This window comes from Sphingopyxis sp. CR5 (genome assembly GCF_059693785.1).
This window is the reverse complement of sequence record NZ_JCATIE010000019.1, coordinates 1-56691: the sequence shown is the minus strand read 5'-3', so window position 1 is coordinate 56691 and position 56691 is coordinate 1. Positions and strand designations below refer to the sequence as shown.

Sequence of the window (56691 nt, the reverse complement as noted above, 5' to 3'; positions counted from 1 at the left end):
TGGGTTCGCTCCCCGACGAACAGCTTCGCGTCCTTTTTCTGGACGCCACACAGCATCTGCTGGCCGACGAGCAATTGCAGAACGGTACCCTTGCATGGCTCGCCCTTCATCCCCGCACCATTTTTCGGCGCGCTCTCGAACTCAATGCCGCGGGGCTGATCCTCGTCCACAATCATCCGAGCCGTGATCCCACCCCCAGCGAGCAGGACCTCGAGGTCACACGGTACCTCGTCCCGATCGCCCGCGCGCTCGACATCGAGCTGGTCGATCACATCATCGTCACCGAAAGCGGGGCGCGCCGGATCCGCTCGGACCAGCCCCAGCCCGGTTCGGCGCGAGCCTCGGCACCGACACTGAGAAGCCGGTACCCCCAAGACACACCGAAGAACGAAGACATTGCGCTCGAGAATGCCAAGGCGACCTTGCGTCGCCGCTTGCTGCGCGACCAGCTATTCGGCTCGCCCGAGCTGTTCGGGGACCCGGCGTGGGAAATGCTCATCGACATCTTCATCCACGAATGCGAAGGCAATCCCCTCGCCGTCAGCTCGCTCTGCGTGACGCCGAGCATTCCGATGAGCAGCGCGCTGCGCCTCTGCCAGAAATTATGCGACGCCGGAATCATCTTCCGGATTCCCGATCCGGGCGACGGGCGGCGCAGCTTCGTCGAACTGGCACCCGAGATCTCGCACCGGATCAGAGCCTATTTCGAAGAGGGACCGGACTGAACCGCAACGAGGTCACCCCATCCCCATTCCGCTCGCCTTGCCTACCGAGACGGCAAGCGAAGCCGGCGGCATCGCGATCGCCGTCTGGACTACCCCGGCCCGTTCGCTGATCGCGGCGACCAGCTTCGCGCGATCGTTCGTGAATATGGTCGCCGACTGCCTGGCGCGGGATATGCCGACGTAGAAGCTCTTCTGGTCGACAAGATTGGCCGCGCAGCTATCGGCATGGACGATAACGTGATCGGCCGTGCGGCCTTGGGCGGCGAAGGCAGTATCGACATAGCCATGCGCAATGTGCCGGTCGCGCGCCGTATCGAGCCGCAAAAGCTCGGCCCGCCCCCGTGCGCAGCGAATGGCGGCAGTCCGCGCTTCGGGGTCGACCGCGATTACTTCGGCGCGCGTGCCATTGACCCGGCCCGCCTCGCGGTCGTTGCGCGTGAAGCGGATGCTGTCGCCTGCTCTGAGCTCCAGCTGCTGCACCTCGAACAGCTGAACCGTGCCTGCACCCCATTGCCGCAGCCGCCACTCCACCGCGCGCCCGTCCTCCGAGCGGAGCGCGATCATCGCTCGCGCCGCATCGACGCTTTCGACAAGAAAGGCGTCGCCGCGCACCACGCCCTTGTCGGCATAATCCCGGGAGAAGCGCACAACGTCGCCCTTGTCATAGCTCAGCGGGTCGCGTGCTTCGGCACGGGTAAGGCCCTTATTGACGAGGCTGGCCAAGGTGACGGCGGGTCCGGCGAGCGCGCCCGACCGATAGAGCGCCTGGCGAATATCCGCCGTCAGCGCGTCACGCCCCTCACGCGACGGCTCGATGATGAGGGTGGCGGCGCGCTCCGCACCGTCTAGCGCAGCATAACGCTTAGCAATCGCGGAAAACCGCTCGGCGCGCTCGGCATGTTCGACGATCGCGCCGCCGCCGCGATCGAGCGCCGCCAGCGCCCGCTTCGCGTCGCCCTCGATCGAGGCAAGAACGGCCTCCCTGGTGGCCGCGTTGGTTTGGCGGACAATCTCCCCAAGCCTCGCGGTTTCCATGCCCGCGCCCTGCAACTGGGCGAACGCCGCGCCCGCCTCCACCGAACCGAGCTGCTTCACGTCGCCGACGAGCAGGACACGGGCATTGAGCTGCAAGGCCAGCTCGAACAGGCGCGCGGTATCGCGCGCCGAAAGCAGCGATGCCTCATCGACGATCCATGCCGTGGGCGGGCCGGACGCGGACGGCCCCGGCGACAGCATGTGGCGCGCGACGGTATCGCCGCGCGTTGCCAGCGCCTCGCCGAGCACCATCGCAGCAGACGCCGTCGGCGCGAGCGCGACGACAGACACCCCGCGCGCTTCCGCCTCGCGGGCGTAGGTGGCGAGCACCGTCGTGGTCTTGGCGGTGCCGGCATAGCCCTGCACCGCGGTGATCCGGTTCCGGCTGGTCAGGAGCTGTTCGGTCGCCGCGCGCTGATCATCGTTCCAGACAAATCCCGTCCGTTCGGCCTGCCGCGCGGCGACCGCCACGGCCTTCGCCGCCGAAAGCGGCGACGCGATCGGCGCGAACGCGCTGCGCCCCTCCGCTTCGATCCGGAGAAGCCGGGCTTCGGCTTCGATATTCGCGCGGGTCGTGACCCCCGCGAATTCGGCGCCGCGGCGGTCGATAAAGGTTCGATCGATCAGTGCGCCCCGCTCGGTCGCCGCAGCGATCGCCTCGCCGATCGCGGCATAGCCGACTTTCCCCAGACCCACCCGACCTGCTTCCTCGTGGAGATCCGCAACCGAGAATATGGACTGGCGCTCGCCGAGCTTGTCGGCGGCATGTGCGATGGCGCGCTCGGCCGCGAACTGCACCGCGCTGCCCGCACTGCGCGCAGCATGGGCTTGTGCCGCGCCGACGAGCGCGCGCCGCGCATCGGCATCGAACCCGGCCCGGTCGGCAACCTCGCGCCAGTCCGCGATCAGCGAGGCCTGATCGACCGCGACCTTCGCTTGCCGGGTGCCGAGCGCCGCGACCTGCTTCTCGGCGGCGCTGGCGATATCGCGCGACGTTCCGCGCGCATCGAGCGCGGCTTCGATGGCGGCGCTGCGCGTGCTGAACGCCGCCATGACCTCGGCGGAGACGCCCCTAATTTCGAACATCGAGTCCTTCGCCGTCTCGATGTCATAGCCGAGTTCGCGCACGTTTAGCGCCAGCTCCTGCCGATAGATCGCGCCAATCTGTTTCTGAAGCTGATAGAGCGCGCGCGGCTCGAGGCTGCGCCACGATCCGTCTTCGCCCCGCGTCGCGTTCACGATGACATTGTGGGTGTGAAGCTGCGGATCCTGGGCGCGACTGGTGCCGTGCTGGAAACTGGCGACAATGAGGTTTGCAGTCCTCTCGCGCGCAACGCTGCCGGCGTGCCGGACGCGGGTCGCCGCCATATGTGTTTCGACATGCGCGAGCGCGGTCCTTACCGCCGACCCGTGCGCCTCGATCAAGCGCCGGTCACCGGCGACCTCGGCCATGATCGACACCGACTTCGGCGCGCTCAAGGTCAGGTCCCAGCCGGGGCGATGTTCCAGGACGCCGCCGCGGGTCGTGCCGAGCTGCCGGTCGCCCACCTTGCCATCGAGCAGCTCGCGGAAGCTATCGCGATCGACCTCGGCCTCGAGGCCAAGCATCTCGGCGCCCTTGCCCAGCCATTCAGACGGCGAGAGTCCGCCTTCGGCATAATAATCGTCGGTCTCATAATAGGCACTGGCCTGCGCCGAGCTGGTCAGCGCCGATAGGGAGGCGACCATCAGACGGGACCGTCATCCGCGGCCGTGGGAGGAACCGCACGCTTCGTCTCTGGCGTCGATTTCGGCTTCTCGGCGGCGACCTTCGTATCCGCCTCGGGCGGCGATGGCGACACGGCTTCTGCCGAATGCTGCCAGAGACTTGTCTCCGGGTTGGCCGCGACAAAGGCGCGCTGGCGCGGATCGCCGCGCCGCGCGATATGATCAGCGGTGAGCGATAGGCGGGCGACAGGGAAGCCGTCGGGAAGCAGCAGATAGCCCTCGTGCCGGGCCAGCCGAAGTTCGGCTTCGAGTATCGCAGGCCGGGTGCGGCGGGATCGCCCCAGGGTCATCCGCGGCTTGTCGTCGCCATCGCCAAGCGCGCCGGTCATCGTATGGACCTCGACTTCGCATGTACCGATCGTCTCGCTCGCCCATTTGCGGCTCTCGATATCGATCATCTGAAGAAACAGCTTGGTGTTGCAGCAGCCGAGCATCGATCCCGCGAGATCGTCGCCATAGCGATGCCGCATCTGCCCGATCGCCTGGAAGGTCAGCACGACCGCGGCGCCGAACTTGCGCCCTTCGGGAAGGAGCCGCGCGAGATTGTCGACGCGCGGCAGATCGGCGAGCTCGTCGAGCAGGAACCAGACGCGGCGGTCCGGCGAAGGCGACAGCCCGAGCAGGGCGCTTGCCGCGCACTCGAGCCAGCAAGCCAGGAGCGGCTTCGACGCCTCGAAATAATCCTCCTTGCGCGGCACAAAGATCCACGGCCGGGCGCCCTTCCGTTCGTCGAGACCCCAAATGAATTCGCGAAACGAAAACGCCTCTTCATTCTCGTGCCGAAGGCGAAGGAACTGGATGAGGTTCGACGCCTTCGCGAGCATGAACAGCACGCTGCCCGTCGCCCGGTCGGCATCCTCGGCGAAGGTCCGCGCCGACGATGTGTCTCCGAGCCATGCCTTGAGCTCGTCCTTCGTGCGAAGTTGAAGCGCATGAAGCAGGTCGGGCAGCGTGTCCTTCTTCTCGCGCCAGAGCGCGCGGAGCATGTTGGCGACCAGGATGCGGCTCGTCTCGAGCCAGACGTCGCGATCATGCTGGCCGGTCTCGGTGATGAGCTGCTGCGCGATGCGATCGGCATCGGCGGGGTGCGCGATCTCGGCGAAGGGCGACCAATAGGCGCAGCGCGCATCGAACGGATTGAGAATGACGTCGCCGCGTTCGGGATTGTAATAGTGCGCGACGAACTCGCCGCTCGTGTCATAGACCAGCGCCGCCTCCCCCCGCGCCTCGATCCCGTCGAGGAGCTGGCGCAGCACCGTCGTCTTGCCGCTGCCGGTCGTCCCAACCATCGCGAGATGCCGGGTCTCGAGACGCGGCGGAAAGCCAATGGGTCCAATGCCAAGCGACCGCGCGTTCGCTTCGGCGCCGGCCAGTTTCGCGAGCGCGGCCTCACTCGCTATTCGGGTGCCGCTGACGAAGCGATCACCGAGCATTCGCTCGCGCCGCCGGGCCGCGGCGCGGCGCAACAGGACCAGCCCCGACAGCCAGCCCGCAAACCCCAAAAGGCATCCGCGCCGGACGAAAGAGAATGTGACGCTCGCCGACTGCCGATAGTAGCGATGCGCCGCGACCGCGCGGGCCGACACGAGATGATCGGTTCCGCGATGACGGATGGTCATGCCGGGATCGCCGCCCCCGCTGCCCGCAAACCAGCTCAGCATCTTCGCACGATACCAGGCGCCGGTCGCCTCCATGGTGCGCGGGTCGAGCATCAGATAGGGCGCAGCCAATCCGCCGAGCGCAACCGAGCCCACCATGATCGCGAGCTGCCGTTTGAACCGCCGTGTCTGGCTGTAGCGGAGATGACGCCGCAGCGTCTCGGCGTGGAGCCGGCGATCGTGCGGTTCGCTCATGACTGTTCCTCAGCCATGGCTCTTTGCCGCGCATAGGCCCCGTCGATTTCAGCGCGGATGATGTCCTCGGCCTTGCCATCGCGTTTTGCCGCGCTGCGGGCATAACAATAAGCGGCGCAGGCGGTGAACAAGGTCCGATCGACCAGCCGTTGGAGATCGTCGAGGCGCGGATTCAGCGTGGCCAGCTCGGTAAGGAGTTCACGGTCTGCTGTGTGTCGCGGTGCCGGACCGCCCAGCGCAGCAATGCCCGCCTCTACGCAAAGGGGAAGCACCGCATAGCTCGTCATGTTGCGCGATCTGGCCAGGCTGACAACGCTCCGATCAACATCGGATCTGAGGCGGACAGTGTGCTTAACCAACTTCATGGCACGGCTCCCCAGAGCGGCGCTGCGGCGGCTCGAAAAGTGCTGAAAAACCGACGTCCGAGGAAATCGGATGCGTCGCGCCGTCGTATCCGCTGCTCGAAAAGTGGCGGAAAAGCTGGATGCACCCGTGCGTGAGGTGTGTATCCAAATTACGGGTCCGATGCGTAGCATCGCGGCCCTGCAACCTGGCACCAGAAGCCATCGCATCAGGTCGGGCGCGTCCGCCCGCCGGTACCGGTGAACTTTGAGCGCGCCCGTCATTGCTGGCCGACTGCTGAGGAAGATTTGCGATCTCTTTTTCAGACCGGCCAAAGCGCGGCGGGCAGTCCGGCGTCGCCCCAGAAGGATCGCCGGAATGATCGCCAAGGATGCGCGCAATGCTGCTCATTCGCGGGTCTCCAAAACACGAACAAAAAGCGGATGCCGCTCCGATCTCGGCTCCTCGGACTGCGAAGCGGGCGCCGAGCGAAGCGGCTCGACGAACAAGCCTGCTTCGCGCCACCCCGCCGGTTTGCTGCTCACCGCCCCAGCTGGCGGATCGCCGCTCGCTCCCAGCTGCGGCGCAAGCCGAGCGACATAGGCGACCGTCTCGGCGGGCAAGCCGCGCCGTCCAGCCGCATAGGCGTCGGCGCGGCCGGGGCCGGCATTATAGGCAGCGAGCATCAGCGGCACGTTGCGGTAACGGTCCCACATTGCGCGCAGATAGGCTGCGCCCGCGAAGATGTTCGCGCGCGCGTCGAAAGGATCTGCGCCGAGACCGTGGCGCGCGCTCAGAATCGCCCAGGTGGCAGGCATGATCTGCATCAGACCCATCGCGCCGGCACGCGATATGGCGCGCGGTTTGCCGCGGCTTTCGACCTCCATGACGCGCCATATCCAGGTCTCGGGGATACCGAAGCGCCGTGCAGCGTCGGCCACATGTCCGGCATAGGCAGGGCGCGGTGGCGTAGCCGCAGCAGCGGCCGACGCCGGCGGCGAAGCCGCCGCGGTGCAGGCCGCGAGCAGCGCGAGCGCGAATGCGCGTGCAGGTCGGCGGCAGCGACGCTGCGCGTGCAACGCAGCCGCGCGGTATACGAGATGCGGTACGGCGGTCACCGATCGGTTTCCATGCTGGGGCTGAAGCGGTAGCCAGGGACGAGGATGGACGGCGCCGCGCGGCACGGCGGGGCAGCCTGCCTGAACGCCGCTTCGCGCGCGAATCCGGACAAGGCCTGACCATCGCAAGACGGCCGTGCGAAAGCGGTCGATCAACATTAGGCACGATCCTCCTTCATCGGGGGCGAACCGAAAGCGGCGCGCGGCCCCCAGCGAAGCGGTGCGCCGGGCGCCGAACGCGTGAGGATCGGCCGCGCGCGACCGATCAGTCCGGACGCCGGCAAGGGTCCGAAATAGCGCCCGTCAAGGCTGTCCGGCGCAGCGTTCAGAAGGAAGATTTCGCCGCCGCGAAGAGTGCGGCAGCCCTCCCAGCGCGGCAGCACACGCCCCGCGCGGTCGGCCGCGTGCGCGATCGCCGCGCGTCGGCCACCGACGCTTACCTCGACGCCATGACGGCAGATTTGTGCGCCCGGCAGCGCGGCAACGCGTTTCACGAGCGGGGTTCCGGCAGGAACATAATCACGGTGCGCGAGCCAGGAGGCGAGCGACGGCGGCGGCGCGATGGCGACGAGATCGCCCACCGCCGGCGCGCCCGCGTCGATCCCGTATAGACCGATCGGTGCGCTTGCGCTGGCGTTCCAGACGAGTCGCGGGCGCGGCGACTGCCATGCAACCGCGGCGAAAAGCGACCCAAAGAGCGCCGCCGAGCAGAACGTCGCGGCAAGGTAGCGGCGGCTCGGCGTGCGAGCGGCGGCAACGACGCCGGATCGCGAAGCTCCTGTTCGCAGCGCCGCGATCGCCACGCGATCGGCGCGCCCGCGCGGTGCGCCCGGGCCCCTCACCGGCGCACCACCAGGCGCGCCGGATGGATCATTCCCTTGCCGGGATCGGAGGTCGAATGACGGCGGCCGGTCTCGGCCCAGGCGTCGAGATCGGCGATCGTATAGACGATGCGGCCGCCCAGCTTCAGATATTGGGGACCGGTTCCGTAGCAGCGATGCTTCTCGAGCGTTCGCGCCGAGAGGCCAAGATGGACGGCGGCATCGGGGGTTCGCAAATAGCGCGGGACGAGCGGTGCAAAGGAAGAGGACAAGGGAGATCTCCAGCGAGGGCGAGCGGCGTGCCGGACAGGACGGCGGGCTGGAGGCGACATTCGGCGATACGGGACAGCCGCCGGAACGGACAAAGTGCAGCCGCCGGGAATGTCCCGATCAGGGCGCCGCGAGGAGGGCGCGAAAGCCGCCGTCGCGCATGGCCAGCGCCGCGCGTTGCCACCGCGCGATGCGGCGGCGTTCGCTCGACGCGTCCCATTCGGCGGCAGAATAGGCCTGCGCCTGCGGCGCGACGAGCGCCGCGGCGAGTTCGCGCGGCGAGGCGCCGACGGCGGTTCCGTCGAGAAGCCGAAGCCATTGAACGAGCCGCCAATGTTCGGTGGGGCCGGGCGCGGCGCAGGCCGGAGGCCGCGCCCGCTCTTCTTCGGTCAGTCCGCGGTGGAGCGCCGCCGCGAGCGCCAGACGCACTCCGCCCTGACCATCGGCCGGGCAGAGATAGGCGAGCTCCTCGTTCGCGGCGCAGCACCGGATCGCGAGCCGGTAGCGGCGGCCCGCGAGCAGCAGCACCAGATGCCACTCGCGATGCGCGATGATTTCGCTCGCCACCCGGTCGCCGCGCACCAGATCGGCGAGCCGCGCTGCGGCGTGCCCGGCGGGCGCCGGTTGGGCGATGGCCACATGCGCGCAGGCGCGGGGATGCCAGAGTGCCGGCGCCTCGGCGGCGCTAGCGGCGGGGTCCGGGGCGAAAGACCAGCCCCCAACGGCGCGCGAGGCGCAAAAGCGCCTCGCCGGGCGCCCGCACGCAGGTTCGGGCAGCGGCATATTGGCTCCGGTAAGCGGGATTGCGGCGCAGGAACTCCTGCGCAAAATCCGCCCGATCATATCGTTCGAATATCTTCGGAAAATATGGCGACTGCCAGTCGATCGTCTGGTCCATAGAGATGCTCCCACGACAGAACCGAGGACAAGGCGCGGAATAACGACGCTTTTTTGCAGAAATCAGCGTGACGGTTACCGGCGCATAAGCGACGACCATACCCCATCCTTATCCGTTCGCCACACGGAGACGCCCTCAATCTGGCGCTAATATCGCCCGGCCAAGGCCGGGCGATAAGCGTCGCGGTCAGTCGCTACCGCGACGCGGCTGGCGGTTCCAGACCAGATCATAGTCGCCGTCGTCGCCCTCGAAGAGCTGCGCGAAGACCGGGCCCAGGAAGCTCGGATCGTCGAGCTTGACCGACAGATAGGGCCGGTCGTCCTGCGTCGTCTTGCTCCAGGCGGCGCCGACTTCGGCGTCGCCGACGAAGACGCGGTGGCTGGGGGCGTTGCCGTTCGGGTTCTGCTCGGGCGTGATGCGCACCGACTTCGACTGCAACGCGAGGGTGCTGATCTGGCCCCGATATTCGCCCGAGACCTTCTTGAAGCTGCCGATCCTGGCCATGTCCTGATCCTTTCTTCTACTGTCGGACCGCGCCATTGCGGCCTCGATGCGCATCGAAGGGCGGCAAGGAACCGGCGCCGCAGCCGCAGGCCCGGAGCATCTGCGGAGGACGGCGCAGGGCGGAGTTTCTTGATTGCGCGAGGAACGGCGGCACGCCGGGGGAAGAAAGTCAGCCAGCCTCGGCGCGCTTGCACCAGGAGATACATCATGGCCGCAATCGGCTTCGTCAACGGCACGATCGAGGATGGATTCGTCGGGCAGCTTCGCACGCTTTTCATCCGCGCGGCGATCGAAGTTCGCCCGAACCGTTCGAAATCCGGCGATATTCAGCCCGACTATCGGGTCTACTCCGACCAGGTCGAAATCGGCGCGGGCTGGATCCGGGTCGGCGAGGTCTCGGGCAAGGCCTATGTCTCACTGAGCTTTGCTGCGCCCGAGTTTGGGCCGCGCCGCATCTACGCCAACCTCGGCCGTGCGGCCGGTCAGGATGATGACCGGACCTTCGCGATCCTCTGGAATCCTGTGGACTGAGCGAGGCGCCGCCGGGTGTTGAGAACAGGCTTGGCGCCCGCGCCGCCGCTTTCGACAAGGCTGCATATATGCGGCGGCCACCCGGCGGCCTCTTCATGCCGCAACGCGGCAAATGTCATTCGGCGGCTTCGCGGCACAACTGCTCGATCCGCTCGTTGCCGAGCTGCTCGACGATGTCGCGCAGTTTCTTCGCTGCTTCCGCTAGGGCTGCAAGGTCATCCGCGCTGATTTCATAGTTTGGCGAATAGCGCGCCTCGACATAGGCGCGCTTCAGAAGCTCGAAGCGGCGGCGATCGATCTTGGTATCGCGCGCCCATGCCGCGACCAGTCGCTGTTCCTTGTCCTCGGCGAGCGAGCGGAGAAATTTGATATTGTGGGAGCGAGGGAAATAGAAGGTGCGCGTCAGGAGGAAGCAGCCGTAGGCGCGTTCCACAGCTTGGTGCAGAAGAAATGCCGCGTCATTTGCTTCGCCTTCGCCCAACGCAAATCGCGCGATTTTCAGAGCACTGTCGATCTTTTTGAGGTGGGTGGCAAAGTACTCCGATGCCATCTTGTGGGCGTCAATTGGTGTCATCGGTTGCGGCGCGGTCAACGGATGGTTGGGCAGTTCGTAGAGCGCAATGCCGTCTCGGATGATGTCGACCCAGAAATATTCGCCGCGCCGCAGCGCCTGGTTCACATCCTGCATCGTGTGGACGATGATGTTGACCGTGCGGTCGATTGCGGGGTCGCGCAGGATCTTGTCCTCGGCGACATACCAATGGTCGGCAATGTCGGTCAGGTCCTCGTGGCTGACGATGACGAGGAGGTCGAAGTCGGACTGATAGCCATTGTCGGGCTCGTCGACCCAGTCGCTCCGCGCATAGCTGCCGAACAGGATGATCTTGAGGATCTTGCCGTTGCGCTTCCATGCCATCGTTGCGCGCTCGATCGAGCGCGCGAACTCCTCCATCAGCAGCTGCGTGATGCGGGTGAGTTCGCCTTGCTGTTTCGCCGGGAGATGGTCGATTTCGCTTTTCATTTCCGCATCGACTCTGGCGGGAGGCGGCTGATCTGGCAAGCCAATCTCTCCTCAATCTGGATGGATCGGGGAGCGGGAGGGCAATTGTCCTCATTGCCGGATTGGACGGAGCGCGGCAGCTGAGGAGCGCACTCTGGCCTCGCAGGCTCGGCCAGGGGTCGCGCCGATGCGGGGCCGCGCGGGCGCACTTGGCCCGGCTTCCTGGCGGGGCGGCGGCTAAGCAGGTGCCGGGTGAACAGCGCTTCGCGCTGTTCAGGCCATAATGGGATTATGGCCGACCCGTCGCCCCCGCACGCACGCCGCCCCGCTGCGGCCGGGCCAAGAGCGCATTTTTTCTGGCCCTCCGGGCCGGCGACCTCGTCGCTAATTGTCTTCCTTGCTGCGGCGTCGTCGGCTTGCGGGGATGTTTCGGGAAACCTTGATCACCGGGTTTCCCGTTCGGGGCGATCCTGCCATATTGCCCCGATGAGAGATAACGGGCCGGGGCGGTGGCGGAGACGCGCCTTCAAGATCGAGTTCGCGATCGCATGCGTCATCGTGATTGGGTCCTTCCTTGTCGGTCTGTGGAACATGGCGCGCAGCCTTTTTTGAAGCGAAGTGCCATATCGATGAAGCGCATGGGAAATCTGACGCCCGACGAGCATATCTGGGCCTGCGCGCTTGCCGTCGAGCGGCAGCATGGCGAGCAGGCGCCCGCCTTCGTCGCCGAACGTATCGGCGCGCTCGCGCTCGCGGACGATTCCGAGGGGGTTGCGGTCTGGCGCCGCATCGCGGCCTGCCTCGACCGCCTCGATAGCTCTCGGGATCGATCGGCGATGGCCTGACGTCGATAGCGGATGTCGGAGAGCGTAGCGGTGGGCAACGGCCTTCGCGCCTTGCGCCGCAGCTGACTTCGTTGGCATCGCCCCGTTCGGGTTCAGGTCTCGAGCTTCTTCTTCTCGTAGATCATGCTGATCGCGGTGCCGTCCCAGACATAGCACAGATGCCGTTCCTGCCGGCAGTTCGACAGGAGGCGGGGCCGGAAGGCGGCGGCGCATTCGCCGCCTTGGTGGCGGACGCTATGGTAGCGGATGCCGTCCGAGCCGGCGCCCCGCAGTTCGGCCGCGAAGCGCTGCGCCTGGCCATAGCTGTCGGGGTCGTAGAGATGCGCGTGGCTGTCCGCGAGGTCACGGATGTCGTGGAGATGGGCGTCGAGATCGACCGCATAGACGCGCATGTCGATCTCCTGCGCGGGCTCGTCGGTGGCGGCGAGGAATTTGGCGCGGTGGTGCTTCGTCTCTTCGATCGCGGTGTCGAGGGTGAGGGCGGCGTAGAAGACGCCGAAGCTGCCGTCGGTAAAGCGACTGCCTTGCGGATTGAGGTGCGTGAAGGCAGCCATGATCGGCGTCGTTCCGGGTCCCGCGACGCGGTCGTCCGCCGGTACGAGCGCGAGATCGCCGGCTTCGTCGCGCAGGCGATCGTTGGTCATCGCCTCGATCAGGAAGACCGCCTCGAGATCCTCGGGCCGCGCGACCTTGTCGAACAGCCCGACCGGCGGAAAACGGCTCGGGATAATGCGGTAGCAGGGCGCCCAGCGCGTCGCGGTGACGTTGATGTCGGCGGGCACGGGTTCAGCCGCGCTGCCCGTCGATATATTGCCGCACGACATAAAGATCCGCGACATTGCCCGAAACCATCCGGTCGAGCGCCGATCTCCCGCCGAAAATCTTCGCCTTGTTCGGCTTGCGCACCCATTGATCGGCGGTCGCCGGAACGAGGATCTGGAGACCCTTGTAGATGCCCATCACATAAGAAATCCGCTCGAGCGCATCCTTCGACAGCGCGGCGACGGCGCCACGCTTCCAGTTCTGCAGCGTCGAGCGGCTGTCGAGTCCGAGGATCGCCATCTGCTCGCCTTCGCTCAGGTCCCAGGCATCGGCGATGTTGAAAAAGGTGCGCAGCGCCGGGCCGGTCAGGCCCTTCCTGTCGATCGTCCTCGCCGCTGCCGTCGCCATGAAAGGCTCCTTTCGTTAGCGGATATGATCCTTTTATGATCAAAAATCAAGATTTGCACTAAAAAGGTGTGAAGCCGCTCAGCGGCGACCGCGGTAGGGCTCGCACGCAATACCATCCCCGTCGCCGTCCATCTCCGGCCGATAGCCCGGCTGGCCGCGATAGAGCGGCGCGGCGCCCGCGGCGCGCGCGGCGGCGCAGTTGCGGTAGAAGACGCCGGAAGGGGAAGGTGGCGACGGGCTGCGGCGCGGCGCGGCCTGCGGCGCGGGTCTTTGCCGCGGCGCCGGGTGCGCGGCGCGATAGTCGCTCGGCCGCTCGAACGCGCCCGCCCAGATGCCGCGGCGCTGCTCGCGCGCCCGCGCTTCGTTGGCAACATAAGCGGCGGTGAAATGCGGCAGCGCGATCGCGAGCCCTGCATCGACCATCGCGGCCGAAAGATCGAGGTCGCCCGCGCGGCACGTCGCGACGACGCGGCCATAATCGTCGATGTCGCGCTGCTCGCATCGCACGGTCCTGCCTTCGACGAGCGCCGCGAGCGTGTCGGCCGCCGCGCGGCCGCACGCCCAGGCGGCGCCATCGCGGCTGCAGCTTTGGGCAAGCTCGGGCGCATCGACGCCGTGCAGACGCACGGCGATACCGGTCAGGCTGAGCGAGTCGCCGTCCGACGCGCGCGCCGGGCCGCTGACATCCTGCGCGGTAACGCCCGGGGCGAGCGCGAACGCGGCCATGAGCAGCGCGGATCGACTGATGCGGTCCAGGACGGCCATCGTCGCCGCCGGCTAGCGCGGCGAAGCCGCTTCCGGCGATACGCCGACGACATCGACGAGATTCTCGCCGACGACGAAGCCGGTGATCCGTACGCGCTTCTCGATATGATCGACGGGAACGCGGTGCAGGTCGAGCGCCCAGCGTCCGCCGAGATCGCGGCGCAGGATGAACCCGCCTGCTTCGCGCAGCAGCGTTCCCGTCTCCTCGATCTTGGTTCCGATGGCGGTCATGCAATGGCCTTTATGCAAAGGCGCGCGGCGGCGCGAGTCCAAACATCATGCCCATTCGTCCGCAGGGACGGATGGCATTGGCATCGTCAGCAGGCGGCGGGTCCGGGCCGCGGACGCGGCGGTGGCCGGATATCCACCCCTGTGGCGGGACTTCCTCCTTCCTGCCGCCCTTCTTCGGGGCTCGGCTTGCCTAATGCCGTCAACCCCTTGCGGGGTTCGCCCTCGCGTGCCGCTCGGTGACGGCGGCGCGCGGCCCCTCCTTTCGGCGCCATCGGGGATGGTCCCCGAGCCACAAGGAGACAGGATATGGCCACCATCGCAAATCTTACCGTCAAGCCCGACGGCAGCTTCGAGGGCACGCTCGCGACCCTCACCGTCACCGCGCCGATCGCGATCGTCCCGAACGGCCGCAAAGCCAAGGACAGCGAACCCGACTATCGCGTCATCAGCCGCAAGAACGGCTTCGAACTCGGCGCCGGCTGGATCCGCACCGCGCAGGCGACCGGCGCCGAATATGTGTCGGTGTCGCTCTCGGCTCCCGAGTTCGGGAGCATCTACGCCAATGTCGCGAACGCGCCCGGCGACGATCCGATGAAGAAGGTTCTCATCTGGAACCCGCCGAGCTGAGCGGCGCTCGGGCTCCGCCTCCGGGCGGAGCCCTTTTTCTCTTTCAGAAGTCGCCGACGAGCGCGCGCTCCTCGGGCGAGAGATGCCGCGCGAGCAGCCGCTCGAGCTCGATGCGGCTGAAGGTCATCGCCTGCTCGGGCTGCATCCCGATTTTCAGCCGCATCCTGACCAGCTCATGCTGGGCGATCGTGAAGGCGGGAAAGGGGCGGACGCCGAGACCGACGATCCGGCCGCCTCGTGTCGCTACGCGCTCTCCCTCGCGCTCGGTCCATTCGATGAGGGGATCGGGATAGAAGCGGATCTCGCTCTCGCCGAGCGCGGACGGCGTCACGCAGCAAAGCTCGCCGTCATAAGAGACCACGCTGTGAAGGAGGAACTCCATGCCTTGAAGCCACCAGCCGGTAATCGCCGTCGTCCCGCCACGCACGTCATTCCGTGCGCACCAGCGGGCGTTTTCGTGACATTTGTTGGGTTGCAGGCCGAGTTCGATCAAATCGGTCTCGGGGAGGCGAGGAATGCGATACCCCTTCATGGTCCGCAGTTCCTCGATAATCTGTGCTTCCCATTCGCTCGGCGGGAAAGCCCAGCCATCGGCCTGCCAGAGCAGATAGTCACGCAAGTCGCTTGCCCGAGGATACTCCATCTTTCGGCTTATCTCCTTCTCTCCCGGTCGGAGTCGGCGGCGGGACGCGGACGCCGTTCCTGGGGCCGGGGCTCGGCGAGGACAATGATCATGGGATGACAGCCGGGCGAGCGATGGGGCCAGGGGGAGGCAATTCTGTTCGGTTCGTCCGCTGCAGGACCATCTCCGCTCTCGATTGCCGCTACTCCCTTGGCCGAGGACCGGCCTTCCCAAGTCAATCCCCAGGGGATCCCTGCGCAAGCTTGGGCCGCGGCCTGGCCGCGGTGACTTCGGCCTGTCCCCGTCCGGCGGGGCGACTGTCGAGCGGGAATGGTCCCGCTCCGTTGCAGGAGCCTCGAAATGCCGCTTTCAACCGCCCAATCGCTCGGCTGGAACCTCGCCCGCACGATGATGACCATCATCATCCTCATCGAAACCGCAAAAGGCTATTCGGTCATGCCGCTCGACGAATTCGACGGCGATCCGGCCTGCATCGTCTGCGAATATGACCCGTTCAATCGCTGAGCATCGCACGCCGCACGCGAGGTGGAGCTGGCCCCGGTTCCACCTTGCCGGCCGTTTTGCGAGGAACTGCCGTGGGAGAAGGCGGCGGGCCGTCCTCGTCGAAGGACGGTCATGACCCTCTTCATCCTGCTTGGCATCGCCGCTGCGTTCTGCATCGCCTGGCTGATTTTGCGGGCCGCGGCCTATGCACTGCCGGTCTATGCTGGCGTCTGGGCTGCGCTCCATCTTGCCGGCGCGGGACATGGCTATGCGACTGCGGTTGCTTCCGGCCTCGGCGCGACTATCGCGATTTTCCTGTTCGGGCGGCTTCTCGCTCAGCGTCTGCGCTCCGCGGCGATGCGTCTTTTGGTCATGGGCGTCTTCGCGATTCCGGCGAGCGCCGCGGGTTGTCAGGCCGGGCGCGGCTTGGGCTGCCTGCTGATCGGGGAGGGGATGGCCGCCATTGTAGTTTCCGCGCTTTCGGGGCTTGTCGCTGCCACATCGGCCTGGCGCTCGCTCGCCGTCCCGGTCGGACCGGCGCGCTGCGCGGCTTCGCAAGGTTTCGGCTCGGGGACGCCGGCAGGGCCGGGAGGATAAGCCGTCCGCTTCGCGCGGGGGGCGCCGCCTCGAATTTCACGGGGAGGGTGTCCGGGCCGACGATCCGCCCACACCCGGCTGCCTTCGTTCGCCTGTTTTCATTCCGCTTGCGCCCGCACCACGGCGGCCTCGGGCGATGCGTCATCTGCCGGCAAGCCGCTGCGCTCAACCGGCTGGCCGCAACGGCGCATGTCCGGCGCCGCGTTCCAGATGAATGGCGGCAGCTGCCGCGGACGCACCCGGAGGGGCCGGAGCGCCAGCGGAGGATGGAGGGGCCAAGCTTTTTGGAGCGAAGCGAGCGCGAGGAGCCGGCAACGCCGGCGGGGAAAAAGCGCAGGCGCCGATATTGCGTACCGGCCCCGCCATTCAAAAGAACGCAGGCCCGGACCGCTGGAGCGCTCTCCATGGAACAGGAGTGAGTTCCGCTCGCAGGTTCGCCGTAATCGAACGGGACGCCAGAGTTCGCTACCGAGCACAGTTGGCCGATTGCGGCCAGTCAGCTTTATGACTGGACATGTAGGATAGCGGACATTCCTCGCTCGCGTCGGGGCATGTCCGTTGCTCACCGTTCCTTCTGGGACGAGCGCTAATTTTTGCCGGTTACACGGCTCCAATCCAACTTAAATCGCGCGAGATACTTGCGTAACCGGTCCGCGTCGTTCGTCGAGCTGCGCTGTTGCCGTGAGGCCGAGAACAATTGCCGCCCCGCGGCAGACAGGCTGCTGCAGCCCTGACAGACCCCGAGGACGTAAGCGAGCTGAACCCGGTCGAACGGATCGATTTGCGCGAGTTGATCCTTCGATAACAGGCGTTCGAGCGCATCGCCCGCGTTCTTCTCGCCCGACCAGAGCGAGCGAAGCCGCGATGTTTCGAACGCGACGGTGTCGACGTCGATGCGCCCCATGGGACTGAGCGTTGCCATGCGCGTGATGCTGGCGGCGAGGTCACGGAAATTACCGCGCCAACGGGAAGCGGGATCCTCGGCAAAACGCAGATAGCGATCGCGCGCTTCCCTGTTGAACGTCACCCGCGTTCCTTCGCGCTCGGCAAAGCGCTCGAGCTCATAGTCGAGGTTTGGGGCGATATCCTCTCGGCGCTCGGCAAGCCCCGGAAGCCTGAATGTCCAGAGGTTGAGGCGAGCAAAGAGATCTTCGCGGAACCGACCAGCCTCGACTTCATCGACAAGGTCGCGATTGGTGCCAGCAATGAGTTGGAACGCACTCGCGGTCTCCTTGTCGGCGCCTACCGGCAAAAACAGCCCGTCTTCGATCGCCCGCAGGATCATCGCCTGTTCGTCGAGGCCGAGCTCGCCGATCTCGTCGAGAAAGAGGACGCCCTTGTCAGCCGTCTTGAGCAAGCCGGGCCGATCCTGGACCGCGCCAGTGAAGGCACCTTTGCGGTGCCCGAACAGCGCCGACATCGCGCTGTCACCCTTGAGGGTCGCACAGTTGACCTCGACGAAGGCGCCGCCGATCTGGTGACGCAGCTTCTTGAGCTCATAGATCTTGCGTGCCAGCTGACTCTTCCCCGCGCCGGTGGGGCCCATCAGAAGGATCGGGGCGCGGCTGCGCACCGCGACTTGCTCGATTTCGTCGATCATGCGGTTGAAGGCGACGTTGCGCGTCTCGATCCCGTTTTTGAGGAAGCTGGCGCTTTCCGCGCTCGCTTCGGCAAAGCGCGTCGCGATGCTGTCGTATCGCGACAAGTCGAGATCGATGGCGCTCCAGGTGCCCACAGGCTGCGGCGCACCCCGCTGCGGCTGGGTCTGGAGCAACTTCCCGGGCAGGTAGCGCGCTTCGGTCAGCAGGAAGAGGCAGATCTGCGCAACGTGCGTGCCCGTCGTGATGTGGATCAGATAATCCTGATTGTCGGGATCGAACGGAAAGCTGCGCGCGAAGTCGAGGAGCTTCCCATAAACCTCTTCGAAGTCCCACGGGTCGTCGAAGTCGAGCAGGTGCGGAGCCACTTCGGTCTCGGGCGACACGTCGCGGATATCGTTAGCGACATAGTCGGCGAGGCGGCGGTGGTAGGTGCCGTGGAGCAGCACGAAGCGGTCGACCCGCAGATCCTCCTGCATGCAAATGCTGACCGTGGGCCGCCACTTGTTCCAGCGCGAAGGTCCGAACTTCGCGGCATCGAGCGTCGAGCCGAGAAAGCCGATGACGGTGAGGGGTTTCATACGGTCATTTATATCAAAATATAATCAACTATACCAGTATCTCACACTTTCCGACATGCGACGATTGGGCTGCATTCGCAGTAAGAATAATTATCGTTTAATATCAATACGATGATAATTCATCTGATCGTTTTCGGCCATTTGGCACGCCTTCTGCAGGGCTATATGCGTCGGGATCACGTCACCCGGCAGCGCGGAACAGAGGGGCGGCCGGAATGGGCCGGCCGCCCCCAAAAGGTTCTGACGATTTTGGAGTTGGACGATGGCCAACAAGTCGCTTTTCTCAAGCGCCCTCGCGCGCTTCCTGCCGCAGACCGACGCGGTGAATGACGCCGGTGGTGCTGCCTATGCCTATGGCGCCGAAGCGAAGCTCGCGCAGCTTGCCGTAACGGGCACGCTGTCGGAGGGCTTTTATTCGGGCGCAGACGCGCAGCTCGCGGACATTCTGACGGCTGCGCAGGCGGTGCCTTCCGATTTCGTAGCCAAGGCTGCGGTCTATACTCGCAAGTCGGGCGCGATGAAGGATATGCCGGCGTTGCTCGCCGCCTATCTGACCGTCGCCGACCCCGACCTTGCGGTACGCGTCTTCGGCCGCGTGATCGACAATGGCCGCATGCTGCGCAATTTCGTGCAGATCATGCGCTCGGGCCAGGTCGGCCGTCGTTCGCTCGGTTCGCGTCCGAAGCGGCTCGTCCGCGAGTGGCTGGAGAATGCCTCGATGCCGCAGCTGATGGCCGCGGCAACGGGCAAGGACCCTAGCCTCGCCGACATCGTCCGTATGGTCCACCCGGCGCCGGCTTCGGCCGAACGCCGCGCCTTCTATGGCTGGCTGATCGGCAAGCCTTATGATGTCGCGGCGCTGCCAGCGGAAATCGCGGCGTTCGAGGCCTGGAAGCGCAATCCCAAGGGCGCGCTGCCCCCGGTGCCGTTCGAATGGCTGACCGCTTTTCCGCTGACGGCGGAGCAGTGGGCGGAGCTTTCCGGCCGTATCGGCTGGCAGGCGCTGCGCATGAACCTCAACACGCTGGCGCGCAGCGGCGCGTTCGACGTGAAGGGAACGGTGCAGGCCATCGCAGCGCGGCTCGCCGACGCCGATACGATCGCCCGGGTTCGCCCGGCGCCGTATCAGTTGATGGTCGCGCTCGGCCAGGTTGGCGACGCGGTTCCGCTTGCCCTCCAGGCTGCGCTCGAGGAGGCGCTCGAACTGTCGCTTGCGACGGTGCCGGTGCTGGAGGGCCATGTCGTGGTCTGTCCGGACGTCTCGGGCTCGATGAGCTGGGCGGCGACTGGGCAGCGCAAGGGCGCGACCTCGAAGGTTCGCTGCATCGACATCGCGGCGCTCGTCGCGGCGGCAGTACTGCGCACCAATCGGTCGGCGCGGGTGATGCCGTTCGATGTCGACGTCGTCGACATGGCGCTCGATCCCAAGGCACGCGTCGCGGTTAACGCGGCACGGCTGGCGGCGATTGGCGGTGGCGGCACCAACGTCTCGGCTCCGCTCGCTCGGCTTAACCGCGAACGCGCGAAAGTCGATACGGTGGTGATCGTGTCCGACAATGAAAGCTGGATCGATCCGACCCGGCGCGGCGCCACGGCGACGATGAACGAGTGGACCAAGCTGAAGGGTCGCAACCCGGCCGCGAAGCTGATCTGCATTGACATCCAGCCCTATGGCACCACGCAGGCCAAGGACCGGAAGGACATCATGAATGTCGGTGGCTTCACCGACGCGGTTTTCCACGCGATGGCCCGTTTCGCCGCCGGCGAAACGCGCGACTGGGTGGAGATCGTGAACGAAACGGAGGTATGAAAGGAAGCGTCACGGCGAATGCCGGAAGGACTACATCGACTCTTAATCGCCAGGTCGCGGGTTCGAATCCCGCCGGGTTCCTCTATGGACCCGTAGCTCAGTGGTAGAGCAGGAACGTCTTTCCAACCCCTCGTCGCCGTGACGCTTCGAGTTTTTGCAGAATTGCAGCGGATGCCGGTGGGACTACATCCCTCAACAAGGTCCGACGAGTAAAGCGCCCAGATTCTTGAAGGTCTCTGGGAGATGCGGGTTCGAAGCCCGCCGCTGGAACGTAGCTTAAGGACCGCCGTCTCACCAACTCTCGCCGCTGCGAGACTGTCAAACGCCGGCGGATGCCGGGCGGGACTACATCCTGTCACGATGGCCTTTTAGGCAGTCTCGTCCTTTTCCTTGCCGCCGGCGCCCACTTCATGCTGGCAAATGCCGGTGGGACTACATCGGTCAGGCCGAAAGGCCCGCGGTTCGACTCCGCGCCGGAGAAATCCGGATGTCTCGCCACAAACTCGTTGCCAGCAACCCAAACACGTCGGCGAATGCCGGCGGGACTACAGGGTTAGAGCGTCCGCTTCACCGCGGAAGGACGGCGGTTCAAATCCGCCCCCGGCGTGCCGGAGTAGCTCAGAAAAAATGTCTCGCCACGCCTCGTCGCCGGCACCATGAAGATGAAGAGAAGGAGGTCAGCGATGACCGAGACGACTTACGAAGTGCTGAATGTCGAGGGCGGACGCCCGGTCAAGATGTGGACGCGCGGCGTACCCGTCGAGGACATGGCGCGCGAACAGCTCACCAAGGCGGCGAAAATGCCGTTCGTGTTCAAACATGTCGCCGCGATGCCCGACGTCCATGTCGGCATCGGCGCCACCGTCGGATCGGTGATCCCGACGAAAGGCGCGGTAATCCCGGCCGCCGTCGGCGTCGACATTGGCTGCGGGATGATGGCGGCGCGCACGACGCTGATGGCGCATGATCTGCCCGACAATCTGGAGGGCATCCGCAGCGCGATCGAGGCGGCGGTTCCGCACGGCCGCTCGGTCGGGCGCTCGAAGCGTGACAGAGGCTCGTGGGGCGATCCGCCGGCGGCAATTGTAGACGCTTGGGCGACGCTCGCCGAACGGTTTGGGCATATCGTCGCCAAGCATCCGCGGCTGAAGAACACCAACAACCTTACCCATCTGGGGACGCTCGGAACGGGCAACCACTTCATCGAGCTCTGCCTCGACCAAGATGCGCGGGTGTGGGTGATGCTGCATTCGGGGTCGCGCGGCGTCGGCAATGCGATCGGCACCTACTTCATCGAGCTGGCCAAGAAGGACATGCGCAAATGGTTCATCAACCTGCCCGATGAGGACCTCGCCTATTTCCCGGAAGGAACCGACCATTTCGACGATTATGTCGAGGCGGTCGGCTGGGCGCAGGACTTCGCGGCACTGAACCGGCGCATGATGATGGCGAACGTCATTGCGGCGCTGCGCCGCCAGATAGCCAAGCCTTTCGAGGCCGAGGCCGAAGCGGTGAACTGCCATCACAATTATGTGACGCGCGAGAATCACTTCGGTGAGAATGTGCTCGTCACCCGCAAGGGCGCGGTGCGCGCGGCGAAGGGCACGATGGGGATCATCCCGGGCTCGATGGGCGCGAAATCGTTCATCGTGCGTGGGCTCGGAAACCCGGAATCGTTCGACAGCTGCAGCCATGGCGCGGGCCGCGTCATGAGCCGGACCGCGGCGAAAAAGCTCGTCACGCTCGACGAGCATATCGCCGACACTGCGGGCGTCGAATGCCGCAAGGACGAAGGCGTCATCGACGAAACGCCGAAGGCCTACAAGCCGATCGAGGCGGTGATGGCGGCGCAGGCCGACCTCGTCGAGATCGTCCATACGTTGAAACAGGTGGTGTGCGTGAAGGGGTGACCCTTCACGCCGCCATCGGGGGGGCTCTGATGCGCGATTGGGTGGCCGAGTGGCGACAGGGCGGCGAGATCTTCGTCTGGCGCTATCCGAAGAATAGCAGGCATGCAGGCGAATGGCACTTTTCCGGAGATCCGGCCGGGTGCCGTTCGATCCGCAACCTTATCGATCGGATGGCGGGCGGCGAAGCCTGTCATCGGACGATGAAGCTTGGGCAGTTGACGCCGTCCATCTCCGAGGTTCCGAACTTTGGCGAACCCAAGGCGGATAGCTTTGTATCGATGCGGGTCGTTTTCGAACCCGATGCTGGCGACCTGACTATGGAGGAGGAGGGTGACCGGCTGATTTTGACCGTCGGCAACAAGCGGATTCGTGCATTGCGTGCCGCCTTTACCGAAGTGGAGGTTGGAATAGGCGATTTCGGCATAGCGACCTCGGACGATCGCAAGGCAAAAGGTTGGTGGTTCTGGTGGATGCCTTGGTCCACGGGATTTTATGGACAGTAGATGGAAGATGACGAGCATTGGACTCGCCGTTCGGCATGAGATCGAAAACCGCCTCGCCGCCATCGAGGCGGACGATGGCGTGCGCCTATTGCTCGCGATTGAATCGGGGTCCCGGGCGTGGGGCTTCCCGTCGCCCGACAGCGACTATGATGTGCGCTTCCTCTACGTGCGGCCGCGTCGCGACTATCTGGCGCTGAGCCAGGTACGCGATGTGATCGAGCGGCCGATCGTCGACGAGATCGACCTCAACGGGTGGGACATCCGCAAGGCGCTGGGACTAATGTTGCGCAACAATTCGGTTCTATCCGAATGGGTCGAATCGCCGATTCATTATCGCAACGCGCATCCGGTGATCGCGCGGATGGCCGACCTCATCGACCGCCATTTCGATCCCAACGGCTTTGCGCTGCACTATGCGAAGCTTGGGCGGACCTCGGTCGCACGCTGGCTACAGGATGAGAGCGAGGTTGCGGTGAAGCGCTATTTCTATGCGCTGCGCCCGGCTCTGGCGATCCGCGTGTTGCGGCGAGACCCGTCGCGCCGGCCGCCGATGCAGCTGCAGCGGTTGATGGCCGAAGCCGACCTGTCGCCGTCGGCCACCGAGGAGATCGAGCGCCTGGTGGCGATGAAGGCGGCCACGCGGGAGGCGGGACCGATCGCGCGCGTGCCCGAAATCGACGCATTGATCGCCGACGAACTGGTGCGTGCCGGCGAAGTGCCCGCGCGTCCGCCGAGCGAAGCGTTCGCAGCCGAGGCGAACGCGCTGTTTCTGGATTTGGTGGAAGAAGAATAATGATCACCATCGACGGCTCCGAAGGCGAAGGCGGAGGACAGGTGCTGCGCTATGCTTGCGCGCTGTCGCTTCTCACTGGCGAGCCCTTCACAATTGAGAATATTCGCGGCGGGCGCGAGAAGCCGGGGCTGATGCGTCAGCATGTGACCGCGATTGAAGCTGCCTGCGTAATCGGCAACGCCGAATGCTCGGGGCTTGCGGTGGGGTCGACCAGCGTCAGCTTTCGGCCTGGCGCCGTAACACCCGGCGACTATCACTTTGCCGTCGGCACGGCGGGCAGCACGGGTCTCGTGCTTCAGACAGTCATGGTGCCGCTGATGCTCGCTAATGCGCCCTCTCGCCTTGTGATCGAGGGCGGTACTCATGCCCTGGCGGCGCCTCCGTTCGATTTTATCGAGCGAACGCTTCTACCTGTCATCAATCGCATGGGTCCGACCATTACGGCAAAGCTGGTTCGGCACGGCTTCTTCCCGCGTGGCGGCGGCCGCATCGAAATAGACATCGAACCGGCCCCGCTTCGCGCGATCACTTGCGTCGAGCGCGGCGTCGCCGGACCAGTGCAAGCGACCGCGATCGTCGCGGGCATCCCGTTTGACGTCGCTGATCGTGAGCTCAAAGCGGCCCAGAAGGTGCTCCTGGAATGGCCTGCGGAGGCCTTCGTGACGCGGCAGCTCCCTGCTGATCAGGGGCCGGGCAACGCGCTCCTGCTTGAGGCTAGCTTTGAGCATGTAACGGAATTGATGTCAGGGTTTGGCAAGCTCGGTGTTCCCGCCGAACGTCTTGCGAAGACGGCGGCGAAGCGCATGGCAGGCTATCTCGCGTCAGGCGCTTTCGCTGGTCCCTATTTGCAAGATCAGCTCCTGCTGCCGATGGCCTTGGCCCGTGGCGGCGCGTTCACGACGGTCAAGATTAGCGAGCACACGNCTTTCGCTGGTCCCTATTTGCAAGATCAGCTCCTGCTGCCGATGGCCTTGGCCCGTGGCGGCGCGTTCACGACGGTCAAGATTAGCGAGCACACGCGAACGGCCGCCAGTCTGATCGAACGCTTCCTTGGGGTAGGTTTCAAGGTAACCGAGCGCGAGGACGGCGCTAACGTGGTGGAGGTCGCCCGTTAGGGCGACCTCCACTCCTTGGGGCTCGTTCGCAGCCGATCGGACCTGGGCCTCGATTGGCATGGGTTCGGTCTGGCCTCATCGAAATGAAAGCGCAACGGTGGCCGTTTGCGGACTGTCGCCTTTTGGAAACAGAATGCGCTATAGCTGCCGTATAACCCAGGCGCGTGCCAAGGACAAATGGAGCAATAGTATCTAACTCGGCAATGAGCTGTTGAACGTGCAATAGCCATCATCGAAAATGACATCGCGCCCACGCAGGTTGGCGGATCAGTATATGTACCCGCGACTACTCACCTTGTATCGACGAATCCCGGCCAGCGGCGCATATAATGGATGAAGGTGTCGCTTAGCCCTTCATTGCGCAGGTGCTGCACCGACACCGGCAGCGCGGGCGAACGATAGGTAGGATCGCGGCGCACGCGTTCGGGGAAGTCGTGGCGCAATATGGCGGCACGGCCGATAACGGCGAAATCGCATCCGGCATCCAGCACCCATGCTGCATCCTCCGCATCCATCACCTTGCCCGCGGCGCCCAGACGGACATTGCCGCGCGGCAGATCGGTGAAAAAGCTTATCAGCGGGCGGCCCTTGAAACTTTCCTCCTCGGGTTCCTTGCGGACATCCCACAGCGACATGTCGAGGAAGTCGATCTTGTCCTGCCGCAACACTTCGGCCGCCACATCGCGGATTTCGTCCAGCTCCAGCCCGAAACGCTCAGGCGAAAGCCGTAGGCCAAGCTGAAAGTCGGGGTCCGTGACGGCGCGAATGCCGTCGATGATCTCGAAGATGATGCGCGCGCGATTTTCGAGATTGCCTCCATAACGGTCCGTCCGCCGGTTGCTCGCCGCCGACAGGAATTCGGCGAGGATATAGCCGTGTGCACCGTGAATCTCGACGCCATCGAAGCCCGCCTGCTCGGCGCGGCGTGCACCCGCGACGAAATCGTCGCGCAGCGCTTCCACTTCGCCCTGGGACAGGGCGCGGACATTGCGTTCGGGCACTTCCGACGGCGCCACCGGGGCGCCGATGAGCTCGGGCTCGGCGCGGCTGCCGGCATGGTGAAGCTGGAGCGACGAGAGGGAGCCGCGCGCCCTGAGCCCGTTCGCGAGCGCCGTCAGGCCTTCGAGATGATCGTCGGCAAAGACGCCGAGTTGTCCGGTGAAGCCCTGGCCCACCGGCTGGACGTGTGCGGCGGCGGTCATCGTCAGCGCAAAGCCCCCGGCCGCGCGCATCTCCAGCCAATTGCGCTCGGCATCCGACAGGGTGCCGTCGGGGTGGCTCTGCCGGTTGGTAAGCGGCGCAAGCATCAGCCGATTCTTCATCGGCTCGCCGCGGGCGAGAGGCAGTGGCTCGAACAGCCTATCGGACGACATATCGCTCACTCCCGATCAGAACGCGCGCCGGACCTATCGTAGCGTGAAGCCGCGATAGCCATCCGCCGCTGCGTCGGAACAGATTTCGCGATAGCGGCCAAGTCCGCCGATGTAGACCGGAAATGTCCGCGGCTTGCCCGGCACATTGGCGCCGGTATACCAGGTGTTCGCGGTCGGATAGAGCGACAGCGAGCCCAGCGTCGTAACCTTCTCCATCCAGCGATCCTCGGCGTCTGCATTCGCCTCGATCGAGCGCAGGCCGGTGCTGCGCATATGCTCAATACAGTCGCAGACCCAATCGACATTCTGCTCGTTCAGCAAGATGAAATTGGCGAGCGCCGACGGGCCGTTCGGGCCCGCGATGACGAACAGGTTCGGGAAACCCTCGATCATCAGGCCGAGGTGCGAGCGACCGCCATCGGCCCATTTGTCCTTGAGCTTGCGCCCGTCGCGGCCCTCGATATCGATCGACAGCATCGCGCCGGTCAGCGCGTCATAACCGATCGCGGCGATGATGATATCGACCTCGACCTCGCCCTCGGCGGTGCGGATGCCCTTTTCGGTGATCTCGACGATCGGATGCTCGAGGCAATCCTTCAGCGTCACATTGTCCCGGTTATAGGCTTCATAATAGCCGGTATCGAGGCACGGACGGCGCGCAAAGATCGGATAGCCACGCGGGGTCAGCCGGCGCGCGGTGTCGGGATCGTTCACCACCTCGGCAATCTTGCCGCGCACGAACTCCGCGACGACCTCGTTCGCATCGCGATTGGTGAGGAGGTCGGAGAAGAGGCCGAGGAAGGACAGGCCGCTGTGCGCCCAAGCGTCTTCCATCAGCTTCTGGCACTCTGCGGGCGTCACGCTGAACACCGGGCGGTGGGTGATCGGGCGGACGCCGCCGGTCAGCGAGTGGCGCGCCGCGGCACGCAGCCCGGGATAATGCGCCTTGATATGCGCGACATATTCTTCGTCGAGCTTGCGGTTGCGCATCGGCAGCGTGAAACTCGGCGTGCGCTGATAGACGTAAAGATGCTCGGCCTGCTCGGCGACGACAGGAACGATCTGGATGCCCGACGAGCCGGTGCCGATCACCGCGACGCGCTTGCCCTTGAGATCGACGTCATGGTGCGGCCATTTGCCCGAGAGATAGAGCTCGCCTTTGAACTTGTCGGCACCCGGAATATCGAGCTGCTTCGGTACCGACAGTGGCCCCGTTGCCATCAGGCAATAACGCGCCTCATAGACCTCGCCGCGATCGGTCTCGATCTGCCACAGCGCCGCCTCTTCGTCATAATGGACCGCGGTCGCGCGCGTTTCGAAGCTGATGTCGCGTTTCAGGTCGAGCTTGTCGGCGACGAAGCGCGCATAGGACAGGATTTCGGGTTGCGCCGCAAATTGCTCGCTCCACGTCCACTCCTGCTGGATCTCGTCGGAGAAGGAATAGCTGTAATCGATGCTCATCACGTCGCAGCGCGCACCGGGGTAGCGGTTCCAGTACCAGGTGCCTCCGACATCGTCGCCGGCCTCGATCAGATGGGCGTCGAGCCCCATGCCGCGTGTGCGGTGCAAGGCATACATGCCGCCGAAGCCGGCGCCGATAATAAGCGCGTCGAGGCGGCGGGGAGACGTGTCGCGGGTGGGATTGGCCTGTTGCATCGGAAGTCCTTGGGAGAAGCGGTAAGTCGGTCGTCGGGCGGTGAAGTCTCCGGCCCGCACGTCCGCCCCGGACGCAGCAGGCCGGAGACGATCAGCCAGTGGACATCCGGGCTGAAATTTCGGTGCGCGCGAGATCCATCCCGCTGCGATAGTCGCTCTTGCCGCTCGCATGGCGCGGCAGGACCGCAACGCGAATGATCGTGCGCGGCTGCTTGTAGGCGGCAAGGTCGCGCGAGAGCGCCGCGCGAAGCGCCTGATCGTCGGGACTGTCGCCTGCCTCGATCAGCGCGGTGACGGCGCTGCCCCACTTGGGATCGGGCAGGCCGAACACCATCGCATCGGCGACGCCGTCGATGCGCTTCAGCGCCTCCTCGACCTCTTCGACGAAGACCTTTTCGCCGCCGGTGTTGATGCACATGCTGCCACGACCAAGCAGGCGGAAGCGCCCGTCGGGCAGGCGCTCGGCCATGTCGCCCGGAACCGCATAGGCCTGCCCCTCGATGGTGCGATAGACGCTTGCGGTCTTTTCAGGATCGCCGTGATAGCCGGCGCCGAACGGCGGTCGGCGTGCGAGCCAACCCGAACCGACTTCGTCGTCGGCGAGTACGCGGCCCGTCTCCTGGTCGATGATCACCGTCTGCGGACCCGGTTCGAACAGCCCAGTTGGCGTGGCGCGATCCTTGTTGGTAATCGCATAGCCGAAGCCCGAGGCTTCGGACGCGCCCAGAATGTCGAGCAGCGTGAGTTGGGGCAGCGCCTCAAGCAGCGCCGCTTTCACCTGTTCGGACCACATCAGCCCCGCCGACGAGATCAGCCGCAGCGCGCTCAGATCCCAGCGCCCCGGATTGGCGAGCAGCGTATCCGCCATCGGGCGCGCAAAGGCGTCGCCGACGATCAGGATGCGGGTGACGCCCTGCCGCTCGGCCTCGCTCCACAATTCCTCTGCACTGAAGCGGTCCGACGGCAGCAGCACCGCGGTACCGCCGACGAGCAATTCGGCAAGCGAACTGTTGAGCCCTGCGCCGTGCATCAACGGACAGGCCGGCATGACGCGGCCGGCTGCGCCTTTCAGCACCTGCGCGATATGGTCGTCCATACTCGCCGGCGTCGATACCGCGACGGGCGATTCGAGCTGCGAGCGCCGCGCGTCAGCCGAACGCCACATCACGCCTTTCGGACGTCCGGTGGTGCCGCCGGTATAGAGGAGGTACCCATCGTCGGGCGACCGCACGATCCCCAGCGGCGACGCATCACCCTCCGACACGATGCCATCATAAGCACCGTCACCGCCGATCTGCACGGCATAGGTCAGATGGTCGATAGGACCGCCGATCAGCGGCGCGACGACCGGACCGAACTCGTCCTGATAGAAAAGCCCTGCCGCTTGACAGTCGCGCAGCACATATTCGATCTCGGACGTCGTGTAGCGGTAGTTCAGATTGACGTGCGTCAGCCGCGCCTTGAACGCGGCGGCAGCAATCTCGATGAATTCGGGGATGTTGCGCGCGAGGATCGCGATGCGCGCGCCGACGGGCAGACCGGCCGCCAGCATCGCGCGCGCCAACCGGTTCGAGCGTGCGTCGAAATCGACCCAGTTGGTAACATGATCCCCGCGAATGATCGCGGGCCGATCGCCCGGCACATGCGCCGCGGTCGCGTCCAGCAGGTCGCCAAAATTCCAGTCCATGACGCCCGCTCCGGTCAGCAGCCGCGGAACACAGGCGCGCGCTTTTCGACAAAGGCCGCCACCGCTTCCTGCGCATCATGAGACGTCGACAGCTTCGCCGTGTTACCTTGTTCGTAGATATAGCCGTCGCGCAGCGTCATATTCTCGATCGTGCGCATGCTGTCCTTGGCATAGCATGTCGCGAGCGGGCTCTTCGACGCGATCACCGCCGCCATCTCCATGCAATAGGGCAGAAGTTCGTCGGCTGGCAGGCAGGCCTCGATGATGCCGCGGCGGTACATTTCGGACGCGGGCGCGCGATAGCCGGTGAGCATCATCCGCCGCGTCAGCGAGTGCGGGACGATGCGCGACGTATGCTTGCCGCCGCCCATCAGGCCGACGTCGATTTCGGGCAGGCCGAAGACGGCGTTTTCGGACGCCACGATGATGTCGCAGCTCGCGGCAAGGCCGAAGCCGGCGCCAAGTGCGGGGCCATTGACGGCGGCGATGACGGGTTTGGCGCAATCGGCGATCGAATAGGCAACTTCACGGACGACGCGGTTGCGGTTCCAGCGCGTTCCGGGGATCGAGAGGTCAGGCCGATTTTTCAGATCGGCGCCGGCGCTGAAGCATTTGCCTGCTCCGGTGAGCACGGCGACGCGGACATCGTCGCGGTCGTTGAAGCTGTCGAAGACGTCGGTGAGTTCCTGGAGCATGTCCAGCGCGGCGGCGTTGACCGGCGCGTTATCAAGCGTAACGAGCGCGACATGGTTTTCGATTTCGGTGCGAATGCTACCCATTGATTTGTCTCCCATTTGCCGGGAGTCTTTGCATCGCGGCGGCGGGATAGCGGTGCGAAAGCCGCGAGACATGCCGAAAATCTCATTCTGGATTGATCGCCCCTGCACGGAATCGCGCTTGTGATTATCGGCGCCCAACCCGCCGCGCACATTGCCCTTGCCGCCGCAAAGAAAGAACGGGGGCCGACCGCTCTTCAAGGGGCGGCGATATGATTTAAAGCCAGCGCACCCCCTTCGAGGCGAACCGCCACCGAAAGGAAGAACGGAAGCGCGATTCACCAGGGAGTGGACAATGAACACACACAGCAAGCGTCTTTTGACGGGGGTCGGCTTCGCCGCCATGATGATCGCTGCGCCCGCATTCGCGCAGGATGAAACCGCGCGGGACGACAGCGCGCAGGAAGAAGCGCAGTCCGGCAGCAGCGGCCTTGGCGACATTGTCGTGACCGCGACCAAGCGCGGATCGGCCCAGAACGTCCAGGACGTGCCGATCGCGATCACCGCTTTCGGTTCGAACGAACTCGACAGCATCCACGCGCGCTCTATCTCGAGCGTCAGCTATGCGGTTCCGAACGCTTCGCTCGAAAGCGTTGGCACGACGCCCGGCTATGCGAACTTCTCGATCCGCGGCCTCGGGATCAACAGCTCGATCCCCTCGATCGACCCCACCGTCGGCGTGTTCGTCGACGGCGTCTATCTGGGCGTCAGCGCGGGCGTTCTGTTCGACACCTTCGACCTTGAAGGCGTCGAAATCCTCCGCGGCCCGCAGGGGCTGCTGTTTGGTCGCAACGTCACCGGCGGCGCTGTGCTGTTGCGCACCACCACCCCGTCGAACCGCTTCCGCCTTGACGCGAAGGCGGGACTATCGACCGGCCTGGAAAAGCGGGCGAGCATCTCGGTGTCGGGTCCGATCGCCGGCGATGTGCTGAGCGGCAAGGTGGCGGTCTATTACAACGACGACGATGGCTGGTTCAAAAACGACTTCGACGGCAAGAAGATCGGCGGCAGCAAAACCCTGATCATGCGCTCGGCGTTGCGCCTGCAGCCCAACGATAGCTTCGATCTCGTCCTGCGCTACGAACATGGCCGGATTCGCGGCGACGGCCCGGCGGTGACCAATCATGGACTTTATCCGCGCGACAGCTTCCGCGTGAACCAGAATTATGCCGGTTTCGTGAAAACCGACTGGGATCAGGGCATCGCCGAGCTGAACATCGACACAGCCTTTGGGGACGGCAAGATCACCAACATCGCCGCCGTGCGCGCGCTGTCCAACGACTCGGCCGCCGATGTCGACGGCTCGCCGGCGACGAACCTGCACTCGCGCAACAACATCCACCAGTGGCAGTTCAGCAACGAGCTGCGCTACGCGGGCACCTTCGGGGCCTTCGATGTCACGACCGGCCTCTTCTACTTCAATCAGGACATCAACTATGCCGAACAGCGCCTGCTGTCGGGCGGCGCGCTGACCGTTTCCGGGGGCGGACGCCAGAAGCAGCGCACCGGCGGCATCTTCGCCACCGTCGACTGGCGCGTCACTGAACAGCTGACTTTCAGCGTCGGCGCACGCTATTCGGCCGAGGAAAAGGACGTCCAGGTTCGCTCGATCGGCGTCGGGGGCTGCAACCTCGACGTTCTGCGGTGCAGCTATGACTTCACCGACAAGGACAATTGGGACGGCTTTACGCCGCGCATCGGCGTCCAGTTCAAGCCGACCGAGGACACGTTGCTCTATGCCTCGTTCGCCAAGGGCTTCCGCAGCGGCGGCTACAACTTCCGCAATCTCAATCCCAATGTCGCGCCGGGTCCGTTCGACCAAGAAAAGCAGGACGCCTATGAAATCGGCCTCAAGCAGGACATTGGCGGTTTCGCACGCGCCAACCTCGCCGGCTTCTACAGTCGCATCAACGGCACCCAGCGCGAATTCCAGGCGCCGTTCGCACCTTTCGGCAATTTCCAGATCATCACCAACGCGGCCGACGTGTCGATCAAGGGGATCGAAGGCGAACTGCTCGTCAAGCCCGTCGCCGGCCTGACGATTGCCGGCCAGTTCGGCTACACCAAGGGCAAATATGAAAATATTCTGTTCGATCTCAACGCCGACGGCGTCATCAACGATGCCGATTATGCGCTGAAGCTGCCGCGCCTGTCTCCGTGGAGCTATGGCGGATCGATCACTTACGCCACCAGCCTTGGCGGCGATTTCGACGCGGAGGCCCGCGTCGGCGCGAACCACCGCGATGCCGCCTTCTATAATGACCAGAACACCGGCCTGCTGCGCGCGGCCACGATGGTCGATGCCAGCCTCGCGATCACGCACGGCCGGGTGAAGGTGTCAGTCTATGGCAATAATCTGCTCAACGAGGCGACCTTCGGTACCGAGGCGCCGCTGCCATTCTTCGCCGGGTCAACCTTCTCGCCCCTCAACAAGGGCCGCGTCTACGGCGTTGAAGTCGGATATAAATTCTAACCTCTCTCTCCCACTGGAGCCCGCCGAAAGCGGGCTCCATTTTTATGGGCTCTCTCAAAATGACAAAATCACTCGCAGGGCGCGTCGCGCTCGTCACCGGCGCGTCGCGCGGCCTCGGCCGCGACATCGCGCTCAAGCTCATCGCCAACGGTGCGTCGGTCGCATTGCTCGACCGCAAGGCGCATTGGGCCGAAGACCTTGTCCAGCAGATCGCGGCCAACGGCGGCAAGGCGATCGCGCTCGGCTGCGACGTGTCCGACGGCCCCGCGCTGCATGAAGCGTTCGATATTGCCGCGGCCGAACTCGGCGGCATCGACATCGTCGTCAACAATGCGATGTGGACCAAATACTCGCCGATCGAGGGCATCGACGCCGAAAGCCTTGACAAAATGCTCGGCGTCGGCATCGCAGGCATCATCTGGGGAACGAAGGCCGCGGCGAAACATATGCGCGCGCGCGGCAGCGGGTCGATCATCAACATCGCTTCGGTGTCCGCGCACCTGGGCCTCCCCAACGCGATGGCCTATTGCGGGGTCAAGGCAGCGGTCGAGGGCATGACGCGCTCATCGGCGATCGAACTCGCGCCATCGGCCATTCGCGTCAACGCCGTCGCACCATCGACGGTCGCGACCGAGGGCGTCCGCGCCATGCTCGACGATGCGACTTTCGAAGCACGCGTCGCGAGCACTCCGCTCGGCCGACTCGGTGAAACGTCGGATATCGCCGAGGCGGTCCTGTTCTTCGCCGACAACACCCGTTCGGGCTTCGTCACCGGTCAGTCGCTGCTGGTCGACGGCGGCATTTCGATAGCGCTTCGCTGATCCTCTAAATATAGATGCCTTCCGCGATTCCGGGGACGCCAAGTCCCCGGATCGCGGTAATCCGCCCGGCGTCGGGATGATCGGCGATCAACCGGTGCCCCGAATTCGCGATGCTCGTCAGATATAGCGTATCGAGATTTGGCCCGCCGAATGCCGGGCAGGACGGGTAAGGCAGCGGCACCGGAATCGATCGTAGCAGCGTGCCGTCGGGCGCGTAGCAGCCGACCGCCTGCGCCAACACCAAAGCCACCCATATCCGCCCCTCGGCATCGACGGTCGCGCCGTCGGCGCCCGATCCGCCATAGGCTTGGCAATCGGCGAGGTCGCGGCGCTTGCCAATCTTGCCGGTGGCTTGGTCATAGTCGTAACGACGCAGCTTCCCGTCGAGGCTGTCGGCGAAATAGAGGGCATCGCCGGCAGGCGAGAAACAGATCGCGTTGCCAATACCGATCCCGCTTTCAATCTGCTCGATCGCGCCGTCAGCATCGAGCCGAAACAGCGCCCCGGCCCCCACCGCATCGCCGGTTCGCATCGACGCCGCGAGAAAGCGTCCGGCGCGATCGGCCTTCCCATCGTTCAGCCGCGTTTCAGGTGCCATGCCGGGCCGCACAATCAGGGTGATGGAGCCTGTCGAGGCATCGAACCGATAAAATCCGTCGGCGAGCGCGATGATGAGGCCACCCGTCGCCAGGCCGATGCTGCCGATCGGCCGGCCCAGATCCCAGCTCACCTGATCCTGACCCTCGGCACCGCTCGCGTACAGGCGGCCTGCACTCGAATCCACCCACCAGAGCCGCGCGCTGCGATGATCCCACAGCGGGCTTTCGCCAAGGCCCGCAACGCCGGCATCCAGCAGATCGACTTCGATGGGCATGAAACACTCTCCTCTTTCGACCGAGGATAGGCGTCCGCGCGTCCGCACGCGCGGCCCACCGCGCAGGGCCGCCCCATTATTCCAAATGAAATGCTTATTCGGCGGCGATTTCCAGATCGTCCTCCTCACCCGGCACGTGCTGATCCTGCGGGAAGCGGTCGCGAAATTCCGCAATCGTGTCGCGCATGATTTCGACAAATTCGGCGCGGCGCGGCGACAGGCGCGCGGTCGTGCCGCCAATCCCGATGACAAGCGGAATGCCGTGGATACTCTCGCCGAGCGGCATCGCGATGGAGGCGATCCCGGGTACCGGATGCTCGGGCCAATAGACATAGCCGGTGTGACGTATCCAGCGGATCCGGCTCATCACATCCTCCAGCGTAATCCGCCGGTCGGGGTTAAGTTCGTAATAGTTGGAATAGCGGTAGATCTTGTCGATCTCGCGGTCGCGCATCCGGCTCATCAACGCCATGCCTGACGTCGCGTCGAGCATCAGCCGCATCTCGCCCGGATTGGGCGGGCGCTTATGCGGATGATCGGGCACCCGCATCATCACATATTGGATGAACAGATCGTTTTGCGTGACGAGAACGATCGTCTCGTCGGTCTTGCGATAAAGCTCGTCGATGAGCCAGCTGTAGCCGCTGCCGAAGGCGACATGGCCATAGAGCCAGCTGCCAAGCGAGGCGACCTGAAGCGTGGGCAAATAGGTGCGTGTGTTGCGATTGTAATTGAGGTAGCCCTCGATCACCATGCTCTTGAGCAGGTTCGTCGTACTCGACTGCGGATAGCCGAGCGCCGAGTAGATTTCGTTGAGGCGCAGCGGTGCGCGGCGGTCGCGGAACAGTTCGAGCACCTCGAAGGTGCGCGAGGCCGATTTGACGGGCTTTCTCTTCATCTCTCCATCCCAACACCAGCGGGCAAACACGCCTGAGCCGTCGGTTCGATCGCCGTCCTCAGACGGTCTCTGATGAACATATGATAACTTCAAAGGCCGCCAAGCGGCCAAAACCGCGGGTTTCGCGACTTATATCACATATGTGATTTCCGGGCGAGCCTCAGATCGATGTCCGAACAGCAGCGAAATGCCGTGCAATCCGCTCACCCCAGAGCCGCCGAAGCCGCGGCGGGCCGTCGTGCCCCATCGTCTCGTCGACTTCGATCAGAGCGCCCGGAATCGTTTCCGCCGTCTCGATCGCGCGTTCCAGGGGGATCACCTTGTCTTGGCGACCATGCAGGATCAGCGTCGGCACGCGCACCGCGCCGAGCGACGGGCGAAGATCGGGCACGGCAAGGCTTGCCGCGAAATGCCGTGCCGTGCCGCCGCGGTGGATTCCATGACGCCAGGCCGTACGAGCCTCCTCCGCGACACGTCCGGCGTCGAAATCCCCCGCCACCCCATTCACCTGCGCCACGCCAAGTTGGCGCGCGACATAGGCGTCCTCATCGGGAATATCTTCGGCCATCAACCGGTCGAGCGCAGCATCGGGCACCGCATCGGCCATCGACCGGCTCATCGCCATGACGAGCGCCAGACCGAGAACGCAGCCCGGATTCCGGATAGCAATCTGCTGCGCCACCAGTCCGCCGATCGACCGACCGACGAAATGCGCCGCCGCGATGCCCTCGGCGTCCAGCACCGCCAGCACGTCTGCCGCCATATCCGCGATTCCATAGGGCGGCGGGGTATTGCCCCGCCCCAGCGCAGCCGCCTTGATCGCATGCAGGTCGGGATGCGTATCGATCAGCGCCGTCGAACGCCCCGTATCGCGGCTGTCGATGCGGATCGGCACGAAACCCTCCGCGACGATCGGTGCGCAAAAGCCATAATCGAAATCGGTTGAGGGCCGCCCCGCACCCGCAAGCAGGATGACGGGCGGCCCGTCGCCCGCGGCCATACGCTCGTAGTGGATGCAGACCGAACCGTTCTTCGCAAACGCCATGAAGCGCCTCCTCGATCCAACCCTGTGCCTTTCCGGCAAACCATGCGCGAGGGCGGCCCGGAACGGGCGTGACAAATCAGCATGGGGATAATGGCGCATCGCGCCACCTCCCGCCCCGCCCGTTCGCGCGCAGTCCCTAATGTGCGGCGATGAACGACGGGCCCGACGCCCGCCATGGAGAGGCCTATGACCATCGAAACCGCGACCCAATCGACCGCCGAACCAGCGACGGCGCGCATGCCCTATGGCGCGCTCTTCCTGCTGATGATCGTCTACGCCTTCAACATGCTCGACCGGCAGATCGTGACGATCCTCGTCGAGCCGATGAAGGCCGACCTGCACCTTGCCGACTGGCAGATCGGGATGATCAGCGGCCTCGCCTTCGCGCTCTTCTATACGCTGCTCGGCATCCCGCTCGCGCGGGTCGCCGACCGCGGCAACCGCGTCGGGATGATCGCGATTGCGCTGTTCGTGTGGAGCGGCTTCACCGCCCTGTGCGGGCTCGCGCGCAACTTCACCGAACTGCTGCTGGCCCGCATTGGCGTCGGCGTCGGCGAGGCCGGCTGCACCCCCGCTGCGCACAGCCTGATCACCGATTATGTCGCGCGCGAACAACGCGGCCGCGCGCTCGCGCTCTACTCGCTCGGGGTACCGGTGGGTTCGCTCGCCGGCCTCGTCCTCGGCGGCATATTGCTCGCGACGCTGGGCTGGCGCGCCGCTTTCCTGATCGCCGGCATTCCCGGCATCCTGCTCGCCTCGATCGTCTGGTTCGCGCTCGACGAACCGCGCAAGCGGGCCATTACGACGCAGGCCACAGTTCCACATATGCCGCTGGGGCAGGTACTGGCAACGCTGCGCCGCCTGCCGAGTTTTTGGTTGATCTCCTTCGGCACCGCGATGGGGGCGTTCGGCTATTATGGGCAAGCCTCCTTCTTCGGCTCGCTCTACATGCGCACCCACGTCGAGGGGATCGGCGCAATGGCATCGAGTTGGGGCGTGCCGCCAACGGTCTTCCTCGGCCTCAGCCTCGGCCTGATCGTCGGGCTCGTCGGCATGGTCGGCACCTTCGTCGGCGGCCAACTCGCGGACCGCGCGGCGCGGCGCGGGATCAAGGGCTATACGCTCGTCCCATCGACCTCGCTCGTGATCGCGGCACCTCTGTTCGCCGGCGCCGCGCTTGCGCCGACGGTCACGCTGTCCTTCGTCTTCCTCGCCTGCGCGATCTTCGTCCACGCGCTCAACTACGGCTCGGTCTTCGCCTCGGTGCAGACGCTCGTCCCGGCACGGGTGCGCGCGATGGCGGCGGCGGTGCAACTGTTCGTGACCAACGCCATCGGCCTCGCCTTGGGGCCGCTGTTCGTCGGCATCGCGAGCGACTTGCTCGCGCCATCGCTGGGCAGCGAGCAGGGCTTGCGCGCCGCGATGGCGCTTGTCGCGCTGCCGCTCGCGGCCGGATCTTTGCTGTTCTGGCTGGCGGGGCGGCGGATCGAGGCAGACGAGGCTAAACAGGGCGCCTGAGGCGCCCTGCAAAACGCATCCTATCGGGTCAGTTCGGCGAACCGTGCCTTGTGATGATCGCGGTCACCATGCGCGAGATCGAGCATCATCTGTCGGCGGAGGTGATGACTAACGATCAGTTCCTCGCTGGTGCCGACCCCGCCGTGGAGTTGCACCGCCTGCTGCGCCACCGCGATGCCGCATTGGGCGATGCGGACCTTCGCCGCGGCGATCAGCGACGACGCATCGCCACCGCTGGCGAGCTGCGAGGCGGCGACCATCATCAACGCGCGGGCTTCCTCGCAGGCGACGCTCATGTCGACGACCTTGTGCTGAACGACCTGGAAGCTACCGATCGGCGCGCCGAACTGCTGACGAGTGCGGACATAGTCGAGCGTCGCGGCGACCGCCGCTTCCATCGAGCCCACGGCTTCGGCCATATGCGCGACAATCGCGCGCTCAAGCGCGGCCTCGATGCGGTCCGCAGCTTCGCCGATCGCACCGACCGGAATGGCGTCCACATCGACGAGGTCGAGGCTGCAATGGCGATGGCCGTCGACCGCGCGGAAACGCTGGATCGCCAGTCCCTCGGCGCCGCTCGGAACAAGGAATAGGCTGATGCCTGCTCGTTCGCTCGGAGCGCCCCCGGTGCGCGCGGAGACGAGATACCAGTCGGCATCGGCGCCATCCTCGACATGGGTCTTGGCGCCGGTCAGTTTGAACTTGTCATCAGTGGCGGACGCGCGCGCCGAAATCGCAGCGACGTCAAAATCGTCATTCTCGATGAGCGCCGCCGCAATGCGAACTTGCCCCGCACCGACCTGTTCGAGCAGCGCAGCGCAATGATCGCCTCCGCCCGCCATCAATGCGGGCGCCAGCACGCAATGGCTGACATAGGCTTCGGTCATCAGATGCCGTCCGATACCTTCCATGATTGCCATGATTTCGACCGGCCCGCCGCCAAGACCACCCTCTTCTTGGGCGATCGGCAACATCAACCAGCCGAGTTCGGCCATCTGCGCCCAGCGGCGCGCCGTCCCTTCGGGCCCTTCGGCGAGACGCTTCAGCCGGTCAGCGGCGTTCCATTCATCCTCGCCAAAGCGTTCCACGTTGTCGCGCAGCATCTGCTGCTCGTCGTTAAAGGCGAACTCCATGGCTAATCTCCCTCAAAGGCCGAGCGCGCGGCGCGCGATGATGTTGCGCTGGATCTCGCTCGACCCGCCGTAGATGGTGGTGACGCGCGCATAGAGCGCCCCCTTGAGCGCGAAGGGCATGTCGTCCGGCAATTCGCTTTCGTCGCCCAGCGCCGCGAAATGCTGCGCCTTGGGGCCGAGCGCCTCGACCCACAAGGCCGTTGCCTGCTGCGTCAGTTCGGACCAGCGGAGCTTGACCATCGAGCCGCGCGGGCCGGAATCGGCGCCCGCCGCGGCATCGGCCATCAGCCGCAGCACCATTGCCTGCACCGCCATCGCCTCGATCTCGACCTGCGCCAGCTTGGCCCTGAATTCGGGCTTGTCGATCAGGAGGCCGAAAGCGGTCCGCCGCCGTGTCGCCGCCTCGCGCACCGCGCGCAGCGTCTGGGGCAGGAACATCGCGGTCGCCGCGGCGACCATGCGCTCGCGGTCGAGCAGCACCTTGCCGTAGTTCCAGCCCATCCCTTCCTCGCCGACGATGTTGGTCGCGGGAACCCGAACCTCGTCGAGAAACACCTCGTTCGTATGATGCTTTTCGTCGAGCGTATGAATCGGACTGATCCGGATGCCCGGCGTGTCCATATCGACGAGGATCAGCGAAATACCCTGCTGGCGCCGGCCTTCGTTCGAGGTTCGCGCGAGGATGAACATGCGGTCGGCGACATGCGCATAGCTCGTCCACATCTTGTGGCCGTTGATGACATACTCGTCTCCGTCGCGGTCGGCGCGGGTGCGTAGTGCGGCAAGATCGGACCCCGCGCCGGGCTCCGAATATCCCTGACACCACCAATCCTCGCCGCTGATGATGCGCGGCAGATAATAATCCTTCTGCGCCTGACTGCCATAGGTGAAGATGATCGGACCGATCAGTTCCAGTCCCTGATGGAATTGCGCAGGCGCGTCAGCGGCCGAGGCTTCCAACCAGAATATGTGAAGCTGCTGCGGCGTCCAGCCGGTGCCGCCATATTCCTTGGGCCATGTCGGCGCCCCCCAGCCGCGATCGGCGAGCCGTCGCTGATAGGCGACGAGATTTTCGGGCGACAGGCGCAGGCCGGCGCGGACGGTCTTTTTCCAGTCCTCGGGAATGGAGTTCGCGAAAAAGTCGCGGACGTCCTGCTGAAACTCCCGGTCTTCGGGTGCCAGGTCCAGATTCATGATCGCATCTCCCATCAGTTACGGCGGGCTTAGTCGCAGCATCGGCCCGCTGGCTCGCGGACGGGTGGCGAACGCCTCAATTTCGCAAATGTGATTGTCGCCGCACGCGCCGCGCGACGCTTCGCCCCCGCGCCCGGCTGGGCAATCGTCGCAACCAATCAAGTCCTTAAAGGAGAGGTTTCATGTACGGCCTGATGCAGGCGCAGCCCCTGACGACCGCAATGCTGATACGGCACGCAGCGACCAATCATCCGCGCCGCGAGATCGTGTCGCGCCGCGCCGACGGCTCGCTCGAACGATCGGATTGGCAGACGGTGGAGCGCCACGCACGGCACATTGCGGCGGGACTCGCTGACCTGGGCCTGAAGCCCGGCGACCGCGTCGCCACGCTGGCATGGAACCGCCTTCCCCATCTCGAGCTATATTATGGCGTCAGCGGCGCGGGGATGGTGCTGCACACCGTCAACCCGCGCCTGTTTCCCGAACAGATCCGCTACATTATCGATCATGGCGGGGCACGGGTGCTGTGCATCGATCCCGATCTTCTGGCGACCATCGAGCCATTGCTCGCTGACCTGCCAAAGGTCGAGCGCGTCATCATCCTCGCCGATCAGGCGGACATGCCCGAAACCGCGATCGCCGACCCGATTTCTTATCAGAGCCTGACCGACGGCCCGCGGGCAATCGCCCGCTGGCCCGACCTCGACGAAAACAGCGCGAGCGCACTCTGTTACACCAGCGGTACGACAGGCAATCCAAAGGGCGTTCTCTACAGTCACCGCTCGTCCGTGCTGCACGCGATGAGCGCCCTCGCTAACGATAGCATGTCGCTCGGCGCTGCGGACTCGATCCTTGTCGTCACGCCGCTCTTCCACGTCAACGCGTGGGGCATCCCCTATTCGGCGGCGATGGCGGGATCGAAGCTGGTGCTGCCGGGGGCTGCGCTCGACCCGGAATCGCTTTATGAACTGATGCGCGATGAGGCGATCACCTTCTCGCTCGGCGTGCCGACGATCTGGTTCGCTTTCCTCGACCATCTCGAACGCGAGCGCCCGGTCGAGGATCGCGAGGCGCTGAAGCTCGATCGTATCTTCACGGGCGGCGCCGCGAGCCCGCGCTCGCTGATCGAGCGCTTCCGCAACCGTCTGGGCGTCGAAACGATGCAGGCGTGGGGAATGACCGAGACCAGCCCCGTCGCCACCGTCTGCCGCCCGCTCGCGCATCACGCCGACTTCGACGAGAAGGCGCAGATCGACCTCCGCGCGATGCAGGGCCGCTCGGTTTTCGGCATCGAACTGCGCATCGAGGATCAAGACGGCAAGGAACTGCCGCGCGACGGCGAAGCTGCCGGACTGCTCAAGGTGCGCGGGCCGTGGGTTCTAAGCGCCTATCACGGTCAGTCGGCAGGCAGCGCGCTCGACCCGGATGGCTGGTTCGATACCGGCGACGTCGCGAAAATCGACCCCGATGGCTTCCTCCAGATCACCGACCGGGCGAAAGACGTCATCAAGTCAGGCGGCGAGTGGATTTCGTCGATCGATCTTGAAAATGCCGCCGTCGCGCACCCGAAGGTCGCCGAGGCAGCCGTGATCGGCGTCGCCCATCCCAAATGGCAGGAGCGCCCCCTCCTCCTCCTCCAGCTCCACGCCGGCGAGACCTGCACAAAAGACGAAGTCATGGATCATCTCGCCGACAAGGTCGCGCGCTGGTGGCTGCCCGACGATGTGATCTTCGTTCAGGAACTGCCGCATACCGCGACCGGCAAGCTGCTCAAGACCGAATTGCGCAAGCGCCACGGCGATCATTTCGCCGCGGCCGCGGACATACGCGCCAACCACGATCCCTCCAGCACGCCCCTGCTCCAGCCAGTTCAATCGGGAAATCGCACCGATTATCAGCAGGCGTCGAATGTCGGCCTGCCCGGCTTTCGACACGCGCCCGAGGCGCTCCTTGCCGCCGGAGGAGTGCTGGCGGGGGTGGCATTAAAAAGGCCCAGGTTGCCGTCGCCCGAAAGGCCGCGCTGTCGGTCGCTTACGGCGCGGGCTTGCGCGTCGCCGAGGTGTCGGCGTTGAAAGCGATATCGACAGCAAGCGGATGCTGCTCCGGATCGAGCGCGGCAGCCGACGCGATCGAGGCGTCCGGCCTTGACTATACGATCATCCGCCCTGCCTGGCTCACCGACGAAGATGAGGTCGACTATGAACTCACGCAGCGGGACGAGACGTTCAAGGGCACGGTCGTTTCACGCAAGAGCGTCGGCGACCTCGTCGCGAAGATAATCGAGCGGCCCTCTCTTCAAAGCCGCGCAAATGTCGGCGTCGACAAGCCCGGCAGCGACGGCGACAAGCCCTATTTCATGTAGATCGGCCGACCCACCGGTCTCGCCCATTGTTACCAGGATCGTTGACGGATTGCGGCCTCGCGCGACGAGTTGAACTCGCAGCGGCACTTCGGCACCAGCCGTGGCTGACAACTTCTATCCGTCGCACGCAACGTCAGCTTTTGGACGAACGTCGACAATCTAACTGAGATGGAATGTAGGTGATTTTGTGACGTCGCTGGTTGTTGCTCGACGTCATTCCTTATCTTTCGGTGTCATTCAAACCGTACACGAATGCATCTAAGTACCTGATTTATTTACATTAACGAAGCCTCTTCATCTCGTCCGTCCTTCCATCAAGGCCGGACTCTAATCAAGACTGGAGGAAAATCAGGGGGTCACGTCACCCAGTTGAATCGTTCGTTCTAGCTCCAGTCAAGGAGAACTTTGCCCGCGGTGCCCGAACGCGCGGCATCGAAACCGTGCTGATAATCGGCCTTCGAGAAGCGATGGGTAATGAGCGGAGAGAGGTCGAGGCCGCTTCCAAGGATCCCCAGCATTTTTCCCCAGGTCCGGAACATCTCGCGCCCGTAGACGCCCTTGATGGTCAGGGCCTTCAGGATGATTTCGGACCAGTTGACCTGCATCGGTTCGCCCGGGATACCGAGGAGAGCGAGATTGCCGCCCATGCGCAGGGCATCGATCGCCTGCGCGAGGCCCGCATGATTGCCCGACATTTCGAGCGCGACATCGACGCCGCCGACAAGCCCGAGGCGGTCGAGAACCTCCCGCAAATCCTCGCGCGCGACGTTGACTGGGCGTACATCGGCGAGCTTCACGGCAAGCTCGAGCCGGTAATCATTGACGTCGGTGATCAGGACGTTCGCTGCGCCGGCGCGCCGGGCGACGGCCGCCGCCATGATGCCGATCGGCCCCGCACCGGTGACGAGCACATTCTCCCCGAGCAGGTCGAACTGCTGCGCCGTATGGACGGCGTTACCCAAGGGGTCGAGGAGAGCGCCGAAATCGTCCCCGACCTCATCGGGAAGCGGCACAACGTTGAAGGCAGGGATCGCAAGATAGTCGGCAAAGGCTCCCTGCCGGTTGACCCCGACACCTTGGGTGTCCGGATCGAGATGGAATTGCCCGGCCCGTGCCGCCGCCGAATCAAAATCGATGATATGCCCCTCGCCCGAGACGCGCTGCCCGATCCGCAGCTTGCGGCGGACGCCTGAGCCGATCGCGACGATCTCGCCCGCGAATTCATGCCCGACAATCATGGGAACGGGGATGGTCTTCGCCGCCCAGCTATCCCAGTTGTAGATGTGGAGATCGGTTCCGCAGATCGCGGTGCGCTTCACTCGGATGAGGACATCGTCGGGTCCGGGCGAGGGAATGGGGGCGCGGCTCGACCAGATTCCCTCGCGCGCATGCAGTTTCGCCAGCGCGAACATGCCGCCGGTTTGGCCGGCATTTGCCTGGACGCTCATCGCGGCGCCTCCAGTTGCTCGGCGGTTCGGCTGAAGGCCTCGATCGCGCGGTCGATCTGCTGCGGGCTGTGAGCGGCGGACATCTGGGTACGGATGCGCGCGAGGCCCTTGGGGACGACCGGAAAGGAAAAGCCGGTCACGAAAATGCCCGCCTCGATCAGCGCGGCCGCGAAGACCTGCGCGCGCGCCGCGTCATGAAGCATGACGGGGATGATCGGATGTTCTCCCGGGATGAGGTCGAAACCGGCCTTTTCCATGCCGGCACGAAAGCGGCGCGCATTCGCGAAGAGGCGATCGCGCAGAACGTCGCCCTCGTCCGATCGGGCGATCTCGATGGCCGCGAGCGAGGCACCGCATACGGACGGCGCGAGCGCGTTCGAAAACAGGTAGGGCCGCGCGCGCTGGCGAAGCAGCGCGACGACCTCGCGGCGGGCGGCGATAAAACCGCCCATGGCACCACCGAGCGCCTTGCCGAACGTACCGGTGATGATATCGACCCGGCCCTCGACGTCGCGGTATGCCGCAGTCCCTCGCCCCTTGGTTCCGAGAAGGCCGGTCGCGTGGCAGTCGTCCACCATCACGAGCGCTTCGTAACGGTCGGCAAGCGCGGCGATCGCAGCGAGATTCGCGATCGCCCCGTCCATCGAGAAGACCCCGTCGGTCGCAATCAGGATCGTCCGCGCCCTACCGTCGCGGGCTTCGCGCAGTCGCTCCTCCAGCTCGTCCATGTCGCCGGTGGCGAAACGCAGGCGCTTCGCCTTGCAGAGCCGGATGCCGTCGATGATCGAGGCATGGTTGAGGCTGTCGGATATGATTGCGTCATCCTCGCCGAGCAGCGGTTCGAAAAGGCCACCATTGGCATCGAAAGCCGCGGCAAAGATGATCGCGTCCTCGAAGCCGAGATAGGCAGCGATCGATGCCTCGAGTTCGCGGTGTATTTCCTGCGTCCCGCAAATGAAGCGCACCGAGGCCAGTCCCGCGCCCCAGCGACGCGTCGCATTGACCGCCGCGTCGATCACCCGCTGGTCGGAGGCGAGACCGAGATAATTGTTCGCGCAAAGGTTGATCGAGGTGGCAGCACGGCCGGCGAGCGTCACGGCGGCACCCTGCGGCGATGCCATGATGCGCTCGGGCTTCCACAATCCCTGGGCTTCGATCGCGGCAATCTCGCTCGCGACATGATCATAAAAACGCGACGTCATGATTCTCACTCCCTTGATGGGCGCAAGCTAAATCTTAGTGGAAAGTTTGTCCAATATATTGGAATTTCCATTCAGAATAAATTGACGAGCATCGCCTGGGCGTCGCTCTCGCCGTCGTTCGCGATGCAGTGCGGGATATCCGCGGGGTAGCGAGCGGTCATGCCTTCGAGCACCTCGGTGCGCTCGTCGCCGGCCTCGACGACCAGCCGGCCGGTGAGGACGGTGAGATGCTCCATCGACCCGCGCGCGTGGGCGGCCGAGCGAAGAACGCCGCCGCGCGCGATTCGAAGGTCATACCACTCGACGCTGCCGACGCGTTCGGCGGGGCTGAGAATCTTGAGCACGCACAATCCGTCGTCGCTACGCATCTCGGGGGTGAATGCGGCGCTGGCGACGGCGATTCGCGGCGGCGCCGGGCGCTGCCCGACGCCCAGCAGGTCCGCCATCTCGATGTGCAGCGCCTCGGCGAGTGCCCAAACCGTCGCGACCGTCGGATTCGCCTGGCCTCGCTCGATCTGCGACAGCATCGAGCGCGAGACGCCCGACATGCGCGCCAGATCGTCGAGCGTGAGCCCGCGATCCTTGCGCAGCCGCTGCAAATGGGGTCCTAGCGGCGGGGGACCACCATCGGTCATGCCGGGAAATTCCTGTGCCACGTCGCTATCCGCTTCCGATCATCGAACCATGGGCGGCGATAGGCTAGCCGCAAGGCCGGCGGCAACCCCTTTCCCCGGCCTGCCCGTTCGTCGCCGGCCCGTCTTCAGCAGCAGACTAGCCCGGTTGTCGGTAACCCCCTCGTCAGACGCGCGCCGCGCAGCGCCGGTCGAATTCCTAAACTGGGGGTTCGGATCTGACGCCACCCGATCCCGACTTCGCGTGCGATGGTCGGATTTTGGAGAATGACGCCAGCGGCTGGCTAACCCGCGTTGGCGGCTTGGCTGATGCCTCAATCACTGGCTCGTTCGAAGCAGATCCGGGGCATCCTTGAGCCCGTGAGAATGAGCGTCTTTTTTTCCCCGGTGAATGACAGAATTGCACCGACGCCCGCGTAGGGACCGGTGCTCACCGCGGCCCAGAGGGCGGCGGTGAGCGGTCGCAACGTGAATTTATTCGAGCCATGCCTCATTGTGGTCGTCATGCGCGGAGGCATGCCGTCCTCGATCCAGAGCTCGATACCGAGGCTCCTCGCACGATAATGCCCTGCTAAATTTCCGAGCAAAGCATCGGGTTCCGCTACGACTTCGTCCAGCGCGTCGTCATGGCCGAACTCGACGAGACGAAGCTTCGAGGCGCTCGCCGCGAGCGACTGCTGCATGAAGGCAGCGGCTTCGGGCAGTTGCAATACGCCGCCTGCGTCGGCCGCAACCGGTAGCGGCGGCCCGCCATCGACCGACATGAATTGCGTGCCGTCCCTTGTAGACAACTGGACCACGCGCCCACTTGTCGGAGATGCATAGAGACCGGTGCGCGGCACCGGAGGGTCACGCCGATCGACGGGAGGAAGGCCATCTATGCAGGCGTCGATTACCCGGCCTACCAATTCGGCCGCGCTTACATCGGCACGATTGACCGCGAGCGCGATATCGAGACCGAACGCGGGAAGCTTCATCATCTGGGCGCTGCCGCCGAGCACGGTCCCGCCGTGTGAAAGGGTCTCGATACCGCGATAAGACATGCAGATGAGCCCGAGCCCATAATTGGTTACGGCGCCGGTCGAAAGGTGCTGAGGCGCCTTCATCAGGGCCCAGGTCTCGGCCGACCCCACCAAGGGCGCATCCAAATGCTTCAACCATCGAAGCATGTCGTCCATGGTCGACACGATCCCGCCGACCCCGCTCAGTTCCATGCCCATATAGTCACGCGAATAGCGACCGGCGCTATCAAGCATATGCAAGGTCGCGCTGTTCGGCACGAAATCATCATCCCAGCGGCGAAGCATCGTATCATGCATCCCCACGGGTTCGAAAATCCAGCGACGCAGCAGATCATCGAGCGGCTCTCCGGCGATCCTTTCAATCGCCGCGGTCAGCAGGATATAGCCGCCATTGTTATAACTCCAATTCTGCTGCGGCGCGAAGTCGCGGTCTGCGACACCGCGATAAAAGGCGACCATCTCGGCGTCGGTGACGCGCCAGCCCGTACCGTTGAAGAACATACTGAGCGCAAGGACGTCGCGGATGCCGGCCGTATGCGCCATGAGCTGGCGCATTGTCACTTCGCCGACCACCGGCGGCAGTCGGTCCACATGAAGGTCAATGCGGTCGTCGAGTCCGGCAAGGCCGCGTTCGCAAAGAAGCATGTATACGAGCGCGGCGAAATGCTTGGTGATCGAGCCGATCCGCATGCGTATTGCGGGTGAAAGCGGAACCGATAATTCCATCGAGGCGAGGCCGAAACCTTTGCGATAGACCGGCTTGCCCGCGACCGCGATGGCTACCGCCGCGCCGGGGAGATTGGCTTGGTCGAGATGCGCAAAAACATTGTCGACGGCCTTTTCGTCAAATCGGAGCGTGACGGTCATATCGCCGTCCGCTCGTCCGCAAGCGCATAGCCCGTGCCGAGAGCCACCGCAAAAAGCTGTGCCCGCGGATAACGAAGATCCTCTGGGGGGCTGCCGGGCTCGAGGCTGGTCGTCACACTCGTCGCGACGCGTACATCCCGGACAGGATCGATCCAGGTGGAGCTACGCGAGCTGTAGGTCGAACCCGGATGCCCCCAAACCTCCCTGCCCGCCCATTTGCGTCGTTCAAGACCAAGACCATAAACGGCACCAAGGCTCATCGGGAAATAAGGGTTGGCGCATGGCGCCATTGTCCGTCCGGCGAGATCGGCGAGGCTGATACCGAGCGGGCTGTCATCGCGCAGCAGGCTTCCATATATCGCCAGCATGTCGCCAGCGCTTGCCACCCCGTCGCCCGCGCCGAACGCCCAGCCCAGATGCGAGGTCATGTCAACGGGCGCCGTCTCGCGCGGCGGGGTCGAATAGCTTCGCATCGGATCAGCTTTCGGAACGATGCCGCCAAAGCCGCTGCGCTCGAGGCCCAAGGGCTTCAGGATCCGCCGCGTACATTCGGCGCCATAGCTATTCCCAGTCACGGCCTCGACAACCATCGCCGCGACGATCCAGCCAGTATTACAATAATCGAAGCGCTCGCCCGGCGCGAAAATCTGACCCTGCGGAAGCGCGAGCGACACGAGATCGCGGGGGCTAATGCGCTCGCGGCGGTCGAACGAAGGCCCCGCGCCAACAAGATATTCGCCAAGGCCCGATGCATTCATCAGGAGATGCCGGACGGTGATGCCCGGATCGATCGGAAGATCGACGTGGCGCAGAACGGCATCATCGAGATCGAGCAGGCCATCGCGCGATAGGATGTAGAGAAGCATGGCCGTGATCGTCTTTGTCTGGCTTCCGACGTGATAGACGTCTTCAGGCTGCACTTCGCGGCGACGGGTAATGTCGGAATGTCCAGCTGTGAAGGTCACGCGGCCGATGCCGGCCACATCGATTGCGACCAACGCGCCGAGGTTGCCGAGCCCCGACACGAAATCGTCGACCACCACGGCACAGCGATCAAGGGCGTCACGTCCGGCCTCGGACCGAACGGGAAAGTCGAAATATACGGTCACGGTTGAAATCCCTCAAACGTTGATGTCGGCAAGCAGCATTTGGATCCCGGCGGCGATCTCGCCGGGGCTGTATTCGAAGCTGAAGTCTTTTGGCGGTTCGACACCAATGAGGTGGCGCCCGAAGAAGCTCCAGAGACGCTGGAGAACATAGGGACAGTCCTGAAGAATGCCGTGACCGGAATTGGGAACGATCAACTGATCGAACTCCTTGCCGGCGGCGATGAGCGCATCCGAAAGAGCGAGCGTGTGCGCGACACTGACATTCTCGTCCATCGCACCGTGAATCAGGAAAAGCTTCCCTTCGAGTTTCGGTGCCGAGGCCATGTTCGACTGCGCGTCCCGCTCGGGTGTTCCGGGCCGCCCACCATATTTGTCGAGCCAAAGCGCGATGTAGTTTCGCGAGTCATGGTTGCCGCAGATTGCTACACCCGCTTTGAACACGTCGGGATAGTCGAATAGCGCGCGCGCGGTTGCCTGCCCGCCACCGGACTGGCCGAACATGCCGATCCGCGACCGGTCGAGAAATGCGTAGCGGCGGCAGAGCTGCTCGACCGCAGCAGCGTGATCGGCCAGTTGAGGTTCGAGCATCCGGCCTTTTCCTGCTTGATGGAAGTCCCGGCTGTGATTGGGGAGGCCGCGGCTCTCGAGAACGATGCCGACAAATCCGAGTTCGGCGAGCGACTGGAGATTCGCGCCGATACTGCTTGGGAAGCGCCGAACATACCAGTTCATCTGCGGTCCGGGGTAGATATAGTCGATGACAGGATAGCTGCGCCTCTCGTCGAAATTCGACGGCAGATACATGGCTCCGTGGAGCGGCGTCATACCGTCGGCCGCGAGTACTTCAAATCGGCGGGGAAGCGGCGCCTGCCAATGGGTGCAGATATCGACTTCGCCCAGCGATGTCTGTCCGCCCGTCACGAGATCAACGAGGACCGTTCGCGTCGGGCTGTCGGTGTCGCCAATATTCGCCACGACATAACGTCCCGAAGCCGACGCGCCGATGGCCGCGTAGGAAGGCCGGAATGGCCGCAGCTGTTCGACACCGGCCAAGGGCTGCGCCTTGATAGCGACATCGCCATCAAGCGCGAAGGTTTCAAACCCCGTACCGTCGAAGTCAATTGCGCATAGGCGACGATGCCCGGGATCGGCGGCATCGGCGAATCCGCTCGCGAGGAAAAGAATGCGCCGGCGCGCCGCATCGACATGAACCAGCTCGCGTATATTCCACGCGCCCGCCGTAATAGCATTCTTCAGTGATCCGTCGGTGAGGTCGTGCAGATAGAGATGGCCATGACCATCACGCTGCGAATACCAGATAAGTTCTCCGCTCTCGGGGACCGGCCTCACGATAGGCTGGCCAGCGAGCAGCGGATGGACGTCGATCCAGCCTTCCGAGGCGTCTTCTTCTAGCACCGCGCGAAGCGTACCCGTCGCAAGCTCCATTTTCATCAGCGCCACATGCGAAGCAAAGCGGTCGAAATTGAGGAACCACAGCGCGCCGCCTGAGAACCAGGCTCCCCGCATCAGGAATGGGGAGAAGGCCTGCACAGAGAGCGGATAGTCCCCGGTCGTGACGGTTCGGCCGCTGGGGACGTGCACCGCGATGAACTGCAACGCCGGACGCGGATGATCGGGGCCGCCAACCTTGAAAAGATGCGCAACGGGTCGCCCTCCGCCCGGCGGAACATGCTCCACCATCCCGCTTTCGGGCAGATGCCGCTCGTCAATGCGATGTGTTGCGAACCACTCGGAGTCCGCCGACCAAAGGCCGCATGGCATCGCGTGGCGGCGGCCCATGACAGGCGCGGTATCCGATTCAGGCGTGACGCCAAACCCGTTGTGTTGTTCACCATCGGGCAGCAATTGTCGGCTTGTGCCACTCTCGCGATCTTTGAGCCAAACCGTCTGATCTTTCAAGAAGCAGGCATTCCGGCCGTCAGGTGCGTAAAGTGCCATGGCCGGATCGACCGGCTCGGTGTTGATCAATTCGCCGCTTGCCATCCCGATCCGATATGCGCTGAGCCCGATCGTCACGACGAGCGTCGCGGGGTCCGGCATATCATATTGCGCAGACTCGAGTTCCGTCAAAGAGAGCCGCGTTCCACGGACTTTCGAAACCAGTTGCACCAGCGCCGGCGGCGGCATGATAATTCGGACATTACCCGCCTCGGCAAGGGCCGGGACCAAGAGGATCTTGCCATTGTCCATCGCCTGCGTGACCGTGAAGAAATAGCGCCGCTCGTCGATCCAATATCCATCGCGCACCCATCCCGACAGCCGGGCGCCGAGTTTCGCTGGAGAAAAAGTGGCTGCGCGGGCAAAATCATCCCGGGACGGTTGTCCGGTACCATTCGTTGACATCTCAATTCCCTCGCGAGACGACAGGCATGCTCTTTGCCCGCGACGGGACCAGCGTGAGCCCAAAACTGAACGTCGCGAGCAGAAAGAATGGCGCACAAACCGCGCCCATTGCCCGACCCAGCATGAGCGGTCCGCCCATAAGGTCGCTCACCAGCCCGACAAGAGGTGCGCCGATCGCGCTCGCGCCTGCAAAGAGGATGACATAGAGTCCGATGGTGAGCCCCCGAAGCTCATTTGGCATGCGTAAGTTGATCGCAACCACCGGGATCGCGATCGCGATGCCAGACCCGATAGCGAAGATGAAACCAAGGATTGCGAAGCCCGAAATTCCCGGCATTACCGCCATGAAGGATGCAGGCGCGCAGATCAGAGCGCCAAGCGCAGCGGGCAGAAGCAGCAAGCCGTCGCCGCCGCGGTCACGTGCGAGATTGACCAGCCTCGCACTACCGAGAAGACTGAGTAGGCTCGCCACCAGTACGAGGATGCTGTAGCCTGCGGCAAACCCTCCGGGCTCGAGCGCGTAAATGCGCATGAGCGCGGGCGCGATCCAAGCCTGCGCGCCGCTCGCCCCGCCAGCTAGGAACGCGATGCCCGCGAAAAGCGGCATGAGAAACCGCCGATGCATGCTGAGCGTTCGCAAAGAGCCCCCCTGCCGCTCACTCATTTCCATCCGTGCCGGTTCCCGCAGAGAAAAAAAGAAGGGGATGAGAAGAAATCCAAGGGCGGCGAAAATCAACGAGACGATGCGCCACGGTGCAAGATCAAATGGCAGTCCCGATCCGGCAGCGGCGTGTGCGGCGAGGGCCGAAAATGCGAGTCCGCCGACCAGCAAGGCGCCGGCGTTGCCAAGCGTCTGTCCGATCGGGTAGCTCATCGTTGCGAATGCCCTCCGCTGCGGCGGAAAATAATCCGCCATCAGCGACATCGCCGCCGGATAGGTTATGGCATTCGCCGCTCCCAGAATAATTTTGCCCGTCGCGAGGCTTGTCAAGTCGTGCGCGAGCGCCGTCACGATCAGGCCTCCGCACCAGAGCGACAAGGCGACTGCGATCATCCGTACTCGGGAGATCCGATCAACGAGCATTCCCATCGGGGTTGCCAATATCCCATAAGCCACGAAGAACGTCGTCGTCTGCGCCATGCTGACCTCGACGTCAGAGAGATGCAGGTCGAGCTTGATCGGCTCGACAAGCAGCCCAACGACGGCAATATCCATGGCCGTGAACAGGGCAAGGAGACCGAGCAGAACCTGCGCGTATCGCGCCTGCCCCAAGCTCGGATAAATCGCCATATCATTCCCAGCGACCGTGAGCCCCATCTCTTCCATGATCAGTAACGCACCGTCACACGGACGCCGGCGGTTACTGGCCGCAGTGTATAATTTGAGTTGGGCGAGGTGAGATTGCGCAGGATAATCGCTCCATTATTGGTGAGATTCTCGCCATAAACAGCGATAGTGCCCCAATTGGCTTCATAGCCGATCGACGCATCGAGCGACGCGTATTGATCATTCAGCGCGTAAAAGGGATTAGTGCCGCTATTGGAGAAGGCGGCAGGCGAGCGATCGGTGAACTGGCCATCGAGCCGCGCGTAAATCTCGCTATCCGGCCCGACGTCCCAGCGATATTCTATTCCCCCGGCGAGCTTCCATTTTGCTAGGCCTGGGAGCGTTTCGCCAGGCGCGGTCGGAACGATTATGTCCGTCGGCACACTATCGATATGACCATCCTGCACGGTCGCAGTGGCATAAATATTGACACCGCGTGCCGGCCGGACTGCAGTCTCGAACTCGATTCCGCGCACGCTAGCCCGACCCGCGTTCGCAATGAAATTGCGAAGGTCGGAGACACGTTGCGCGTCGATCTGGATATTCTTCCATTCGATGTAAAACCCCGTCAGGTTCAGTGTCACTGCTCCGTCGAGCCAACTCGTCTTGGCGCCAATTTCATAGTTGATCGTCGTGTCGGGTTTGTACCCCTCAGGGATCACAATGTCGGTCGGATCGACGAGACTCGGCCCTTGCGTCGAATTGACCTGACCAACGCGGAAGCCCTTGCTGACACTTCCGTAGAAAAGAAGAGCCGGGCGCGGCTCGTAGGAAAGCCCGATCCGCCAGGTCGTGTTGGTGTTCGAGGCTCGATTGTCGAAATTTTCGGCCGGAAAATAGTCGAGAGTCGCGAAATCAAGAACTCTACGGCCGGTTTCCACATATTTTGCGGTGGTCCGGAACACACGAAGCCCCCCGCGCAGTTTAAGCCCTGCGGCGACCTCATAGGAGGCATCGCCATAGGCTGCGAGTTCCGTTGAGCCGGTCGCGATGCTCGTGTCGAAGTAGGCATCGGAGCCGACCGCTCCCCCGGATGCCTGGTCGAGACCAGCGAGATTTATAAGGAAGTTCGGGATCGACGTTTTACGCTTGATGTAAAAGCCTCCGAACACCCATTCGAGGGGGGACGACGTGTTCGACACCAACCGTACCTCCTGCACGAAAAAGCGCGAAGTCCATGGCTCGGCGATCGAAACCACGGGGAGACCGAGTCCGAAGGCATCGCCGTTGTCCGAGACCTGCGCGGTCTTGCTGCGCTGATAGGTCGTCGTCGAAGTGAGTGTCGCGAAACTCGCAAAGTCGTAATTCAGCGATAAATTATAGTTGGTCAGGTTGTTTGGCCGCGCCTCGCTAACCGACGTAGCGCGGTTGAATTTGCCCAAGACGGGGTTCCACCCGTCAGCATCATCGGGATCGCTCTTCTGGTGAAAGATTTCGGTGCTGATCGTAAGGTCCGGCGAAGGCGTCCAGCGCAACGCGACACGTCCGCCCCAATCGACCGTGTCGTTACGAATGCCAAGATTGGCATTGTGCACCCAGCCTTCTTCGTCGCGATAGTAACCGACGGCGCGCAGCGCGAGCGTGTCGGTCACAAGCGGTACATTGACCATTGCGTCGTAGCGCTGACGCAGTCCCCCGCCCTTGGTGACGCCGATATCGACCCGGCCCTCCGCGTCGAAACCGGATGCATCGGGCTTGTTGGTAATGATGCGTATGGTGCCGCCGAGCGAGCCCGAACCGAACAACGTGCCCTGCGGCCCGCGCAGCACCTCGACCCGTTCGACGTCGAACAAGCGGAGATCCGGCTGGGCGGCAGCACCATAAGTATCCGTCACCGGCGTATCGTTGATGTAGACCGAAACCGGGTCTTGCGTATTGCCCCCAATGGTCGAGGTCGCAATGCCTCGAATATTGAACACGGCCCGGTTCTTGGTAGGTTGAAACATCGACAGGCCGGGCGCCGAGCGAGCGAAGCCCTCGAAATTGTCGATTCCGCGCGCTTCGAGTTCACCCTGGGGAATGGCGGTAACCGCGCCGGCGACGTCCTGCACGCTTTCGCTGCGGCGGTTAGCCGTTACGACGATGTCGCCGCTGGAGTCGCCGGACTCGTCGGCCGTCACGCCACTCGACGAATCCTGCGCATACGCCGCCGACGCGACGAGACAAGCGCCGCCCGCCAGGACACTTCTTACCAGCCAATGCTTTCTCATGCCGTAACCCCTTTTACCAGCCGCAATCCCGCACCCGAATCTTTATTAGGTGGGTTGACCGAACTATAATCTTCGACCTAGTAGATCTTGTCAAGTATGTGCAATGCGCAGGTCTTCAAACGGCCGTTGAACGATGCTGGGAAGGGCGAGGGATCGAGATGAGAGACGTGGACGAAGCGAATACCGAGGTCCAAAAAAAACGGATCATCGTAGCCGCGGCCCATTGCCTGGCCGACAAAGGCGTCGCTGCAACGAGCATCAGCGACATCTGTCAGAAGGCCGGCATGCGCTCGGGTCATCTCTATTATTATTTTGCGAATAAGGACGCCCTGCTCGAGGCCGTGCTGCTCCACAATCAGGAGCAGATAATCGAATCGATCGAGGCGATGCTCGACGAGGGCGACATCATCTCGCAGGCCTATGAGGTCCATGCTGCCGCAGAACGCGGTCGCCAGTCCTACGGCCTCACCCCGAGCGTCCGTATCGAATTGCAATGCTATTTCCAGCAGCGGACCGCCGATCAGGTCGATCAGACCCAAACCAATCGGGTGCATGCGGCCCTACGTTCCGCGACGCAGCGCGCTGTTGCGTCAGGGCGTCTTGCCAAGGATCTTGATATTGAGACGTTCGTTGATGCCATTGCTCTCATCTGGCAAGGACTGACCTACAGCCGCCTCGATCGGGCTTTCGATGATCAGCGTATGCAACGCGCCGTACAATTGCTCGTTGAGCCTTGGCTAATCGGCAAACAATGCCCACCTAGCTGAACGGCATTTTTGCTTCGACGATCCAATCGAAATTTATTCTCCCGGATGTGGCCTGCTGCCGGTTTGATGGACACCGAGATAGGGTGTTTCCACCTATCGGAGATCGTAAGCGTGGTCTGAAGGCCGCAGCTACGCGGCCTGAGCGATCTGCTGCTGGTCGGGCTGCCAGTTCCACGGCATGAGCTCGTCCCAGCGGGACGCGGGCCAGCCGGATGCGATCTTCTCGATGACATCGGCGATATAGGCTTGTGGCTCGACGCCGTTGAGCTTCGCCGTCTCGATGACGGAGTAGATGGCGGCGGCGCGTTCGCCGCCGGCCTTCGATCCGGCGAACAGCCAGTTCTTGCGCCCGATCGCGATCGATCGGATAGCGCGCTCGGCGATATTGTTGTCGATCTCCGCCATGCCCTCGTCGATGTAGCGGGTCAGCGCGTCCCAGCGCTTGCGACCATAGGTGAGCGCCTTCGCCATCGTCGACTTGGGCGACAGGCGGCGTAGGGCGTCGTCGATCGCGCCGCGAAGCGCGTCGATCTGTGGCATTGCTTGCTCTTGCCGGTGTCGGCGCCGGACATCGGGCGGCTGGCCGCGGACGTCCTCTTCGATCCGGTAAAGCCCGGAGATGCGCGTCAGAAGATCCGTGGTGAGCGGGGTTGGGCTCGTCTGGTGGCACTCGAAGATCTTGCGGCGGAAGTGCGCCCAGCAGGCGACCTCCTGAATCTGGCTGCCCTCGTACAGCTTATCATATCCGGCATAGCCGTCGGCTTGGAGAAGGCCGGTGAATGACCCCAGCTCGCTCTGCGGATGGATGCCGCTGCGATCGGGGGTGAACCGATACCAGGCGAGCGCCGGGGTGGCGGCGCCCGATGCGCGGTCATCGACGACATAGGCCCAGAGCCGCGCCTGCGCGGTGCGGCCCTTGCCGGGCACGAGCATCGGCACCGGCGTGTCGTCGGTGTGGAGCTTGGCGGCCTTCAGTCCTTCCTCGCGGATGCGGCTCACGATGGGATCGAGCAGATGCGCGGCCTGGCCCGCCCAGCCGGCGAGGGTTGAACGATCGATGTCGATGCCCTGCGCCGCCATCATCTCTGCCTGGCGATAGAGGGGGAGATGGTGATCGAACTTGTGGACGACGACATGGGCGAGCGTCGCGAAGCTGGCCTTGCCACGCGCTATGGCCTTCACCGGCGCCGGTGCCTGGACAATCCTGTCGCAGGCGCGGCAGCTATACTTGGGCCGCACGGTGCGGATGACGCGCCACTGGACCGGGGCAATATCGAGCTGCTCATCACTGTCGTCGCCAAGCGGGCGCAGCGCGCCGCCGCAATCGGGACAGGTGCAGCTGCCGGCCTCGGGCTCGATCCGCCGTTCCGCGCGCGGCAGATGATCGGGCAATGCGCG

Annotated in this window: 51 protein-coding genes and 2 pseudogenes (1 of these 53 only partly in view); 17 read left to right on the top strand and 36 right to left on the bottom strand. The window is 64.3% G+C overall.

Annotation, left to right across the window (positions count from 1 at the left end; all coding sequences use genetic code 11):
• Window positions 1–725 carry the 3' portion of a JAB domain-containing protein gene (locus tag AC58D2_RS20180; protein ID WP_497392822.1) on the top strand. 118 nt of this gene lie to the left of the window's left edge, so only the last 725 of its 843 coding nucleotides appear in the window; its start codon lies off the left edge, out of view; the stop codon is at window positions 723–725.
• Between the two features lie 12 nt (window positions 726–737).
• On the opposite strand, the gene mobF is transcribed toward AC58D2_RS20180, so the two are convergent.
• The 10 genes from mobF to AC58D2_RS20130 all read right to left on the bottom strand — a co-directional run bounded on the left by mobF (window position 738) and on the right by AC58D2_RS20130 (window position 9333).
• Window positions 738–3488: a MobF family relaxase gene (gene mobF, locus AC58D2_RS20175; RefSeq protein WP_497392821.1), complete on the bottom strand. Its 2751-nt coding sequence runs from the start codon at window positions 3486–3488 to the stop codon at window positions 738–740.
• On the bottom strand, window positions 3488–5380 hold the full coding sequence (locus AC58D2_RS20170; RefSeq protein ID WP_497392820.1) for a type IV secretion system DNA-binding domain-containing protein: 1893 nt from the start codon (window positions 5378–5380) through the stop codon (window positions 3488–3490). The genes mobF and AC58D2_RS20170 overlap by 1 nt, the downstream gene beginning before the upstream one ends.
• Window positions 5377–5745 carry a hypothetical protein gene (locus tag AC58D2_RS20165; RefSeq protein WP_497392819.1) on the bottom strand — a complete coding sequence of 123 codons (369 nt, stop codon included), beginning with the start codon at window positions 5743–5745 and terminating at the stop codon, window positions 5377–5379. The genes AC58D2_RS20170 and AC58D2_RS20165 overlap by 4 nt, the downstream gene beginning before the upstream one ends.
• Window positions 5732–6133: a hypothetical protein gene (locus tag AC58D2_RS20160; RefSeq protein WP_497392818.1), complete on the bottom strand. Its 402-nt coding sequence runs from the start codon at window positions 6131–6133 to the stop codon at window positions 5732–5734. The genes AC58D2_RS20165 and AC58D2_RS20160 overlap by 14 nt, the downstream gene beginning before the upstream one ends.
• On the bottom strand, window positions 6130–6840 hold the full coding sequence (locus tag AC58D2_RS20155; RefSeq protein WP_497392817.1) for a lytic transglycosylase domain-containing protein: 711 nt from the start codon (window positions 6838–6840) through the stop codon (window positions 6130–6132). The genes AC58D2_RS20160 and AC58D2_RS20155 overlap by 4 nt, the downstream gene beginning before the upstream one ends.
• A 158-nt stretch (window positions 6841–6998) precedes the next feature.
• The gene (locus AC58D2_RS20150) at window positions 6999–7628 is read right to left on the bottom strand and encodes a S26 family signal peptidase (protein WP_497392828.1); all 630 of its coding nucleotides are present in this window, start codon (window positions 7626–7628) and stop codon (window positions 6999–7001) included.
• 50 nt (window positions 7629–7678) lie between these two features.
• Entirely contained in the window at window positions 7679–7933 is a 255-nt protein-coding gene (locus AC58D2_RS20145) for a helix-turn-helix transcriptional regulator (protein WP_497392816.1), read from the bottom strand.
• Between the two features lie 118 nt (window positions 7934–8051).
• Window positions 8052–8570, bottom strand: coding sequence for a DUF2285 domain-containing protein (locus AC58D2_RS20140; RefSeq protein ID WP_497392815.1), 519 nt, complete (start codon window positions 8568–8570; stop codon window positions 8052–8054).
• A 46-nt stretch (window positions 8571–8616) separates the two neighbouring features.
• On the bottom strand, window positions 8617–8928 hold the full coding sequence (locus tag AC58D2_RS20135; protein WP_497392814.1) for a transcriptional regulator domain-containing protein: 312 nt from the start codon (window positions 8926–8928) through the stop codon (window positions 8617–8619).
• 87 nt (window positions 8929–9015) lie between these two features.
• Complete coding sequence (locus tag AC58D2_RS20130) at window positions 9016–9333, bottom strand: DUF736 domain-containing protein (RefSeq protein ID WP_497392813.1); 318 nt, start codon at window positions 9331–9333, stop codon at window positions 9016–9018.
• A 207-nt stretch (window positions 9334–9540) separates the two neighbouring features.
• On the opposite strand from AC58D2_RS20130, the gene AC58D2_RS20125 reads away from it, so the two are divergent.
• Window positions 9541–9864: a DUF736 domain-containing protein gene (locus AC58D2_RS20125; protein WP_497392812.1), complete on the top strand. Its 324-nt coding sequence runs from the start codon at window positions 9541–9543 to the stop codon at window positions 9862–9864.
• 115 nt (window positions 9865–9979) lie between these two features.
• Here the strand turns inward: AC58D2_RS20125 and AC58D2_RS20120 are convergent, their stop codons facing one another.
• Complete coding sequence (locus tag AC58D2_RS20120) at window positions 9980–10885, bottom strand: HEPN domain-containing protein (RefSeq protein ID WP_497392811.1); 906 nt, start codon at window positions 10883–10885, stop codon at window positions 9980–9982.
• Window positions 10886–11493: 608 nt separating this feature from the next.
• On the opposite strand from AC58D2_RS20120, the gene AC58D2_RS20115 reads away from it, so the two are divergent.
• Window positions 11494–11709: a DUF6961 family protein gene (locus AC58D2_RS20115; protein WP_497392810.1), complete on the top strand. Its 216-nt coding sequence runs from the start codon at window positions 11494–11496 to the stop codon at window positions 11707–11709.
• A gap of 92 nt (window positions 11710–11801) precedes the next feature.
• On the opposite strand, the gene AC58D2_RS20110 is transcribed toward AC58D2_RS20115, so the two are convergent.
• The 4 genes from AC58D2_RS20110 to AC58D2_RS20095 all read right to left on the bottom strand — a co-directional run bounded on the left by AC58D2_RS20110 (window position 11802) and on the right by AC58D2_RS20095 (window position 13875).
• Entirely contained in the window at window positions 11802–12533 is a 732-nt protein-coding gene (locus AC58D2_RS20110; RefSeq protein ID WP_497392827.1) for an RES family NAD+ phosphorylase, read from the bottom strand.
• Window positions 12496–12879: an MbcA/ParS/Xre antitoxin family protein gene (locus AC58D2_RS20105; RefSeq protein ID WP_497392809.1), complete on the bottom strand. Its 384-nt coding sequence runs from the start codon at window positions 12877–12879 to the stop codon at window positions 12496–12498. The genes AC58D2_RS20110 and AC58D2_RS20105 overlap by 38 nt, the downstream gene beginning before the upstream one ends.
• Before the next feature lie 78 nt (window positions 12880–12957).
• A complete protein-coding gene (locus AC58D2_RS20100; protein ID WP_497392808.1) occupies window positions 12958–13644 on the bottom strand; it encodes a thermonuclease family protein in 687 nt (228 codons plus the stop codon).
• Between the two features lie 12 nt (window positions 13645–13656).
• Window positions 13657–13875, bottom strand: a complete 219-nt coding sequence (locus tag AC58D2_RS20095; protein ID WP_497392807.1) for a DUF5818 domain-containing protein — start codon at window positions 13873–13875, stop codon at window positions 13657–13659.
• Between the two features lie 306 nt (window positions 13876–14181).
• Here AC58D2_RS20095 and AC58D2_RS20090 point away from each other — a divergent pair, with 306 nt between their 5' ends.
• Window positions 14182–14502, top strand: a complete 321-nt coding sequence (locus AC58D2_RS20090; RefSeq protein WP_497392806.1) for a DUF736 domain-containing protein — start codon at window positions 14182–14184, stop codon at window positions 14500–14502.
• A 43-nt stretch (window positions 14503–14545) separates the two neighbouring features.
• Here AC58D2_RS20090 and AC58D2_RS20085 read toward each other — a convergent pair whose 3' ends face one another.
• Entirely contained in the window at window positions 14546–15145 is a 600-nt protein-coding gene (locus AC58D2_RS20085; protein WP_497392805.1) for a hypothetical protein, read from the bottom strand.
• Window positions 15146–15484: 339 nt separating this feature from the next.
• On the opposite strand from AC58D2_RS20085, the gene AC58D2_RS20080 reads away from it, so the two are divergent.
• Both AC58D2_RS20080 and AC58D2_RS20075 read left to right on the top strand, forming a co-directional pair.
• The gene (locus AC58D2_RS20080) at window positions 15485–15649 is read left to right on the top strand and encodes a hypothetical protein (protein WP_497392804.1); all 165 of its coding nucleotides are present in this window, start codon (window positions 15485–15487) and stop codon (window positions 15647–15649) included.
• Window positions 15650–15760: 111 nt separating this feature from the next.
• The gene (locus AC58D2_RS20075) at window positions 15761–16225 is read left to right on the top strand and encodes a hypothetical protein (RefSeq protein ID WP_497392803.1); all 465 of its coding nucleotides are present in this window, start codon (window positions 15761–15763) and stop codon (window positions 16223–16225) included.
• Between the two features lie 586 nt (window positions 16226–16811).
• Here AC58D2_RS20075 and rtcR read toward each other — a convergent pair.
• Window positions 16812–18404 carry an RNA repair transcriptional activator RtcR gene (gene rtcR, locus AC58D2_RS20070; protein ID WP_497392802.1) on the bottom strand — a complete coding sequence of 531 codons (1593 nt, stop codon included), beginning with the start codon at window positions 18402–18404 and terminating at the stop codon, window positions 16812–16814.
• Window positions 18405–18666: 262 nt separating this feature from the next.
• Here rtcR and AC58D2_RS20065 point away from each other — a divergent pair, with 262 nt between their 5' ends.
• From AC58D2_RS20065 to rtcA, 5 genes are all read left to right on the top strand, one after another.
• Complete coding sequence (locus AC58D2_RS20065) at window positions 18667–20214, top strand: vWA domain-containing protein (RefSeq protein ID WP_497392801.1); 1548 nt, start codon at window positions 18667–18669, stop codon at window positions 20212–20214.
• A 683-nt stretch (window positions 20215–20897) separates the two neighbouring features.
• The gene (locus tag AC58D2_RS20060) at window positions 20898–22124 is read left to right on the top strand and encodes an RtcB family protein (protein ID WP_497392799.1); all 1227 of its coding nucleotides are present in this window, start codon (window positions 20898–20900) and stop codon (window positions 22122–22124) included.
• A 29-nt stretch (window positions 22125–22153) separates the two neighbouring features.
• The gene (locus AC58D2_RS20055; protein ID WP_497392797.1) at window positions 22154–22627 is read left to right on the top strand and encodes a hypothetical protein; all 474 of its coding nucleotides are present in this window, start codon (window positions 22154–22156) and stop codon (window positions 22625–22627) included.
• Between the two features lie 7 nt (window positions 22628–22634).
• Window positions 22635–23420, top strand: a complete 786-nt coding sequence (locus AC58D2_RS20050; protein WP_497392796.1) for a nucleotidyltransferase domain-containing protein — start codon at window positions 22635–22637, stop codon at window positions 23418–23420.
• The gene (gene rtcA, locus AC58D2_RS20045; protein WP_497392795.1) at window positions 23420–24535 is read left to right on the top strand and encodes an RNA 3'-terminal phosphate cyclase; all 1116 of its coding nucleotides are present in this window, start codon (window positions 23420–23422) and stop codon (window positions 24533–24535) included. Before AC58D2_RS20050 ends, rtcA begins: the two co-directional genes overlap by 1 nt.
• Window positions 24536–24825: 290 nt before the next feature.
• On the opposite strand, the gene AC58D2_RS20040 is transcribed toward rtcA, so the two are convergent.
• The 4 genes from AC58D2_RS20040 to AC58D2_RS20025 form a co-directional block, all read right to left on the bottom strand.
• The gene (locus tag AC58D2_RS20040; RefSeq protein ID WP_497392794.1) at window positions 24826–25908 is read right to left on the bottom strand and encodes an NADH:flavin oxidoreductase; all 1083 of its coding nucleotides are present in this window, start codon (window positions 25906–25908) and stop codon (window positions 24826–24828) included.
• Between the two features lie 33 nt (window positions 25909–25941).
• Entirely contained in the window at window positions 25942–27564 is a 1623-nt protein-coding gene (locus AC58D2_RS20035; RefSeq protein ID WP_497392793.1) for a flavin-containing monooxygenase, read from the bottom strand.
• 91 nt (window positions 27565–27655) lie between these two features.
• Entirely contained in the window at window positions 27656–29251 is a 1596-nt protein-coding gene (locus AC58D2_RS20030; protein WP_497392792.1) for an AMP-binding protein, read from the bottom strand.
• Window positions 29252–29265: 14 nt separating this feature from the next.
• Complete coding sequence (locus AC58D2_RS20025) at window positions 29266–30030, bottom strand: enoyl-CoA hydratase/isomerase family protein (protein ID WP_497392791.1); 765 nt, start codon at window positions 30028–30030, stop codon at window positions 29266–29268.
• A gap of 292 nt (window positions 30031–30322) precedes the next feature.
• On the opposite strand from AC58D2_RS20025, the gene AC58D2_RS20020 reads away from it, so the two are divergent.
• Both AC58D2_RS20020 and AC58D2_RS20015 read left to right on the top strand, forming a co-directional pair.
• Entirely contained in the window at window positions 30323–32500 is a 2178-nt protein-coding gene (locus AC58D2_RS20020; protein ID WP_497392790.1) for a TonB-dependent receptor, read from the top strand.
• Window positions 32501–32559: 59 nt separating this feature from the next.
• Complete coding sequence (locus tag AC58D2_RS20015; protein WP_497392789.1) at window positions 32560–33321, top strand: SDR family NAD(P)-dependent oxidoreductase; 762 nt, start codon at window positions 32560–32562, stop codon at window positions 33319–33321.
• Window positions 33322–33325: 4 nt separating this feature from the next.
• Here the strand turns inward: AC58D2_RS20015 and AC58D2_RS20010 are convergent, their stop codons facing one another.
• The 3 genes from AC58D2_RS20010 to AC58D2_RS20000 form a co-directional block, all read right to left on the bottom strand.
• On the bottom strand, window positions 33326–34195 hold the full coding sequence (locus tag AC58D2_RS20010; RefSeq protein WP_497392788.1) for an SMP-30/gluconolactonase/LRE family protein: 870 nt from the start codon (window positions 34193–34195) through the stop codon (window positions 33326–33328).
• 94 nt (window positions 34196–34289) lie between these two features.
• Entirely contained in the window at window positions 34290–35093 is an 804-nt protein-coding gene (locus tag AC58D2_RS20005; protein ID WP_497392787.1) for an IclR family transcriptional regulator, read from the bottom strand.
• A 160-nt stretch (window positions 35094–35253) separates the two neighbouring features.
• Window positions 35254–36138, bottom strand: coding sequence for an alpha/beta fold hydrolase (locus AC58D2_RS20000; protein ID WP_497392786.1), 885 nt, complete (start codon window positions 36136–36138; stop codon window positions 35254–35256).
• Window positions 36139–36324: 186 nt separating this feature from the next.
• Between AC58D2_RS20000 and AC58D2_RS19995 the strand changes: the two genes are divergently transcribed.
• On the top strand, window positions 36325–37656 hold the full coding sequence (locus AC58D2_RS19995; protein WP_497392785.1) for a spinster family MFS transporter: 1332 nt from the start codon (window positions 36325–36327) through the stop codon (window positions 37654–37656).
• 20 nt (window positions 37657–37676) lie between these two features.
• Here the strand turns inward: AC58D2_RS19995 and AC58D2_RS19990 are convergent, their stop codons facing one another.
• Together AC58D2_RS19990 and AC58D2_RS19985 are read right to left on the bottom strand one after the other, a co-directional pair.
• Window positions 37677–38789 carry an acyl-CoA dehydrogenase family protein gene (locus AC58D2_RS19990; protein ID WP_497392784.1) on the bottom strand — a complete coding sequence of 371 codons (1113 nt, stop codon included), beginning with the start codon at window positions 38787–38789 and terminating at the stop codon, window positions 37677–37679.
• A 12-nt stretch (window positions 38790–38801) separates the two neighbouring features.
• Entirely contained in the window at window positions 38802–39983 is a 1182-nt protein-coding gene (locus tag AC58D2_RS19985) for an acyl-CoA dehydrogenase family protein (protein ID WP_497392783.1), read from the bottom strand.
• A 182-nt stretch (window positions 39984–40165) separates the two neighbouring features.
• On the opposite strand from AC58D2_RS19985, the pseudogene AC58D2_RS19980 reads away from it, so the two are divergent.
• Window positions 40166–41773: pseudogene (locus tag AC58D2_RS19980) on the top strand (long-chain fatty acid--CoA ligase); the annotation flags it as partial.
• Between the two features lie 26 nt (window positions 41774–41799).
• On the opposite strand, the pseudogene AC58D2_RS19975 reads toward AC58D2_RS19980, so the two are convergent.
• Window positions 41800–41959 (bottom strand): annotated as a pseudogene (locus AC58D2_RS19975) (transposase); the annotation flags it as partial.
• Between the two features lie 92 nt (window positions 41960–42051).
• On the opposite strand from AC58D2_RS19975, the gene AC58D2_RS19970 reads away from it, so the two are divergent.
• Window positions 42052–42345, top strand: coding sequence for an NAD(P)H-binding protein (locus AC58D2_RS19970; protein WP_497392826.1), 294 nt, complete (start codon window positions 42052–42054; stop codon window positions 42343–42345).
• A 383-nt stretch (window positions 42346–42728) separates the two neighbouring features.
• Here AC58D2_RS19970 and tdh read toward each other — a convergent pair whose 3' ends face one another.
• The 8 genes from tdh to AC58D2_RS19930 all read right to left on the bottom strand — a co-directional run bounded on the left by tdh (window position 42729) and on the right by AC58D2_RS19930 (window position 54526).
• Window positions 42729–43793, bottom strand: a complete 1065-nt coding sequence (gene tdh / locus AC58D2_RS19965; protein WP_497392782.1) for an L-threonine 3-dehydrogenase — start codon at window positions 43791–43793, stop codon at window positions 42729–42731.
• Complete coding sequence (locus AC58D2_RS19960; RefSeq protein ID WP_497392781.1) at window positions 43790–44995, bottom strand: glycine C-acetyltransferase; 1206 nt, start codon at window positions 44993–44995, stop codon at window positions 43790–43792. Before AC58D2_RS19960 ends, tdh begins: the two co-directional genes overlap by 4 nt.
• Window positions 44996–45066: 71 nt before the next feature.
• Window positions 45067–45630: a helix-turn-helix domain-containing protein gene (locus tag AC58D2_RS19955; RefSeq protein ID WP_497392780.1), complete on the bottom strand. Its 564-nt coding sequence runs from the start codon at window positions 45628–45630 to the stop codon at window positions 45067–45069.
• A gap of 311 nt (window positions 45631–45941) precedes the next feature.
• Entirely contained in the window at window positions 45942–47516 is a 1575-nt protein-coding gene (locus AC58D2_RS19950; protein ID WP_497392779.1) for a serine hydrolase domain-containing protein, read from the bottom strand.
• Window positions 47513–48625: a serine hydrolase gene (locus AC58D2_RS19945; protein ID WP_494227922.1), complete on the bottom strand. Its 1113-nt coding sequence runs from the start codon at window positions 48623–48625 to the stop codon at window positions 47513–47515. Before AC58D2_RS19945 ends, AC58D2_RS19950 begins: the two co-directional genes overlap by 4 nt.
• A gap of 12 nt (window positions 48626–48637) precedes the next feature.
• Window positions 48638–50989, bottom strand: coding sequence for a prolyl oligopeptidase family serine peptidase (locus tag AC58D2_RS19940; protein ID WP_494227921.1), 2352 nt, complete (start codon window positions 50987–50989; stop codon window positions 48638–48640).
• 1 nt (window position 50990) lies between these two features.
• Complete coding sequence (locus tag AC58D2_RS19935; protein ID WP_497392778.1) at window positions 50991–52280, bottom strand: MFS transporter; 1290 nt, start codon at window positions 52278–52280, stop codon at window positions 50991–50993.
• Between the two features lie 38 nt (window positions 52281–52318).
• The gene (locus AC58D2_RS19930; protein ID WP_494227969.1) at window positions 52319–54526 is read right to left on the bottom strand and encodes a TonB-dependent receptor domain-containing protein; all 2208 of its coding nucleotides are present in this window, start codon (window positions 54524–54526) and stop codon (window positions 52319–52321) included.
• A gap of 167 nt (window positions 54527–54693) precedes the next feature.
• Here AC58D2_RS19930 and AC58D2_RS19925 point away from each other — a divergent pair, with 167 nt between their 5' ends.
• Entirely contained in the window at window positions 54694–55293 is a 600-nt protein-coding gene (locus AC58D2_RS19925) for a TetR/AcrR family transcriptional regulator (RefSeq protein ID WP_497392777.1), read from the top strand.
• Window positions 55294–55422: 129 nt separating this feature from the next.
• On the opposite strand, the gene tnpC is transcribed toward AC58D2_RS19925, so the two are convergent.
• The coding region (tnpC, locus tag AC58D2_RS19920) for an IS66 family transposase (protein WP_497392776.1) at window positions 55423–56691 on the bottom strand (1269 nt) is incomplete at its 5' end.

What these genes read in the sequence shown, in the direction of transcription:
- mobF (WP_497392821.1), bottom strand. Translation starts at nt 3,488, where the DNA reads ATGGTCGCCTCCCTATCGGCGCTGACCAGCTCGGCGCAGGCCAGTGCC.
- AC58D2_RS20170 (WP_497392820.1), bottom strand. Translation starts at nt 5,380, where the DNA reads ATGAGCGAACCGCACGATCGCCGGCTCCACGCCGAGACGCTGCGGCGT.
- AC58D2_RS20165 (WP_497392819.1), bottom strand. Translation starts at nt 5,745, where the DNA reads ATGAAGTTGGTTAAGCACACTGTCCGCCTCAGATCCGATGTTGATCGG.
- AC58D2_RS20160 (WP_497392818.1), bottom strand. Translation starts at nt 6,133, where the DNA reads ATGAGCAGCATTGCGCGCATCCTTGGCGATCATTCCGGCGATCCTTCT.
- AC58D2_RS20135 (WP_497392814.1), bottom strand. Translation starts at nt 8,928, where the DNA reads ATGGTCGTCGCTTATGCGCCGGTAACCGTCACGCTGATTTCTGCAAAA.
- AC58D2_RS20130 (WP_497392813.1), bottom strand. Translation starts at nt 9,333, where the DNA reads ATGGCCAGGATCGGCAGCTTCAAGAAGGTCTCGGGCGAATATCGGGGC.
- AC58D2_RS20125 (WP_497392812.1), top strand. Translation starts at nt 9,541, where the DNA reads ATGGCCGCAATCGGCTTCGTCAACGGCACGATCGAGGATGGATTCGTC.
- AC58D2_RS20120 (WP_497392811.1), bottom strand. Translation starts at nt 10,885, where the DNA reads ATGAAAAGCGAAATCGACCATCTCCCGGCGAAACAGCAAGGCGAACTC.
- AC58D2_RS20115 (WP_497392810.1), top strand. Translation starts at nt 11,494, where the DNA reads ATGAAGCGCATGGGAAATCTGACGCCCGACGAGCATATCTGGGCCTGC.
- AC58D2_RS20110 (WP_497392827.1), bottom strand. Translation starts at nt 12,533, where the DNA reads ATGTCGTGCGGCAATATATCGACGGGCAGCGCGGCTGAACCCGTGCCC.
- AC58D2_RS20105 (WP_497392809.1), bottom strand. Translation starts at nt 12,879, where the DNA reads ATGGCGACGGCAGCGGCGAGGACGATCGACAGGAAGGGCCTGACCGGC.
- AC58D2_RS20100 (WP_497392808.1), bottom strand. Translation starts at nt 13,644, where the DNA reads ATGGCCGTCCTGGACCGCATCAGTCGATCCGCGCTGCTCATGGCCGCG.
- AC58D2_RS20095 (WP_497392807.1), bottom strand. Translation starts at nt 13,875, where the DNA reads ATGACCGCCATCGGAACCAAGATCGAGGAGACGGGAACGCTGCTGCGC.
- AC58D2_RS20090 (WP_497392806.1), top strand. Translation starts at nt 14,182, where the DNA reads ATGGCCACCATCGCAAATCTTACCGTCAAGCCCGACGGCAGCTTCGAG.
- AC58D2_RS20085 (WP_497392805.1), bottom strand. Translation starts at nt 15,145, where the DNA reads ATGGAGTATCCTCGGGCAAGCGACTTGCGTGACTATCTGCTCTGGCAG.
- AC58D2_RS20080 (WP_497392804.1), top strand. Translation starts at nt 15,485, where the DNA reads ATGCCGCTTTCAACCGCCCAATCGCTCGGCTGGAACCTCGCCCGCACG.
- AC58D2_RS20075 (WP_497392803.1), top strand. Translation starts at nt 15,761, where the DNA reads ATGACCCTCTTCATCCTGCTTGGCATCGCCGCTGCGTTCTGCATCGCC.
- rtcR (WP_497392802.1), bottom strand. Translation starts at nt 18,404, where the DNA reads ATGAAACCCCTCACCGTCATCGGCTTTCTCGGCTCGACGCTCGATGCC.
- AC58D2_RS20065 (WP_497392801.1), top strand. Translation starts at nt 18,667, where the DNA reads ATGGCCAACAAGTCGCTTTTCTCAAGCGCCCTCGCGCGCTTCCTGCCG.
- AC58D2_RS20060 (WP_497392799.1), top strand. Translation starts at nt 20,898, where the DNA reads ATGACCGAGACGACTTACGAAGTGCTGAATGTCGAGGGCGGACGCCCG.
- AC58D2_RS20055 (WP_497392797.1), top strand. Translation starts at nt 22,154, where the DNA reads ATGCGCGATTGGGTGGCCGAGTGGCGACAGGGCGGCGAGATCTTCGTC.
- AC58D2_RS20050 (WP_497392796.1), top strand. Translation starts at nt 22,635, where the DNA reads ATGACGAGCATTGGACTCGCCGTTCGGCATGAGATCGAAAACCGCCTC.
- AC58D2_RS20040 (WP_497392794.1), bottom strand. Translation starts at nt 25,908, where the DNA reads ATGTCGTCCGATAGGCTGTTCGAGCCACTGCCTCTCGCCCGCGGCGAG.
- AC58D2_RS20035 (WP_497392793.1), bottom strand. Translation starts at nt 27,564, where the DNA reads ATGCAACAGGCCAATCCCACCCGCGACACGTCTCCCCGCCGCCTCGAC.
- AC58D2_RS20030 (WP_497392792.1), bottom strand. Translation starts at nt 29,251, where the DNA reads ATGGACTGGAATTTTGGCGACCTGCTGGACGCGACCGCGGCGCATGTG.
- AC58D2_RS20025 (WP_497392791.1), bottom strand. Translation starts at nt 30,030, where the DNA reads ATGGGTAGCATTCGCACCGAAATCGAAAACCATGTCGCGCTCGTTACG.
- AC58D2_RS20020 (WP_497392790.1), top strand. Translation starts at nt 30,323, where the DNA reads ATGAACACACACAGCAAGCGTCTTTTGACGGGGGTCGGCTTCGCCGCC.
- AC58D2_RS20015 (WP_497392789.1), top strand. Translation starts at nt 32,560, where the DNA reads ATGACAAAATCACTCGCAGGGCGCGTCGCGCTCGTCACCGGCGCGTCG.
- AC58D2_RS20010 (WP_497392788.1), bottom strand. Translation starts at nt 34,195, where the DNA reads ATGCCCATCGAAGTCGATCTGCTGGATGCCGGCGTTGCGGGCCTTGGC.
- AC58D2_RS20005 (WP_497392787.1), bottom strand. Translation starts at nt 35,093, where the DNA reads ATGAAGAGAAAGCCCGTCAAATCGGCCTCGCGCACCTTCGAGGTGCTC.
- AC58D2_RS20000 (WP_497392786.1), bottom strand. Translation starts at nt 36,138, where the DNA reads ATGGCGTTTGCGAAGAACGGTTCGGTCTGCATCCACTACGAGCGTATG.
- AC58D2_RS19995 (WP_497392785.1), top strand. Translation starts at nt 36,325, where the DNA reads ATGACCATCGAAACCGCGACCCAATCGACCGCCGAACCAGCGACGGCG.
- AC58D2_RS19990 (WP_497392784.1), bottom strand. Translation starts at nt 38,789, where the DNA reads ATGGAGTTCGCCTTTAACGACGAGCAGCAGATGCTGCGCGACAACGTG.
- AC58D2_RS19985 (WP_497392783.1), bottom strand. Translation starts at nt 39,983, where the DNA reads ATGAATCTGGACCTGGCACCCGAAGACCGGGAGTTTCAGCAGGACGTC.
- tdh (WP_497392782.1), bottom strand. Translation starts at nt 43,793, where the DNA reads ATGAGCGTCCAGGCAAATGCCGGCCAAACCGGCGGCATGTTCGCGCTG.
- AC58D2_RS19960 (WP_497392781.1), bottom strand. Translation starts at nt 44,995, where the DNA reads ATGACGTCGCGTTTTTATGATCATGTCGCGAGCGAGATTGCCGCGATC.
- AC58D2_RS19955 (WP_497392780.1), bottom strand. Translation starts at nt 45,630, where the DNA reads ATGACCGATGGTGGTCCCCCGCCGCTAGGACCCCATTTGCAGCGGCTG.
- AC58D2_RS19950 (WP_497392779.1), bottom strand. Translation starts at nt 47,516, where the DNA reads ATGACCGTCACGCTCCGATTTGACGAAAAGGCCGTCGACAATGTTTTT.
- AC58D2_RS19940 (WP_494227921.1), bottom strand. Translation starts at nt 50,989, where the DNA reads ATGTCAACGAATGGTACCGGACAACCGTCCCGGGATGATTTTGCCCGC.
- AC58D2_RS19935 (WP_497392778.1), bottom strand. Translation starts at nt 52,280, where the DNA reads ATGGCGATTTATCCGAGCTTGGGGCAGGCGCGATACGCGCAGGTTCTG.
- AC58D2_RS19930 (WP_494227969.1), bottom strand. Translation starts at nt 54,526, where the DNA reads ATGAGAAAGCATTGGCTGGTAAGAAGTGTCCTGGCGGGCGGCGCTTGT.